This is a genomic window from Vicinamibacterales bacterium, assembly GCA_036012125.1.
Taxonomy (GTDB): domain Bacteria; phylum Acidobacteriota; class Vicinamibacteria; order Vicinamibacterales; family UBA823; genus UBA11600.
In genome coordinates this window covers 115,344-173,014 of record DASCOS010000004.1, presented here as the reverse complement: position 1 = coordinate 173,014, position 57,671 = coordinate 115,344, and the positions used below count along the sequence as shown (strand labels likewise).

General features: G+C 55.9%; 50 protein-coding genes, 1 tRNA gene and 1 pseudogene (2 of these 52 cut by a window edge). 20 read left to right on the top strand and 32 right to left on the bottom strand.

Annotated elements, in window-relative coordinates:
- The 3 genes from QGH09_02035 to ribA all read right to left on the bottom strand — a co-directional run.
- A protein-coding gene (locus tag QGH09_02035) for an APC family permease (GenBank protein HJO16964.1) crosses the window boundary here: on the bottom strand, nt 1–850 show its 5' portion. Its footprint begins 503 nt before the window's first position; the window shows 850 of its 1,353 coding nt (coding positions 1–850); the start codon lies at nt 848–850; its stop codon lies beyond the left edge, outside the window.
- A gap of 114 nt (nt 851–964) precedes the next feature.
- Nucleotides 965–2,068 (bottom strand): diaminopropionate ammonia-lyase, encoded by a 1,104-nt coding sequence (locus tag QGH09_02030; GenBank protein ID HJO16963.1) that lies wholly within the window; start codon nt 2,066–2,068, stop codon nt 965–967.
- Nucleotides 2,069–2,141: 73 nt separating this feature from the next.
- A complete protein-coding gene (gene ribA / locus QGH09_02025; protein HJO16962.1) occupies nt 2,142–2,738 on the bottom strand; it encodes a GTP cyclohydrolase II in 597 nt (198 codons plus the stop codon).
- A gap of 122 nt (nt 2,739–2,860) precedes the next feature.
- On the opposite strand from ribA, the gene QGH09_02020 reads away from it, so the two are divergent.
- On the top strand, nt 2,861–3,892 hold the full coding sequence (locus tag QGH09_02020) for an AIR synthase family protein (protein ID HJO16961.1): 1,032 nt from the start codon (nt 2,861–2,863) through the stop codon (nt 3,890–3,892).
- A gap of 31 nt (nt 3,893–3,923) precedes the next feature.
- Nucleotides 3,924–4,820 (top strand): peptidase MA family metallohydrolase, encoded by an 897-nt coding sequence (locus tag QGH09_02015; protein HJO16960.1) that lies wholly within the window; start codon nt 3,924–3,926, stop codon nt 4,818–4,820.
- A gap of 23 nt (nt 4,821–4,843) precedes the next feature.
- On the opposite strand, the gene QGH09_02010 is transcribed toward QGH09_02015, so the two are convergent.
- The 5 genes from QGH09_02010 to QGH09_01990 form a co-directional block, all read right to left on the bottom strand.
- Nucleotides 4,844–5,581, bottom strand: coding sequence for a succinate dehydrogenase/fumarate reductase iron-sulfur subunit (locus QGH09_02010; protein HJO16959.1), 738 nt, complete (start codon nt 5,579–5,581; stop codon nt 4,844–4,846).
- Between the two features lie 15 nt (nt 5,582–5,596).
- Nucleotides 5,597–7,402 carry a fumarate reductase/succinate dehydrogenase flavoprotein subunit gene (locus tag QGH09_02005; GenBank protein ID HJO16958.1) on the bottom strand — a complete coding sequence of 602 codons (1,806 nt, stop codon included), beginning with the start codon at nt 7,400–7,402 and terminating at the stop codon, nt 5,597–5,599.
- A 37-nt stretch (nt 7,403–7,439) separates the two neighbouring features.
- Nucleotides 7,440–8,246 carry a hypothetical protein gene (locus tag QGH09_02000; protein HJO16957.1) on the bottom strand — a complete coding sequence of 269 codons (807 nt, stop codon included), beginning with the start codon at nt 8,244–8,246 and terminating at the stop codon, nt 7,440–7,442.
- A gap of 32 nt (nt 8,247–8,278) precedes the next feature.
- A complete protein-coding gene (locus tag QGH09_01995) occupies nt 8,279–8,722 on the bottom strand; it encodes a DUF6526 family protein (GenBank protein HJO16956.1) in 444 nt (147 codons plus the stop codon).
- Between the two features lie 83 nt (nt 8,723–8,805).
- On the bottom strand, nt 8,806–10,020 hold the full coding sequence (locus tag QGH09_01990; protein HJO16955.1) for an aminomethyltransferase family protein: 1,215 nt from the start codon (nt 10,018–10,020) through the stop codon (nt 8,806–8,808).
- A 132-nt stretch (nt 10,021–10,152) separates the two neighbouring features.
- Between QGH09_01990 and QGH09_01985 the strand changes: the two genes are divergently transcribed.
- Genes QGH09_01985 through QGH09_01970 form a run of 4 tightly spaced genes read left to right on the top strand, consistent with a single transcriptional unit; the run spans nt 10,153 to nt 16,113 of the window.
- Nucleotides 10,153–11,745 (top strand): NAD(P)/FAD-dependent oxidoreductase, encoded by a 1,593-nt coding sequence (locus QGH09_01985; protein ID HJO16954.1) that lies wholly within the window; start codon nt 10,153–10,155, stop codon nt 11,743–11,745.
- An 8-nt stretch (nt 11,746–11,753) separates the two neighbouring features.
- Nucleotides 11,754–13,352 (top strand): NAD(P)/FAD-dependent oxidoreductase, encoded by a 1,599-nt coding sequence (locus QGH09_01980; protein HJO16953.1) that lies wholly within the window; start codon nt 11,754–11,756, stop codon nt 13,350–13,352.
- A gap of 21 nt (nt 13,353–13,373) precedes the next feature.
- Nucleotides 13,374–14,957 (top strand): aldehyde dehydrogenase family protein, encoded by a 1,584-nt coding sequence (locus QGH09_01975; protein HJO16952.1) that lies wholly within the window; start codon nt 13,374–13,376, stop codon nt 14,955–14,957.
- A gap of 31 nt (nt 14,958–14,988) precedes the next feature.
- Entirely contained in the window at nt 14,989–16,113 is a 1,125-nt protein-coding gene (locus QGH09_01970) for an alanine racemase (GenBank protein ID HJO16951.1), read from the top strand.
- 22 nt (nt 16,114–16,135) lie between these two features.
- Here the strand turns inward: QGH09_01970 and QGH09_01965 are convergent, their stop codons facing one another.
- From QGH09_01965 to QGH09_01950, 4 genes are all read right to left on the bottom strand, one after another.
- Nucleotides 16,136–16,654 carry a MerR family transcriptional regulator gene (locus tag QGH09_01965; GenBank protein ID HJO16950.1) on the bottom strand — a complete coding sequence of 173 codons (519 nt, stop codon included), beginning with the start codon at nt 16,652–16,654 and terminating at the stop codon, nt 16,136–16,138.
- Between the two features lie 14 nt (nt 16,655–16,668).
- On the bottom strand, nt 16,669–16,956 hold the full coding sequence (locus tag QGH09_01960) for a 4a-hydroxytetrahydrobiopterin dehydratase (protein ID HJO16949.1): 288 nt from the start codon (nt 16,954–16,956) through the stop codon (nt 16,669–16,671).
- 113 nt (nt 16,957–17,069) lie between these two features.
- Nucleotides 17,070–17,327 carry a hypothetical protein gene (locus QGH09_01955; GenBank protein HJO16948.1) on the bottom strand — a complete coding sequence of 86 codons (258 nt, stop codon included), beginning with the start codon at nt 17,325–17,327 and terminating at the stop codon, nt 17,070–17,072.
- Nucleotides 17,328–17,339: 12 nt separating this feature from the next.
- Nucleotides 17,340–17,534, bottom strand: a complete 195-nt coding sequence (locus QGH09_01950) for a hypothetical protein (protein HJO16947.1) — start codon at nt 17,532–17,534, stop codon at nt 17,340–17,342.
- 36 nt (nt 17,535–17,570) lie between these two features.
- Here QGH09_01950 and QGH09_01945 point away from each other — a divergent pair, with 36 nt between their 5' ends.
- Nucleotides 17,571–18,107, top strand: a complete 537-nt coding sequence (locus tag QGH09_01945) for a sulfur transferase domain-containing protein (protein ID HJO16946.1) — start codon at nt 17,571–17,573, stop codon at nt 18,105–18,107.
- Entirely contained in the window at nt 18,094–19,623 is a 1,530-nt protein-coding gene (locus QGH09_01940; GenBank protein HJO16945.1) for a pyridoxal-dependent decarboxylase, read from the top strand. Before QGH09_01945 ends, QGH09_01940 begins: the two co-directional genes overlap by 14 nt.
- Before the next feature lie 51 nt (nt 19,624–19,674).
- On the opposite strand, the gene QGH09_01935 is transcribed toward QGH09_01940, so the two are convergent.
- Both QGH09_01935 and modB read right to left on the bottom strand, forming a co-directional pair.
- Entirely contained in the window at nt 19,675–20,343 is a 669-nt protein-coding gene (locus QGH09_01935; protein HJO16944.1) for an ATP-binding cassette domain-containing protein, read from the bottom strand.
- 7 nt (nt 20,344–20,350) lie between these two features.
- Nucleotides 20,351–21,007, bottom strand: a complete 657-nt coding sequence (gene modB / locus QGH09_01930; GenBank protein HJO16943.1) for a molybdate ABC transporter permease subunit — start codon at nt 21,005–21,007, stop codon at nt 20,351–20,353.
- 164 nt (nt 21,008–21,171) lie between these two features.
- On the opposite strand from modB, the gene QGH09_01925 reads away from it, so the two are divergent.
- Entirely contained in the window at nt 21,172–21,657 is a 486-nt protein-coding gene (locus QGH09_01925) for a helix-turn-helix transcriptional regulator (GenBank protein HJO16942.1), read from the top strand.
- Here QGH09_01925 and QGH09_01920 read toward each other — a convergent pair.
- Nucleotides 21,651–23,309 (bottom strand): alpha/beta hydrolase-fold protein, encoded by a 1,659-nt coding sequence (locus tag QGH09_01920; GenBank protein HJO16941.1) that lies wholly within the window; start codon nt 23,307–23,309, stop codon nt 21,651–21,653. The two genes, QGH09_01925 and QGH09_01920, sit on opposite strands and share 7 nt — an antisense overlap.
- Nucleotides 23,310–23,430: 121 nt before the next feature.
- Here QGH09_01920 and QGH09_01915 point away from each other — a divergent pair, with 121 nt between their 5' ends.
- From QGH09_01915 to QGH09_01905, 3 genes are read left to right on the top strand one after another with little or no spacing between them, the layout of a single operon-like run.
- Nucleotides 23,431–24,039: an FMN-binding protein gene (locus QGH09_01915; protein ID HJO16940.1), complete on the top strand. Its 609-nt coding sequence runs from the start codon at nt 23,431–23,433 to the stop codon at nt 24,037–24,039.
- Nucleotides 24,040–24,041: 2 nt separating this feature from the next.
- Nucleotides 24,042–24,713 (top strand): hypothetical protein, encoded by a 672-nt coding sequence (locus QGH09_01910; GenBank protein ID HJO16939.1) that lies wholly within the window; start codon nt 24,042–24,044, stop codon nt 24,711–24,713.
- Nucleotides 24,710–25,648 (top strand): TIGR01777 family oxidoreductase, encoded by a 939-nt coding sequence (locus QGH09_01905; protein ID HJO16938.1) that lies wholly within the window; start codon nt 24,710–24,712, stop codon nt 25,646–25,648. The genes QGH09_01910 and QGH09_01905 overlap by 4 nt, the downstream gene beginning before the upstream one ends.
- Before the next feature lie 15 nt (nt 25,649–25,663).
- On the opposite strand, the gene QGH09_01900 is transcribed toward QGH09_01905, so the two are convergent.
- The 6 genes from QGH09_01900 to QGH09_01875 form a co-directional block, all read right to left on the bottom strand.
- Nucleotides 25,664–28,312, bottom strand: coding sequence for a PIG-L family deacetylase (locus QGH09_01900; protein ID HJO16937.1), 2,649 nt, complete (start codon nt 28,310–28,312; stop codon nt 25,664–25,666).
- A 123-nt stretch (nt 28,313–28,435) separates the two neighbouring features.
- The gene (locus QGH09_01895; GenBank protein ID HJO16936.1) at nt 28,436–29,656 is read right to left on the bottom strand and encodes an FAD-binding oxidoreductase; all 1,221 of its coding nucleotides are present in this window, start codon (nt 29,654–29,656) and stop codon (nt 28,436–28,438) included.
- A gap of 195 nt (nt 29,657–29,851) precedes the next feature.
- On the bottom strand, nt 29,852–31,933 hold the full coding sequence (locus tag QGH09_01890) for a peptidylprolyl isomerase (GenBank protein ID HJO16935.1): 2,082 nt from the start codon (nt 31,931–31,933) through the stop codon (nt 29,852–29,854).
- Nucleotides 31,933–33,966, bottom strand: a complete 2,034-nt coding sequence (locus QGH09_01885) for a hypothetical protein (GenBank protein ID HJO16934.1) — start codon at nt 33,964–33,966, stop codon at nt 31,933–31,935. The genes QGH09_01890 and QGH09_01885 overlap by 1 nt, the downstream gene beginning before the upstream one ends.
- A gap of 76 nt (nt 33,967–34,042) precedes the next feature.
- Nucleotides 34,043–34,978 (bottom strand): hypothetical protein, encoded by a 936-nt coding sequence (locus tag QGH09_01880; GenBank protein ID HJO16933.1) that lies wholly within the window; start codon nt 34,976–34,978, stop codon nt 34,043–34,045.
- Nucleotides 34,978–35,955 carry a D-cysteine desulfhydrase family protein gene (locus QGH09_01875; protein HJO16932.1) on the bottom strand — a complete coding sequence of 326 codons (978 nt, stop codon included), beginning with the start codon at nt 35,953–35,955 and terminating at the stop codon, nt 34,978–34,980. Before QGH09_01875 ends, QGH09_01880 begins: the two co-directional genes overlap by 1 nt.
- 144 nt (nt 35,956–36,099) lie before the next feature.
- Here QGH09_01875 and QGH09_01870 point away from each other — a divergent pair, with 144 nt between their 5' ends.
- Nucleotides 36,100–37,305 carry a pyridoxal phosphate-dependent aminotransferase gene (locus QGH09_01870; GenBank protein HJO16931.1) on the top strand — a complete coding sequence of 402 codons (1,206 nt, stop codon included), beginning with the start codon at nt 36,100–36,102 and terminating at the stop codon, nt 37,303–37,305.
- Between the two features lie 14 nt (nt 37,306–37,319).
- On the opposite strand, the gene QGH09_01865 is transcribed toward QGH09_01870, so the two are convergent.
- From QGH09_01865 to QGH09_01850, 4 genes are all read right to left on the bottom strand, one after another.
- The gene (locus QGH09_01865; protein HJO16930.1) at nt 37,320–38,060 is read right to left on the bottom strand and encodes an SDR family NAD(P)-dependent oxidoreductase; all 741 of its coding nucleotides are present in this window, start codon (nt 38,058–38,060) and stop codon (nt 37,320–37,322) included.
- 60 nt (nt 38,061–38,120) lie between these two features.
- Nucleotides 38,121–38,573 (bottom strand): DoxX family protein, encoded by a 453-nt coding sequence (locus tag QGH09_01860; GenBank protein HJO16929.1) that lies wholly within the window; start codon nt 38,571–38,573, stop codon nt 38,121–38,123.
- Nucleotides 38,574–38,760: 187 nt separating this feature from the next.
- Nucleotides 38,761–39,216: a thioesterase family protein gene (locus tag QGH09_01855; GenBank protein ID HJO16928.1), complete on the bottom strand. Its 456-nt coding sequence runs from the start codon at nt 39,214–39,216 to the stop codon at nt 38,761–38,763.
- A 31-nt stretch (nt 39,217–39,247) separates the two neighbouring features.
- Nucleotides 39,248–40,120, bottom strand: coding sequence for a cyclase family protein (locus QGH09_01850; protein ID HJO16927.1), 873 nt, complete (start codon nt 40,118–40,120; stop codon nt 39,248–39,250).
- Nucleotides 40,121–40,403: 283 nt separating this feature from the next.
- Here QGH09_01850 and QGH09_01845 point away from each other — a divergent pair, with 283 nt between their 5' ends.
- Nucleotides 40,404–41,894 carry a hypothetical protein gene (locus tag QGH09_01845; GenBank protein HJO16926.1) on the top strand — a complete coding sequence of 497 codons (1,491 nt, stop codon included), beginning with the start codon at nt 40,404–40,406 and terminating at the stop codon, nt 41,892–41,894.
- A 46-nt stretch (nt 41,895–41,940) separates the two neighbouring features.
- Here QGH09_01845 and glpK read toward each other — a convergent pair whose 3' ends face one another.
- The gene (gene glpK, locus QGH09_01840) at nt 41,941–43,440 is read right to left on the bottom strand and encodes a glycerol kinase GlpK (protein HJO16925.1); all 1,500 of its coding nucleotides are present in this window, start codon (nt 43,438–43,440) and stop codon (nt 41,941–41,943) included.
- 72 nt (nt 43,441–43,512) lie between these two features.
- Nucleotides 43,513–44,019, bottom strand: a complete 507-nt coding sequence (locus QGH09_01835; protein HJO16924.1) for a hypothetical protein — start codon at nt 44,017–44,019, stop codon at nt 43,513–43,515.
- A 120-nt stretch (nt 44,020–44,139) separates the two neighbouring features.
- On the opposite strand from QGH09_01835, the gene QGH09_01830 reads away from it, so the two are divergent.
- On the top strand, nt 44,140–45,264 hold the full coding sequence (locus QGH09_01830; protein ID HJO16923.1) for a hypothetical protein: 1,125 nt from the start codon (nt 44,140–44,142) through the stop codon (nt 45,262–45,264).
- Nucleotides 45,265–45,285: 21 nt separating this feature from the next.
- Here QGH09_01830 and QGH09_01825 read toward each other — a convergent pair whose 3' ends face one another.
- The gene (locus tag QGH09_01825) at nt 45,286–47,241 is read right to left on the bottom strand and encodes an NAD(P)/FAD-dependent oxidoreductase (protein ID HJO16922.1); all 1,956 of its coding nucleotides are present in this window, start codon (nt 47,239–47,241) and stop codon (nt 45,286–45,288) included.
- A gap of 560 nt (nt 47,242–47,801) precedes the next feature.
- On the opposite strand from QGH09_01825, the gene QGH09_01820 reads away from it, so the two are divergent.
- Nucleotides 47,802–50,117: a TonB-dependent receptor gene (locus QGH09_01820; GenBank protein HJO16921.1), complete on the top strand. Its 2,316-nt coding sequence runs from the start codon at nt 47,802–47,804 to the stop codon at nt 50,115–50,117.
- Between the two features lie 124 nt (nt 50,118–50,241).
- Here QGH09_01820 and QGH09_01815 read toward each other — a convergent pair.
- A tRNA-Gln gene (locus QGH09_01815) sits at nt 50,242–50,315 on the bottom strand.
- Nucleotides 50,316–50,446: 131 nt separating this feature from the next.
- On the opposite strand from QGH09_01815, the gene QGH09_01810 reads away from it, so the two are divergent.
- Both QGH09_01810 and QGH09_01805 read left to right on the top strand, forming a co-directional pair.
- Nucleotides 50,447–51,160 (top strand): hypothetical protein, encoded by a 714-nt coding sequence (locus QGH09_01810; GenBank protein ID HJO16920.1) that lies wholly within the window; start codon nt 50,447–50,449, stop codon nt 51,158–51,160.
- 12 nt (nt 51,161–51,172) lie between these two features.
- A pseudogene (locus tag QGH09_01805) lies at nt 51,173–51,598 on the top strand (DsbA family protein).
- Nucleotides 51,599–51,621: 23 nt separating this feature from the next.
- Here the strand turns inward: QGH09_01805 and QGH09_01800 are convergent.
- Together QGH09_01800 and gltX are read right to left on the bottom strand one after the other, a co-directional pair.
- A complete protein-coding gene (locus QGH09_01800; GenBank protein HJO16919.1) occupies nt 51,622–52,269 on the bottom strand; it encodes a DNA-3-methyladenine glycosylase in 648 nt (215 codons plus the stop codon).
- On the bottom strand, nt 52,266–53,765 hold the full coding sequence (gltX, locus tag QGH09_01795; GenBank protein HJO16918.1) for a glutamate--tRNA ligase: 1,500 nt from the start codon (nt 53,763–53,765) through the stop codon (nt 52,266–52,268). Before gltX ends, QGH09_01800 begins: the two co-directional genes overlap by 4 nt.
- A 282-nt stretch (nt 53,766–54,047) precedes the next feature.
- Between gltX and QGH09_01790 the strand changes: the two genes are divergently transcribed.
- Nucleotides 54,048–54,986 carry a hypothetical protein gene (locus QGH09_01790; protein HJO16917.1) on the top strand — a complete coding sequence of 313 codons (939 nt, stop codon included), beginning with the start codon at nt 54,048–54,050 and terminating at the stop codon, nt 54,984–54,986.
- A gap of 35 nt (nt 54,987–55,021) precedes the next feature.
- On the opposite strand, the gene QGH09_01785 is transcribed toward QGH09_01790, so the two are convergent.
- Nucleotides 55,022–56,719, bottom strand: a complete 1,698-nt coding sequence (locus tag QGH09_01785) for an amidohydrolase (protein HJO16916.1) — start codon at nt 56,717–56,719, stop codon at nt 55,022–55,024.
- A gap of 139 nt (nt 56,720–56,858) precedes the next feature.
- Between QGH09_01785 and QGH09_01780 the strand changes: the two genes are divergently transcribed.
- Nucleotides 56,859–57,671: the 5' portion of a mannonate dehydratase gene (locus QGH09_01780; protein HJO16915.1), read on the top strand. The gene runs 279 nt beyond the window's last position; only the first 813 of its 1,092 coding nucleotides appear in the window; its start codon is at nt 56,859–56,861; its stop codon lies off the right edge, out of view.

Here is a 57,671-nt window from a genome sequence, read left to right as displayed (position 1 = left end):
CTGTCATCGATACAACTGACCCAAGTCCGATCATCAATGCACCACCAGCGCCTAAGAAGACGAAAGCCGCGTCAGCTAGAGGGGTCGCGGATGTGCTCAGCCCAGGTAAGGTCCCCATCGCTACTACTTGCGCCAACAACATAACCAAAGTAACTGTGATGATCGTCGTAACCATGGCAAATGGTACCTGCCCGCGTGGATTCGATGCTTCACCCGCCGGGACAGTCACGACGTCAAAACCGCCAAACGCGAAGATCAGTAGTAAGCCGGCAGCCGAAGCCTGAGGCCACGACACTGGGGCGTAAGTCATGAACGGCTCGGCCTTCAAGAAGAACAGGCCAACCAAGATGAACACTCCCAACGGCAGCAGCTTGCTGATAGTAAAAAAATTGATGGCCCACGCGCTCTGTCGCACCCCCAATAAATTGATATACGCGAGCAGACTGAAGAGCCCAACGATAAAGAGCGCGTGCGGTACACCACTGGTCATCGCCGGAATGTAGAATCCCAGCGCTAGTGGAATACCATTGGCAACGCCCGCCCAACTTGTGATCCGTGTCACCCACTGCATCCAACCCACTTCGAACCCGACGAGGCGGCCAAACGCCGCGCGAGTGTAGACGTAGGGTCCGCCCGTGATCTCAAAACGACTAGCCACCTCAGCAAAGCAGAGAGCGATGAGCAATGATGCTATGCCAGCTAAGATAAAGGCCAAAACACTCCAGGCATTGAGCTCCGCGGTGACGCGAGACGGAAGCAGGAAGATGCCGCTGCCGATCACCTGGTTGACACCAATCGCCACTAGGTCCCATTTGCCGAGAGTGCGTCGCAGGGTGGCCGGAATCGTCATGTCGTCTTCGCAGCGCTCACCCGCGTCAGTTGATCACGGGGCTGTATCATCCCCGGGATTCGCACCACGAGCAAGTGAGCTCACTAAAAGGATGGCAGGGGTTATCAGCGACACTTAATCGCCAACAATTGAACGGTAGAGCGTGGGGTCGGTGGCCCCCTCGGTATTGACGACAAGGACACTCGACTGAGGACCAAGGTTGGCGCTGTCGCGGACGGACTGGAACACATCATGACTCATGATTGCCTGGAGGGCCCCGAGTCCACATGCACCGGAAGCACCCGCCACAATTTCGGGGTCACCCGCTAAAGGATGTGCAAGGCGCCGCATCGCCCACGCAGCCCTTTCATCGTCAATCGTTACAACAGCATCGACCGCGTCGGCGAGTACCGGCCAGATGATCGGTGAAATCTCGGCACACTTGAGGCAGGCCATCATTGTGTCGTGTTCTGGTACAACTGTCGGACGGCCAATCCGTGCTGATTCAAGTAAACATGGCGCTACCGTCGGCTCGGCAGCAATAAAGAACGGTCGGCTCGTGCCGTGGTGCTGTGCGAACCAGCTTGCCCCAGCACAAACTAGACCGCCAACGCCACCCTGTACGATCACCACATCAGGCACGGAAGACCATTGTGCCTGGACCTCCGCCATCATCCATGTGTATCCCGCCATAATCCATCGAGGCACCTCGTCATAACCCGGCCACGAGGTGTCGGAAATTATCAGCCAGCCCTCACGCCTCGCATCACGCACCACGCGCCGAATTGAACCTTCGTAGCCGACATCCGTAACCACGACGTCGGCGCCTTCATTCGCGATGGCGTCAACTCGCGCAGGAGCCGTGCCAACCGGTAAATACACCCTTGCCGTGAAGCCGAACTCGCGCGCCGCCCAAGCGACAGCCCTTCCATGGTTTCCAGCTGAGGCACAGACCACAATCGGTGCCTCGTTAGAGACGCGACTCTCCATGATTCGGTGGAACGCGTACAACACACCAAGAATCTTGAACGCGTTCAGTCCAAAACGACTGGATTCGTCTTTTATGAGAACCTCGCCGAGGCTGAGCTCTTCAGCGATGCCTCTGAGCCGATGCAAGGGTGTCGGTTTGAGTTCGGGACGAGCGCCATAGAAAGCCTCGACCAAACCGAGTTCCTTAGAGGAAATAACGGGGTCGGTCGGAATACATCGCTCGCGTGGGTTAAGCCAGGCAGCTTCCATATTGCACCTGCCCGATTACCATTTCCAGCGGCACGCCTTAACTACCGGATGTGTCACGATTCTACGCAAGTGGTCACCCGCGACGCATGTGGCCGAGTCGCCGCCGCTTTGTTTCAAGATAGTTTGCATTCTCCGCTGTTTCGCTCACCACCAGCGGCACCCGCTCAATAACCCGCACACGCGAACGCTCGAAAGCTGCAACCTTATTCGGATTGTTCGTGAGCAACCGAATAGCCATTACACCGAGGTCCTCGAGTATGTCTACAGCGACTGAATAATCTCGTTCATCAGGTTCGAAGCCAAGATGGATATTAGCTTCGACCGTATCGAGTCCATCATCCTGCAGGTTATAGGCGCGCAGTTTGTTCAGAAGTCCGATTCCACGGCCTTCTTGCCGTAGGTAGATTAGGATGCCCGCAGGAGCCTCTCCGATGGCCGCTAGCGCCTGATCGAGTTGCTCGCCACAATCACACCGTATCGAAGCGAGCAGGTCGCCGGTTAGACATTCCGAGTGTATGCGGAGCAGCGGTTTTGATTCCGAGTCGGTCGACCCGCGCACCAACGCGAGGTGTACACGTGCTGCCTCGCCCTCACGCTCCTCGAGGTAAGCATGCAGTAAGAACTCTCCATACCGCGTCGGCAACCGCGATGTCACAGTGCGTTTAACCATGCTCTACTCTTCCATGCGCAGACCAACGTTTCATTATACAAAGAACGCCTGAATAGGACCCTGGTGGTCACACCAGCTGAGAATTGACCGGTCTTCTACCGCGTGCTACCCTCGGCGCCCCCGTGCCCTCAGATAATCAATTTCCGCGCGTTCAACCTGGGAAACTTCCCGCCGACAAGCTCCGAACTCTACTTGCGGGGCTACGCCGGGAGGATCCCCGTGTAATCATCGGACCGAAGGTGGGTGAAGACGCGTCAGTAATTACATTTGCTGACCGTTGCCTCGTTGTCACGACCGACCCGGTCACCTTTGCTACGGATCGCATTGGCTGGTATACCGTCCATGTTAACGCCAACGATATCGCGGTTATGGGTGCCACTCCGCGGTGGCTTTCTGTCGTGCTGCTCTTGCCCGAACACAACACCACCGAGACACTTATCGACGGAATCATGAGGGACGTGCACGACACTGCTCAATCCCTCGGAATAACCGTCTGCGGTGGACACACTGAGATTACCACTGGCCTCGATCGGCCGATCGTAATTGGCCAGATGCTGGGTGAAGTCACGCGTGACCGACTCGTAGCAAAGACCGGACTAGAAGTCGGCGATCAGATTATTCTCACGCAAGGGGTCGCCATCGAAGGCACTGCCCTCCTGGCACGCGAGAAGCGTGACGTTCTTCGTGGGCAGGTAACCGACGATGTGCTCGCCCGCGCTGAGCAGTTTCTGTTCGATCCCGGCATCAGTGTGGTCGATGCTGTTCGCACCGCGCTTGAAGTCGGTTCTGTGCATGCCATGCACGACCCCACGGAAGGCGGTTTAATTGGTGGACTCTGCGAGTTGGCTGCGGCCTCGTCGACCGGTCTTCATCTTCGATCTGACCAGGTTCCGATTTTTCCAGAAACCGCTGCTATTTGCCGCCCGTTCAAAGTGGATCCAATGCGGCTCATTGCGTCGGGTGCATTACTGATCGGTGCACCTGGGAACGATACGGATCGAATTATCGCAGCACTGGAGTTGCAGAACATTCCAGCAGTCGTAATCGCTGAAGTGCGACCAGCAGCGGCAGGTGTAACGATTGAAGCAAACGGTGTCACCCTTCCCCTCCAAACACCCGACCGTGACGCAATCACGAGTGTGCTCGGACACTGACCATCTTTACTCGAGCGACAAGGTGGCCATTATGCGGCTTTGGCAGAGTGCTACGTTCGTCCTCTGGTGGGTCACAGTCTGTTTATTCACAACACCGGTTAGCGCGCAGACCCTACGGCTTGAGGTGAGGGCGCCGGAGGAGTTCAGCGGGATCGCCAGACAGATCAGAAATTACGACCCCAATCCATTACTTGAGACTCCCTGGCTTTCCGATGTGCGTGGCCTAGCAGCGCCTATCTTGGTGGAACTAGTCACCGAATCGGTGGCACGGCGAAATGGCATACCAAATTGGGTCGCTGGTTATGCTGTCACCGAACATAATCTGATTGCCCTCTTTCCTACCAGAACACCTTCTTATCCGAATAACTCGCTGGAATCTGTATTGCGCCATGAGATCGCTCACGTACTGATCGGGCGGGCCGCCCGCGGCCGTCCCTTGCCCCGGTGGTTCGACGAGGGATTAGCGATTACGGTTGAGCGGCCTTGGAGCCTTACCGACCGCACTCGATTTGCCTGGACCCGAGTCGTTGATCACCAGATGTCGTTCGAATCCCTCAATCACCGATTCGGCCAAGGCCGTGTCGCCGCCGAGCGAGCTTATGCTATTTCGGGTGCGCTCGTGCGTCGATTGATTCACGAGTACGGGGTCACGGCACCGGCTAAGATTCTGTCGACGGTCGCCGCTGGTCACTCGTTCGATGCAGCGACTCAAGTGGCGACAGGACGGTCACTGACATCACTAGAACTGGAATTCATGATGAATCAGTCTGTCGTTGAACGCTGGTTACCATTTCTCACCGGCGGTTACACGCTTTGGTCGGCCGTGACACTACTTGCTTTGCTGGCGATCTGGAGTCACCGTCAGAAGCGTAAAATTCGCCGGCAACGATGGGACGAAGAGGAAGCTGCGTTCTGGGATGAGGACTAGTCTAGTGATCAATCACAATCCCATTATCGAAATATCCGCAAGAGTTTCGAAAGTGGGTCGTAAAGGCGGTCAACCACGCGTTCCTTGAGCGGTATGATTGCATTATCAGTGATCGTAATCTCTTCAGGACAGACCTTGGTGCAGCACTTCGTGATATTGCAGTAGCCGATCCCCTCGGTCTGAGCAAGCTCCTCAACGCGGTCAGCAACATCAAGCGGGTGCATTTCCAAAGCCGCCGCGTGGACAAAGAAGCGCGGCCCGATGAACTCATCATGCTTCCGGTGGTCGCGCAGGACGTGACAGACGTCCTGGCAAAGAAAGCACTCAATGCACTTCCTAAATTCCTGAACCCGATTCACATCGCGCTGCTGCATCCGCCAGGTTCCGTCGTGAGCATCGGCTGGCCGAGGTGTGAACGGCGTGATTCCCTGCTTGACACTAAAATTCCATGAGACATCAGTCACCAGATCCTTGATTAACGGAAAGGTCTGCATTGGTTCAACCGTGATCGGTCGATCGGTCGGAATCGTGTCCATGCCGGTCATGCACATGAGCCGAGGATTACCGTTGACCTCGGCTGAGCACGAGCCGCATTTCCCTGCCTTACAGTTCCAGCGTACCCCGAGGTCGTTCGCCTCCTCAGCCTGAATCTTGAGCACAACGTCGAGTACAACCATCCCTTCGGCAACCTCAACGGAATACTCTTGGAATACACCACCATCGGCGTTGCCACGCCAGATCTTGAACCTCGCAGTGCTCATATCGTTTCCATCAAGCTACTTGTTGTCGTCAACGATCTTGGCCAACTCAGGCGTCAGTTCAGAAATAGGCTCGCGGACAACCTGCATCGACCCATCGCCTAACTTTCGAACCAGTAAACTCACCTGACCCAACCCTTCGTCCTTGGCAAGATAGTCTTCGCGAAAGTGCGCCCCACGGCTCTCACGACGCTCCACGGCAGCACGGGTAATAGCCTCCGCAACGGTTAACAGATGCGGTAAATCAAGCGCGGTGTGCCAACCAGCGTTGTACTCTCGATTCCCTATGACGCCAACCGAACCTGCACGCGCCCGGAGGTTTGCGAGTTCATCCAGCGCTCTCCGCATCTCCACGTCCTGACGACTGATCCCAACCAAATCTTGCATCGTTTGCTGGAGGTCCTGCTGAATCTTATAGGGGCTCTCGCCTTCTCTAGAGAACGGCTCCAACGCACGCCGGGCTACCTCCTCCACCTGATCGGCGTTCACAGCGCCCGGCTTATGCTCTTTCGCAAACTTTGCGGCGTACTCGCCCGCACGCTTACCAAACACAAGTAGGTCGGACAGTGAGTTGCCGCCTAGACGATTGGCGCCGTGTAACCCGCCCGCACACTCGCCGGCAGCAAATAAACCAGGTACGTTTGACATCTGTGTATCGGCATCGACACGCACACCGCCCATAACGTAATGGGTGGTTGGACCAACCTCCATCGGCTGCTGCGTAATATCAATTGACGCCAGCTGTTTGAATTGGTGGTACATACTCGGCAACTTCTTCTTGATATGTTCGGTGCCGTTCGACAATCGCTCTTTAATCCACGCAATGTCGAGATAAACGCCACCGTGCTTACTACCTCGTCCTTCCCGGATCTCGCGAACAATACAACGCGCCACGTGGTCTCGAGTTAGCAGCTCAGGAGGACGCCGCGCATCCTTGTCGCCTTGGGTGTAGCGCCAACCCTCCTCTTCGTTGTCGGCCGTCTGATTCTTGTACAAATCAGGAATTTCATCGAACATGAAACGGTGACCGTCCCTATTTTTCAGAACGCCACCTTCTCCGCGCACACCTTCCGTTACCAGGATGCCGCTTACGCTTGGGGGCCACACCATCCCGGTCGGATGGAACTGGACGAATTCCATGTCGATAAGGTCTGCACCTGCATTGTAAGCAAGGGCATGCCCATCCCCGGTGTACTCCCACGAGTTACTCGTAACACGATAGGCCTTGCCGATACCGCCAGTGGCTAGCACCACTGCACGTGCATGGAAAACGCGGAAACGGCCCCGCTCACGATCGTAGGCTACGGCCCCGACAACACGATCGCCGTCCTTAAGAAGAGCAAGGACTGTGCATTCCATATGCACATCGATCCCTTGATGTATCCCATGGTCCTGGAGCGTACGGATCATCTCCAAGCCTGTTCGGTCACCAACATGTGCGAGCCGAGGGTATTTATGCCCGCCGAAATTGCGCTGTAAAATACGACCGTCTGCCGTCCGGTCAAACAGGGCGCCCCAAGCTTCTAACTCGCGGACCCGCTCCGGGGCCTCCTTGGCGTGAAGCTCCGCCATCCGCGCATTGTTCATATACTGCCCGCCACGCATCGTGTCTGCGAAGTGCACACCCCACGCGTCACGATTATCAACGTTGCCAAGTGAAGCAGCTACGCCACCCTCAGCCATCACCGTGTGCGCCTTACCTAGCAGTGACTTGCAGACCACCCCAACCGAAACCCCCAACGCCGATAACTCGATCGCGGCCCGGAGCCCAGCACCGCCCGCACCAATCACCACCACGTCATGTTCGTAGGTTTGATAGTCCATCAGCGACCTTGGCCGACGTTAGCGCATCGTAGGTTCATCACAACAGCCGGAAATCAACCCATATACCCATTGCACACATCCGGATATAAAAATCAGTAAAGCCGACCCACGCCAGACTCATCCACGCCCATAGCATGTGTCGTTGATTGAAGCAACTCACACAGTCATACGTTGATTGACGCAATCGATTGATTCCTGACAACTGATCTCTGTGCCCACCGATAAGGTGCCGTAGCGAGTGGCAACCAAACGTGTAGCCGCCAAGCAGGATGACATTGAGAATAAGCACGAGACTGCCCACGCCGACACCTAGGGTAGTGGCGCCCGTTGCTGGATCCACGAACCATAGTCCCTGCCAGGCGTCGTAGGCTAAAACCAAAATGAATGCCAGCGCGAGGTAGAGAAAGTATCGGTGCACGTTTTGGATAATGAGCGGAAACGAGCGCTCGCCCAAGTATGATTCCCGTGGCTCGCCGACAGCACAGTTCGGCGGGTCGGCCCAGAATGCTTTGTAGTAAGCACCGCGATAGTAGTAGCAGGTCAGGCGGAACCCCACTGGGACGCCGAGAATGAGGAACGCTGGAGACCACGGTAACCAAGATGGCCAAGCGGCTGGCTTCGGTCCAAGCCACGAGTGCGGAGAATCACCAAATAGCTCGGGCGAGTAAAACGGCGATAAGTAAGGTCCCGTGTGATAGTACTCGGCCTGAAAGGCAGCCCAGGTTGAATACGCAACGAAGAGGCCCAGCCCGGCCGCAACCGCAAGGGGCTGTAGCCACCACGCGTCCCCCCGTGAGGTCCCTCCAAAACGACGCACCGGTGCCGTGATGGTTACCTGAGTCATTCAGATTACTCCTTTGTGCACCTTACCCGTCCTTAGACCCGCTGATGGTCTGCTTGCCAGGCCGTGATTGCCTGCTTGATTGCTTTCTGGTCACTCAGGCTACCCTCGAGCACCTTGCGCACGAGACCCGGCAGCTCGGCGTCACTGGCAAAACGCAGTCCCACAAGTTGCGATGTCGACAGGTCACCAATCCTCGGCTTAAGTTCGTCCGAAAGAACTTCCGTCAGTTTTAACCGCATCTCGAGGCGAATGACGCGGTCCTGTGCCCAGAGAGCGAACAGTCTGGCGCACAACGCGATGACTATAAGCGCGAGTGCGACGCCTACCGCCAGTAAGGTCTCGAATGAAAGGCCGGCCGTCACGACTTGACCCACGGACCAAAACAAGTTGATCGCTAAAATCGGGAGTGCGACAAAGTGAAAGGCCGGAACCATCCGAGCGTGATTGGCGTAGTTTTGTGGTTGTGCTTGAGACATGAGTTCCTCCTTACAGGCGTGGAGTGCAACGCCGCAACTCTACATTATATCGCTACGTCTTGGCGGGACCGACAGGCTAACTTCTAGCTCGATTCGGCGGTGGCCGGTGGGGTTGCAGTTTTTCGCGAAGGACTGAAGAACGGCGTCGGCACCACCACTGCCTCCACCTTGTGTCGAACTGCCTGAACGGTGAATTCGATCAGCATTTTGGTGCCGGAAGCCGAGTAGTTACGGTGGACTGTCGCCAAGGCAATCAGTTTTTTTAGTACAGGCGACCAGACCATCGAGGTTAACTTGCCAATCTGTTCTCCGCCGCTGTAGACCGGGACGGCCTCCCGAGATGCCACTATTGGCGGCTCTGGTGGAAGTCCAACTGCCTCAAAGAGCACCTCAATCGCCGGCCAGTCAATTTCGAGACCCACAATCCTTCGTGGTGGTCCAGCAAGCCGCTCATTTCGAAGTGCAGGCTGACCAACAAATTCAGACTTGTCTAAACTTACCAACCTATCAAGTCCCATCTCGAATGGTGAATATCGCTGTGACGGAATGAGCGCCTTCCGGCTGCCAAAGAAATCGACTTCGGTCAGCAATAGACCAGCCTCGATTCGAGCCACGTCCAAGGCTAGCATGCCGGCCGGCCGCACGAGGTAATCCTGCGAGTGATCGACCAGTGCATCCCATACCCTGCCTGCGTCTTCCCAAGGCATCCAGATCTCGTAGCCCAAGTCGCCAGTGTATCCAGTGCGGGAAACATCGACCGACACATTCCGAATAGCACCACTAGTGACGCGGAAGTATTTCAGCGCGTCGATGTCCACATCAGCAACCTGCCTCAACACGTCGGCTGATGTCGGGCCCTGTAACGCGAGGGCACCGACCTCCTCCGACACGTCGCGAATAGTCATGTCGAACCCGCCAGCGTTCCCTTGAAACCATCGGAGGTTGGGATCGGCGGCAGTCCAGCGATACCGGTCATCACCGAGACGCGAAACCGTCCCATCATCAATGACCTTACCGTCCTCGTCGCACCAAGTGGTATACGCAACCTGGCCTACGGCAAGCTTTGTTGCATCTCGGGTGATTAAGCGATTGACGAACCCTGTCGCCTCTTTGCCTGTAATTAAGTACTTGTAGAGGGGTGAAATGTCGATTAACGCTGCAGACGTGCGGATGGCCGCATACTCATGTTCGTGATGGGCTTCGTAGGCGCTAACGGAGAAAAAACCAGACCATTCGCGATAATTTAAGCTCTTGCAGAGCGCTAAAGTGCGGTCATGAACCGCGGATCCGATAGGCACAACGACTCCTACTCTGCGACAGGCGCAGCAGTTAACCTTGGATTATAGAAACCATCGAACGACTCCGACAAGTTTTATAATCGCTTACAATGCGAACTTCCGGTGGCTCCCCACGAGCCGTCGACTCGAGCAATGGCAAGCACATACGACGCAATCATCATCGGTGGTGGGCACAATGGCTTAGTCACTGCAGCCTACCTCGCGCGCAGTGGAAAGAAAACGCTAGTTCTCGAGCGCCGTCGATTAGTGGGTGGCGCGGCCGTCACTGAAGAAATCTTTCCAGGCTTTAGGTTCTCAGTGTGCTCCTACGTCGTTTCACTTCTTCGGCCCGAAATCATCCGTGAACTTGAACTGGCGCGGCACGGCCTCGAGATTCTTCCTCTCGATGGCACGTTCACACCAATGCCGAACGGCGATTATCTCTGGCGCGTCAATGACCATGCCCAAACCTACAGGGAGATCGCTCGTCATTCTCCACGCGATGCCGAAGCTTACGAGGACTACAGCAAGACGATGGTCGACATGGGTCGGTTCGTCAAGCCAATGCTTGAAATGGCGCCGCGCGATCCAACGTCACGCGACCCGCGAGCGCTTCTGCAACTGCTGGCAATCGGTAACCGTTTCCGAAAGCTTCCACGTTCCTTCCAGCAGATGCAGGTGCAATTAGGGACGATGAGCGCTGTCGACTTCCTAGACCAATGGTTCGAAACCGACGTCCTAAAGGCCACAATGGCGGCCTCGGGAATAACCGGGACATTTCTCGGTGTGCGCTCACCCGGTACGGCCTATGTCCTCCTGCATCATTACATGGGAGAGATCGACGGTGCCTTTCGATCGTGGGGCCTTCCTCGAGGTGGCACTGGTGCAATCTCGAATGCGATCGCTGCCGCGGCTCGAGAAGCTGGAGCCGAGATCCGTACAGGAACACCAGTCGCACAGATACTTGTCAAGCGCGGAAAGGCCTCTGGGGTAGTGTTAGAGAACGGAGATGAATTACGCGCTGACATCGTTGCATCGAGCGTTGACCCACGCCTAACATTCTTCAAGATGGTCGGGAAAGACCTGCTACCGGACGACTTCGTTGAAGACGTTAGTCGTTACAAGCTGCGCGGTTCGTCCGGCAAGGTCAATTTGGCACTCGACGCATTACCCAATTTTACGAGCCTGCCTGGCGCAGGTCCGCACTTGCGAGGAGGACTTACGATTTCGCCAGATGTCGACTACATGGAACGTGCTTATGACGACGCCAAATACGGACAATATTCTCGGCATCCCTATATTGACATGGTCATTCCCACTCTGAGTGATCCGTCAATGGCACCTCCAGGCAAACACATCCTGTCCTGCTTCGTCCAGTACGCGCCATACCACTTAAGTTCTGGCACTTGGGATGACCAAAGGGAGCAATTTGGTGACTGTGTGGTTAACACGCTCGCTAACTACGCGCCGAACCTCAAAGACATCATCCTGCATCGACAGGTCATCACTCCACTTGATCTCGAGCGTGAGTTTGGCCTGACTGAGGGCAATATTTTCCAAGGCGAGCTGACCCTAGAGCAGTTATTTTTCCTACGACCGGTTCCGGGTTGGGCTCGTTATGGCACACCGGTTCGAGGCCTGTATCTCTGCGGCTCATCCACGCATCCCGGCGGCGGCATCATGGGTGCCTCAGGGCGCAACGCGGCGCAGCGGATTCTCAAGGAATGGAGATTTCCAGGTAGGTGAATTCCACTGTGAAGTCGTACGACGCAATTATTGTAGGAGGTGGTCATAACGCGCTCGTTACGGCGTTTTATCTGGCTAGGGCAGGCGTACGAACGCTCGTGCTGGAGCGCCGAAACGGAGTCGGTGGTGCCGCGGTAACAGAAGACCTCTACCCAGGTTTTAAATGTCCTGCTTTGGCGCACGCCGTGGGCCCACTGCATCCTAAAGTGGTCGACGACCTTGCCCTGCATCATCATGGCGTTCGCTTCACGGAACCCGAGGTGAGACTTTTCGCGCCACTACCGGACCACCACACCCTTCTACTTCATGCTGACCCGGTTCGCGCCGCAGACTCAATCAGTGCATTTTCACAACGCGACAGCAAACAGTACCTTGCCTTCAGTGAATGCCTCGATGAAATCGGTAGCGTGCTACGTGATTTCCTGTGGCGCACACCTCCATCAACCGAGCATCCTAAGGTTAGCGACGTCTGGCAGCTAATTAGAGCGGGCCGACGGTTTCGCGGTCTCGGCAAACAAAACATGTTCCGACTACTCAGGTGGTCAGCAATGCCAGTGGCCGACATAGTCGCCGACTGGTTTGAAACCGAAGCGCTGCAAGCCATCGTGGCCGCCCGCGGCATTTACGGCATGAACCTGGGTCCAAAATCGGCGGGTTCGGGTATGGCTTTCCTCCTGCAGCAGGCACTTGGGGGTCACGTGCTTCCTACAGCGACCACCACGAGAGGTGGACCCGGCTCACTGAGCGAGGGCTTAGCGAAGGCTGCTCAGACCGTCGGCGTCGAGATCAGGACCGGCACTGAGGTAACTCACATCGATGTCCAGCAGGGTGTAGTTGCCGGCGTGGTCCTCAGTGATGGGACGGTGATTACTGCTCGCACTGTTGTGTCGGGCGCCGATCCCAAGCGAACCTTTCTTAAACTGATTTCAGCAGCCGCTCTTGAACCTGCGTTCGTGGCCACCATCAAGGGATATCGAGCGGCCGGCACCATGGCTAAGATTAACCTGGCACTCGACGCTCTTCCGGAATTCACGGCCTTGGCTTCGGCAACTTCTACGGAGCGAACAAACGCGCTCGGTGGGCGGATTCACATTGGGCCTAGCGTGGAGTACCTCGAGAGGGCATTCGATGCTTCCAAGTACGGAGGCTATTCTGAGTCTCCATATCTCGACGTGACGATCCCAACGGTTAATGACTCGACCTTGGCACCTGACGGTCAACACGTTATGTCGATCTGCGCGCAATTCGCCCCGTACCATTTGCGTGACGAGAACTGGCACATAGCTCGCGATGGTCTCGGCGACAGGGTTATTCGCGTACTCACTGCTTACGCGCCTGGACTTGAAGACCGGATTTTGCATCGGCAGATCTTGACGCCTGTCGATCTGGAAACGGTCTACGGTCTAACCGGCGGCCACATTTTTCATGGCGAGCATACCTTGGACCAACTCTTCACAATGCGGCCGGCACTCGGTTGGGCCCAATATCGGACTCCGGTTGCTGGCCTGTACCTTTGCGGCGCGGGTACCCACCCTGGCGGCGGGGTAACCGGCGCTTGCGGATTGAATGCGAGTCGCGAGATTCTAAAGGACCTGCGGAAGAACTAACGGGACGAGGAGAAACTGAAGATGAGCGGTAGTAAACCCGAGATGAAAATCACCTACGCGACGATGAGCGCCGACCAGATGGAAGCGCTTCACCTTGGAATTGACGAGGCGATCGAACAGGTCAAAGCGCAGCTAGGCAAAACTTATCCAATGTACATTGACGGTGAGGCCATCGAATCAGCCGAACAGTTTGAAGACTTAAGCCCGAACGATACGCGGATTGTTTTGGCGCGGTTTCAAAAGGGTACCGCCGACCATGTGCGCGATGCGGTTCGTGCTGCTCGCGTAGCCGCGGCTGATTGGGGTGGGCGATCATGGAGAGAGCGGGTGGCTATAGTCCGTAAGATTGGGGACGGCATTCGAGCCCAGCGTTGGGAACTAGCAGCCTGGATGGGTTTTGAGACTGGCAAGAATCGCCTTGAATGCGTAGGCGATATAGAAGAAGCCGCCGATTTCATGACCTACTATTGCGATCAGATAGAGGCACACGACGGCTTTTGCCAGACGATGGACAAACTAGAGCCGAATGAAGAGAACACCAGTGTCATGCGTCCTCATGGGGTCTGGGCAGTCATCTCCCCGTTTAACTTTCCCATGGCGCTGGCCGCAGGTCCGGCGGGCGGCGCACTTGTCGCGGGGAACACCGTCGTGCTGAAACCAGCTAGCGATACGCCAAGGCTCGGTTTGAGGCTTTACGATATCGCCGCCGAGGCCGGCGTACCTCCAGGTGTATTCAACGTTGTAACCGGGCCTGGAAACTCAGTCGGCCAGGAAATTGCGGAAAATGCACACATCGACGGCATCGTTTTTACCGGGTCAAAAGAAGTTGGAATGATGCTGTCCCGTGAGAACGGCGGACGTCCAGCTCCGCGCCCGGTCATCACCGAGATGGGAGGCAAGAATCCCACTCTAGTCATGTCATCAGCTGACCTGGATAAAGCTACCGAAGGTGTGTGGCGCTCGGCGTTCGGTGCCCAAGGCCAGAAATGTTCCGCATGCTCTCGTGTGTACGTCGCGACCGATGTCTGCGATAGGTTCGTCGAGGAACTTGTGGAGAAAACCAGAAAGATCAAGATTGGTAACCCGCTTGAGCGCGATGTCTGGATGGGACCTGTCATCAACGAAGCGGCGGTTAAGACTTATGAACGGGCAATTGAAGAGGCTAAGCGCGACGGCGGGCGGGTCCTCACCGGGGGGCGTCGAATTACCGAAGAGCCCTTTCGACATGGCTACTTTCTCGAACCGACCGTCATTGATGGCTTACCGAACGGCCACCGATTATTCACCGATGAGCTGTTCGTCCCGATCACTGTCGTGGGTAAAGTAACGTCGTTTGACGAAGCAATACGGCTCGCCAACAAGACCGAATACGGTTTAACGGCTGGTATTTTTAGCAGCGATGAGGATGAAATAGCCAATTTCTTCGACGAAATCCAAGCTGGCGTCGTTTACGCCAACCGGCAGGCTGGCGCGACAACTGGCGCCTGGCCAGGTATCAATCCGTTCGGTGGTTGGAAAGCAAGTGGCTCGTCTGGTCGCGGTGCTGGTGGGCCCTACTACGTCCAGCAGTTTCTGAAAGAGCAGAGCCGGGTAAGGATCTACTAATACTGACTCACTGAAATGGATAATTGCCATCATGCAATTGACCGAACTCCCCACACCGCAAGTCCTCATCGATCGGGACCGGCTTATGGCCAACATCAAGCGAATGCAAACCGTCGCAACATCAGGGGGGCTGACGCTTAGACCGCACACCAAGACCCACAAGAGCCCTCGGATTGCAAAGTGGCAACTCGAACAAGGTGCGGCAGGGATCTGCTGCGCGAAAGTCAGCGAGGCGGAAGTTTTTGCCGACGCGGGTATCTCCGACATCCGGTTGCCCTATCCAATCAATCCGTTCAGTGCCACACGTGTCATGGCACTGATGGACCGTGTAAAACTTTCACTTGCAATCGATCATCCAACAGTGGCTGAACAGTGGTCCGAGGCGATGTGTGCATACGACCGGCAACTCGACGTCCTCGTCAAGGTTGACGTCGGGTATCAGCGGTGTGGCATTGCTCCCGAGATGACTCAGGCCGTCGCGTTTCTTTCACACGTAACTACCCTGCCAGGACTACGACTCCGTGGACTCCTCAGTCACGCCGGCCAGTGTTACGACGTAGGTTCCGCAGAGGAACTGGCCGCCGTAGCGAAGGACGAAGCCGAGACGCTACGAACGCTGGCTGACGGGGCACGACAGGCTGAAGTCAAAATCGACGAAATTAGCGTCGGCTCTACCGCCACAGCAATGCTAAGCGCTTCAGAGCCTGACCTTACGGAGCTTCGGCCAGGCAACTACGTCTATTACGATCGTAGCCAGGTTGCCATTGGCTCTGCCTCACTCGACGATTGCGCACTCTCCGTGATGGCGACCGTGGTCAGTAAGCCGGCAAGCAACCGCATCGTTCTCGACTGCGGTAGCAAGACACTTACCTCAGACACCGGTCGTGGAATGGTCCGCCCGGTGGGCTACGGCGCCGTTTTTTCCACTCTCGACGAGACAACACCAGACGACTCACTGCAGATCACGCGGCTTTCGGAAGAACACGGGGTCGTAGAAGTGCAGAATGGCGCTACAGGCCTAGAACCTGGTGACCGCGTACGCGTTCTGCCGAATCATTCGTGCGTTGTATCGAACCTAGTGGATGCTGTCCAACTCGTCGATGGATGGACAGTCATCGAGACACTCCCAGTCGAGGCGCGTGGGAAGATTGTGTAGACGTTAGTGCGTGATCATCGCATCAGGAACGCTGACGCTTCGTTTTTTTGGTCGGCTTTGTCGCATTTCGCCTCGCAGCGAGGCGCTTCTTGGACCGTCGTGGGCGAGCTCGCGTACTGAACTCCTTCAAATCTTCTCCTTCACCAAGCACCAGCAAAGGCTGACTCGGCGCGCGCAGCAGATTGTAGAACTCCCCCTTCAAAGTACGTGCGTACACCTCGCGTCCATCGGTCAGTAACGTAATCTCCCCACCACCGCGGATGGCGTCGTAGAGCCGTATGTCGAATTGCCGTTTCAGTGTTTTGAGCAGCGCACGAATTTTTTGAACGGAAAAGCCGTGGCGGCGCAAGTCAGCGAGCACAAGGAGCTCGTACAACTCGACGGGAGAGTACCTCCGCTCAGTGAAGCCCCCAGCAGCAGTTCGCTGCGATGCCACTGTTGATGTCAGCAGTTTCCGTGCGTCCCACCACTGCAGTTGGCGGGCAGAAAGCCCCGTCAGCGCGGCGACTTCTCGGGAACTGTAGGTCTTCTTTAGCCGCACAGTCAGTCAGCCTCTCATCGAGCTTCGGCTACCCGGTCGGCCACCCGCGCTCCATCGAAGTCCTTCTGGGTGAGTCCAGACTCGCTATGTGTCACGTAGACCAGCATGACACTCCGAAAGCGAATCACAATGTCAGGGTGATGATCTGCACGTTCGGCCTCCATCGCCACACGATTCGCAAACGCTACAGCCTCCAAAAACGACGGGAACGTAAACTCCCTCTGGATGGCCTGGCCGTCACGAATCCAAGCGGAGAGCGACGCAAGTTGTTCGGTGATCGCTGCGGCCGATAGTCGAGCCATAAATCAGTGCCGTAGGTCCCCGTAATGAGAACGACGAGTTCCGATCGCATCCAGGGCCCACATGATAGGCAATCCTACAGCAGTCCTCTACCACTACTAAATCGGATGCCTCTCTATTCTTCTGTCACATCAGCTGTGATCACAATCTTAATACAGCTACGGACGCTTACGGCGGCCGGGCATTTACTCTCGTGAGTTGTCAGCGCACGATCAGCCGCTGCGCGGGTGCCTGCGGGAATCTTGAGTGTGTAACGAACTCGGATCTCGGTTATACGCAGGATCTTGTCGACCGCTTCAATGTCGCCTTCCACGGCGGCCGTGAGACAGCCGTCACCAGACGGGATCTGGCGCACTTCCAGTGCGCCGGCCAAGGTGCCAAGCAGTCAACCACCAACCGCCGCAATTAGATGATCGAGGGTGGCTGGCAACTCCTCGTCAGGTTCGATACCGTAGAACCTCTTGATGCCGCCATGAATACCGAAGCGGATTGGGGCCTTAAAGTTTTCGACGTACGCGTGCCGAAGTGAACCCTTAATCTTCTCTAAGCGTATTCGGCTGGTGTGAATGAGCTCGGCCACATTACCCTCCTTATGATCGAGTTATAATTCTAGGCTATGCGATTTCAAAACGTTACACATTCCGTGTTTCTGATGCTCGTTCTAATGACCCCGATCTCCCTTACCGCACAAGAGCTGATAAAGGAAGAGATCCCGGGGATTCGAAACTACACCCAAGTGAATGCGACAGTCGCATGCGCTGGAGCCACTACACTGGAAGCACTCGAGGAAGTGCGGCGGCGGGGGTTTGTATCCGTTGTCAACTTCCGCACCGAAGGTGAAAACGGCGCCACCAACCCTGGTGAAGCATCCGAAAAAGCCTCAGAACTCGGATTGAAGTATTTTCATATTCCATTTCGGTCTTCTGAGACCTGGGCTTGGGCTGCCGAACAGTTCCTTGAGGTCATTGCCAACCCGGATAATCAACCGACATTCATTCACTGCGGGTCAGCCAATCGCGTTGGGGGAATGTGGTTGATCAAACGGGTCAAACTTGACAATTGGGATATTGAAAGCGCCACGGCTGAAGCTGAGGTGATTGGTCTCCGGTCCCCTGCGCTAAAAGAATTCGCCATTGAGTATGTCCGCCAGTGACCGTGACCTAACGGGCGGAAGTGTTTCGAACGAACCCGAAACAAAAAGTCCGCCTGAAGTCAGTCCGCCCGCCCTCGGAGATATGGATGCCGACGCCTTCCGGCGCCACGGACAGCGCACCCTAGACTGGATCGCTGAGTACCTTCGCGACTCTGAGCGCTATCCGGTGATGGCACGTGTTGGCCCTGGCGACGTTCGTGCCGCGCTACCCGCAACGCCACCGCAGCGGGGCGAAACATTTGAGGCGATTTTCGACGACTTCGAAAAAATCATCACGCCCGGCCTCACTCACTGGAATCACCCAGGGTTCTTCGCCTACTTCGCTACTAGCAGCAGTGCACCGGGCATTATCGGAGAATTACTTGCCGCGGCCCTCAACCAGAATGCCATGCTGTGGCGGACATCACCTGCCGCGACTGAGCTAGAAGCACTTACCCTCGACTGGCTCCGGCAACTTGTAGGCCTGCCTGACGGCTTCGAGGGTGTCATATACGATACGGCGTCGGTGAGCACGCTGCACGCGCTGGCAGCTGCGCGTGAGGCCGTAATACCCAATGTCCGGGACCAGGGCCTCGTCGGCAGGAGCGACCTAACTGGCATTCGGGTGTATTGCTCCGAACAAGCGCATTCCTCGCTCGACAAGGCCGTGATCCTGCTCGGCCTCGGTCAATCTGCGCTTCGAAAGATTCCAGTCGATACAGACCTTCGAATGCGACCGGAAGTTTTGGCCGAGGCTATAGCTGAAGATCGCGCTTCTGGATGCGTCCCAATGGCCGTGGTCGCAACCGTCGGCACCACGATCTCCACGAGTGTTGACCCTGTACCTGCCATCGCACGAATATGCACAGCGGAACAAATCTGGCTACATGTCGACGCTGCCTACGCCGGCGTCGCGGCCATGGTGCCAAGTTGTGCACAGATTCTCGACGGATGCGACGAGGCCGATTCGGTTGTGATGAATCCACACAAGTGGCTGTTCACCCCCGTCGACCTGAGTGCTCTGTTCTCGCGTCGGATGGACATGGTGAAGGCGGCGTTCTCGTTAACTCCGGAATATCTTCGCACTGCCGAGGGCGACCAAGTGCGCAACCTTATGGACATGGGCATTCAACTCGGACGCCGTTTCCGTGCGCTCAAGCTATGGATGGTGTTGCGCCATTTCGGGGCTGAGGGTATCCGCCAACGACTAGCTGAGCATATGCGTCTCGCACGCCTCTTTGCGGAATGGGTTGACGCGCACAACGATTTTGAGCGTTTGGCACCGGTACCATTTAGTGTCGTCTGCTTCCGGGCCAAGCCCGCCGGTATGGGCACGGATGAAGCTGAACTTGAACGGTTTAATATCAAACTCCTTGACGCACTGAATGCGTCTGGTGAGATTTTTCTTTCGCAGGGTAAGCTGGAGGGCCGCTACGTGATCCGCCTCGCAATCGGCCACATTCGGACAGCTGAACAGCACGTCGCCCGCGCCTGGGAACTCATCCAACAGCATACTCAAGTACTTACCGGCCACTAATCTCAACACCCGATGTGCAGCTACTAGTCAGTCCGCAAAATACTACATGCGCTACACGCGCGGTAAGATGTCCTTTGAAGGACCGCTCGCCATAACGCAACCGTTGTCGAGTTGAACTACCCAGTCAGTGAGCATTAACACCTCGTCGGCACGGTGGGACACATAAAGCATTGGAATGTTAAATTCGTCATGCACGCGGACGAGATACTGCATTACGCGTCGTTGCAATGCCACATCAAGGGCACTAAGCGGTTCGTCTAGCAACAACATTCGTGATCCCGCCATGAGGGCACGAGCGATCGCTGTGCGCTTTTGTTCACCACCTGACAGTTGTTCCACTCGCCGCTCGACAAGAGGTTCAAGGTCAAGCACGGCAAGAACTCGGGCGAGGTCTTCCGTCGGCGCACCGTGAGCACCATAAGTCACATTCTGCCGAACATTCATGTGCGGAAACAGTGCGACCTCCTGCGGTACGTAGCCTATACAACGGTGCCGTGCTGGCACGTCGATACCGTTCTCTGAACCGAAGAGCGTCCTATCGCCCACCGCAATACGCCCTCTCTCTGGCTGCCGTAAACCCGCAATGGCTTCGAGCACCGTCGTCTTGCCTGCTCCGGACGGGCCATAGAGCGCGATCGCGTTGGCTTCAATCCTTTCATCTATTTCGACTGAGAATTCACCCTGCTGAAGCGTGAACTCAAGGGTTAAAGAAAATGGCATCTCAGAGTTAGGGTCGCGCAAGACGATTCGAGAACCATAGGGAACCGAACGCAATCATGATGGATGCCAACATTAAGCTAGTCGCGGCAGCATCATTCCCCACCTCGGTGTAGATATAAATCCCCGACGCGATCGTACGGGTCGACCCGGGCATGTTCCCAGCCAACATCATGGTTGCCCCAAACTCACCGACCGCACGAGAAAACGCCAGTAGAACACCGGCCAGCACACCACGGCCGGCCATGGGTAAGCTTACGGTGAAAAAAATTCTGAGCGGTCCAGCACCCAATGACGCAGCTATTCGCTCGTAACGCCGGTCGACCTGTTCAAACGCGCCGCGTGCCGCGCGCACGAGGAGTGGCAATCCCATGACTGCCATTGCTAGGATGACCGCCTTCCAAGTGAATATGATCTCGAGACCCACCGATTCTGTAACCCGGCCGAAGAGCCCACGTCGGCCGAAGAGCCGGAGAAGGATGAGCCCGGTCGCAACCGGTGGAATCACTAGCGGTAACATCACCAGCGTCTCAAGAGCAGTGCAACCATGGAAACGATGTCGTGCGAACAACCAGGCAAACATGATCCCAGGCGGCAACATGACCAAGGTTGCAACCACCGCCATAGTGAGCGTAAACACAGCAACTTGCCAAACGTCGTCCGCCATTAGCCGTTCTCATCCACGCAGCCCAGCACAACGAACCCGTCGCGCCCTGATCCCCAGCCGATCCAGCCCTTTTCATCCACTAGGAGTCAAATCGACTTGCCTTATTTTTGTAATCATTTTAATATTATTTAGTTTGATTTAACAATCGATTTAGATTGATTTATATGTTCTTGACTGTCCGACAGGCAGCTGGACGGCTTGGGGTTAGCTACTCCACGCTCAAACAGTGGATTTTCAAGGGAAGCGTCCGAACAACACGCACTGAAGGTGGTCACCATCGGATTGCTGAGATGGAGGTTGAACGCCTACTGGCCAAGCAGGGCCATCTACCAACCTCAAGAAAAAAATCAGCGATCGGCAGTGGAACACTCGTTGCGGTCAGTGGGCGCAACCAGCTACGCGGGATCGTCGACGAAATTCGCCTGGAAGGGTTATTGGCGCAGGTACGGCTACGCGTCGGTGATCAGGTATTGACAGCTATCATCACGCGTGACGCGGCTTCGGCCCTCAAACTCCATCGAGGGAGCGCAGCCACAGCGTTGGTCAAATCCACGGAGGTAATGATCGCACGGGAAGCCGAACCCCCACCACTACACCAACAAAAGGCGAAAGCGAAGATCAAGAAGCCTAAGGTATCTATATCTCAGTAACGCCACCACGGAGTAGTGGCACCGTCGGGTTTTTTTCGCATGATGAACTGCGCCATCTCACGCAACCTTGCGGCCCGCGTCACCGGCCCGCTAAAGCAGTGCCCTTTGCCGTCGCCATACATAAAAAACCCCTCGTAATGGGGATTCTCAGTTGTCTTCATCCACAACTCAAGATCTCGCGTGGAATTGTTCAAGTAGAAATTGTCCATAGTGCCGGTATAGATGTGAAGTTTATCCACAAGTTTTTGACCTATCTCAGCCCAGTTTTGACGAAGGTAATGTAGGAGATCATAATTGTCCCGCCAGTACTCGGCCACTGCAGCGTTGATCTCACCGGTACGTTTGTCGAACAGGGGCTCAAAGTACCCATCATCACCAATCGGCCCAAACACAGCCGACCAGATGTCGAGCTGTTCCCCAGAGCGTCCCTTGGTACCGTTAACCAATTCGAAGTGATTTCGCTGGCGCGAGGTGAGACGGATCTCGCCGTTAATTTCTCTCGTATTTGCGGTCGGCACACGACGCCATTCGTGCTGTTTGTAGAACGCGTTGACATCTTCGTAAATATTGATTCCCTCTACATCAGTAAACGTCACTGGGTCCGGACAATAGGACCACGTCCCACCAAAAAAATCTGGATGGAAGATCTGTAGTGCCAATGACTCCCATCCGCCCGTTGAACCACCCGAAAGCACGCGCGCGTATGGTTCCGCGAGGATTCGGAACCGCTTTTCGATCTCAGGTATTAACTCTTGGAGGATCGCATCACCATATGGGCCTACGTTCACCGAGTTCACCGCATAGGAGTCGTCAAAATACGGATTCGGATGCTGAAACGTTACCAGGATCATCCGAGGGAAGTCATCGCGAATCCACTCGCGATACAGATCGTCCCCAATTTGAAACCGATTCGGCGCGTTCAGGGAAAAATGCCCTTGAATATAATTTACCGGATAGCTAATCGTTGAACTGTCGTAGCCGCGTGGTAACAGCACCGTCGCCCCCAAGTACACTGGACGTCCCCAAAACTCCGTAAGCATCGAACTCTGAAACTTGAAGCGTCTAACCCATTCAGTATCTGGCGGGACAACAACAGGCGGGATAGCGTTCTCGGCGCTCAGTGCGATAACCGCGTCAGCTTCAGGGTCGAGTCGCACACGCTCAACAGCACTGTAAAGATTACCCGGCGATCGATTCCAATGCTGCCCTTCCCACCGATCGTCGTGCATCCAGATAACATGGCCGTCAGCACGGCGAAACTCGGAATAGACGTTGACGAAAGCCTGTACGTAATAGTCACCCGCAGGGATGTCGCGTAGGCTGGCCACCGGTGTACCGAGGTCGGTCGCATCGATAATGCCAGGCTCCCCAGGCAGTAAATTCACTACATCACGACCGAAAAATGGAACACCAGTGCGGCCGATCTGAAGTCTGGGTTCTCGTTCAGCGGTCCGAGAAATCATCACATAGATCCGCCCGGTCAGTGCCTCCTCGTGTACTGCTGACGGAAATGACACCTCAAAGCGTTGCTCACCCGAAGCGAGCAACGGGACCAACGCCGTGATGGCGGCGACAAAGATAGCGGTTACAACACCCGCCACCCGGAAGGATCGACTATCCAGCGCTGGACTATTGGGACGTTTCGCTCGCATTTTCTCTAACCCTTTCGTTGACACTGCCAACACTCAACGGATAGCCTACCTCACAACCCTGCGACCTCACCAACATTGTCAAGTGAAGCATGGTTAGTGAAGTAGACCGTTAGAGTTTCTGGTGCAAGTCCGGTTCCTACGGTCTCGGGCCGGTGCAATACCACGTAATTTCTTACTTATGACCTTGAGGGAAATCAAGAGTCGGTTGTTTCAGCCTTGGATAGTGATGGTATCGCTGCTAGTGGCGGTCGTACACGTCGACGCCTGGTTGCAATCATCGATTCGAGGGCTCGAGTTACATCTCAGTGGGTTGTTTCCCGAAGCCTCGCGCTTCTCAGGAAGAACCGGCGCGCCTGCTCACATCAAGGTGTTCGCAGGCGACGACGACAACGAACACTTGATCGGATTCGTAGGTTCGACGGTCGATGTTGAACCCCTCGAACGCGGTTATGAAGGCCCTATCGAAATGCTTGTTGGCATGGATACTTCGGGCACATTGCGCGGAATCAGACTCATTTCTCATCGTGAACCATATGGATATTTTTCGATTGAGTTGCCGGAGTTCTCTGCGCAGTTCGTGGGTAAGAGCGTACTCGACCGATTCCGTGTAGGTGAAGACGTCGATGGTGTAACTACGGCGACGATCACCGTCTCGAGCGCAACCCGTGTAATCCGGAAGACCGCACGGCGGGTTGTCCGGGCGCATCTTGCGGACCGCGAGAACGAGTAGCCGTGTCCGGTTTGCCCTCCACCGCATCGCGCTTTCTCCTGACCTGCGCACTCCTCGCCCTGTACCCAAATCATACGAGCGCACAGTGCCCGTCGTGGAAAGAGTTGCGCGCAAACGAAAGCGTCATTGACTTAACAATAAGCGACCCGAGTATGGCTGGACTTAGGATGTGGTTTATCTACATAAGCTCGACATCGCTCGGCCAGTGCACGTTGGGCGCTTCGTTTGAAACCCTGACACCAGAGTTTACTAATGGTGAGAATCGTCACGTATTCTGGATCGGCGCCGAAGGTTCGGCACTTTATCTGTTCCGACTCAACCGACTCTACATGATCCAAAGCGACCGCCGATACAATGTGATTGACAGCGTCGAGCTAGACCTGCCAACGACTGTGCTCCAAGGTGTGCCGGGGCTAACTGCGGAGGCTATTGTGGCATTCAAGGGTATTGTTGACCTCAACGAACCGGTCACAATTTTCTATGAGGGAGTCATGGGTACTGTTCCGGCCGAGTACTGGTTTCCTAAAACGAATGACGGCCTTGGGTCGCTGCATTTCAATTGGTTCAATCCTGACCAGGACAAGTGGGCACGACCACCAACGCCGGCCATTGAATCCAAAAACCGCTGCCTTGATGGCTTGGATTTTCTAACTCTAGACAAAGGCAAGGAATGAGGATCGTGATTCCCGGTGGTTCCGGGCTACTCGGACGTTCGCTCAGCAAGGCATTGTTACAGGATGGCCACGAAGTAGTCGTGTTAACGCGGTCACTGCAGCCCGGCGTAGTTGTGCATGAATCAAATGTGGACCTACCGGGCTTAACTAACGCTGGCTGGCAGCCAGACGGTACCAATGGGGTCGGTTCTTGGGCAAGACTCATTGATGGAGCTACAGCGGTCGTTAACCTTACGGGAGAACCTATCGCCTCTAAACGCTGGTCGGTTGCACAGAAAGCATGTATCCGCGACAGTCGAGTGCTTGGTACACGGTCGGTTGTGGGCGCAATCCGGGCTGCCAGTGACCCACCGGCGACTTTGGTCAACGCGTCGGCAATCGGCTACTACAGTAATCGAGGTGACGAGGAGTTAATCGAGGACTCCGCTCCCGGTAATGACTTTATGGCCAAGTGCTGTATCGATTGGGAAGCGGAAGCGCACAAGGCGGAAGGTATTATTGGGCGACTGGTGATCCTGCGTACTGGGATCGCCCTTGATCGAACCGGCGGTGCACTACAGAAGATGCTTCCGCCGTTTAAGATGTTCGTCGGGGGACAACTTGGCTCCGGCCGGCAGTATATGTCGTGGATTCATTATGCCGACTGGGTGGACCTCGTGCGGTGGGCTCTTGTGACAGAAGAGGTAACAGGCATCTTTAATGCAACGGCACCTGAACCCGTGACAAATTCTGAATTTTCGAAGGCACTCGGCCGTGCTCTCCACCGACCGAGCCTGCTACCCGCACCAGCATTCGCATTGCGGCTTATGCTTGGCGAAATGGCCGATGCACTGCTGTTGGGGGGGCAACGTGTCCAACCGTCCCGCGCATTGAAACTCGGCTTTAGATTCAACTTTTCAACAATTAGCCAAGCGCTCACCGCGATCTTGCAGTAACGACCACCCCTTGGACTATGGAGAGTCCGGCAGGCTGATTAGGTTTGCAAGCAGGCGATAGGCGCCCTCCGTACCAGCCGGTAGCTGACGCCACAGGCTCAACGCCACATAGAGCCAACGACCTTGCCCGACCCGAGCCTCAACGAGCGCACCCCTCTTCACACCAGGGTTGTATTCAAAGGGATCTTCCATCGCCACTAGGTCCATATACTGGGGGTCGCGTTCGCCCAAAAAATACAGCCCTCGTTCTTGAACCCACCCTTCCCAGACAGTCGGATCGATGGCATTAGGCTCATTGAACAACGGATGATCCGGTACTAGCACATCGACCGGCGCCCGTTCATCGGTGATACGGTCCCGACTGACACGAGCTGGGTATGGCCCGAACTGCGCCTCGTTGAAGCCGACTTTGTTGTACTGCACGATAACCGTCCCACCGTTCTCAACGTAGTTCATTAGACGGTCGTTATGTGCACGCAGATTGGCATCAAGCTCATAAGCACGCACACCCGTGATAATGAGGTCGTAGCGGGTCAAGTTGCCCCACGCGAGATCTGTTCCGCTCAGACGTTCCACCCGGGCACCCAGCTGTTCGATCGCCACCGGCATGTGATCACCGGCGCCCATGACATACCCAATCAGTAGGCTTGAAGCCACTCGTACATCAATCACCTTGATACTTGTCTCGGCCGCCGTCATTAAATGTCGTGGCTGGATGTGCGGGTATTCGACGACCTGAAACCCCCGGTCGAAGATCGCGCCAGCACTGCTCACTCTCGACCTGATCACATAATCACCAGCCGGCACATTAAATGGTAGATCTACAAAAAATCGGACCGTACGTTCTTCATCTTCGCGCGAGAAAGTAATCGAGGCTCGCTCTGGCTCCGACCGCCACCCGGGCGGCATTTCAAGCTCGACCACCGCTTCGGTTGAACTCGGGCCCCGATTCGAGACGACAACCTGAATCTCCCGCCGCACCGCCTCTCCGGCCGGCATCGGAGCTACGACGATTTCAGGTGACATCTCAACAGACAAGCGCGACACCACGTTCAACTCCATACGCTTCTCGCCGCCGAAAATCTCTTTCTCGTAGCGGTACTCAACCGGGACGCGCACGTCCACTCGTTCACGCAAGAACTCGATCGTAAACGTCACGTGGAACGGAGTCGGCTCAAACGGTACCCCGAAGGGAACCGTATCCTCAAAGTTGTAACGTGCGGCATCAGGCAATTGCGAAAAGTACGGTGTTGTGAACTCAGCATCGACCGGTATAGTGAAAGATGAGTCACATTTATACATATCGCCAGCGGGTATGACTTCTTCGACGCAACTACCTGTATTGCTGCCTAGCCCTGCGAACGATACGTGGTGTACAACCACGTCAACTTCGCCTCGATTGGCTGCCACAGCTGACACGCGCACCGGCTGACCAGGAACAACGACTCCGTCCTCGGCCACCGCTGCGACCCGGAGACCGTGCGCAAGAATCACTGCTCGCTCAAACTGGGCCTCTTTCGTTTCTAGACGAAAATCAATTTCATACACCGCGCCGTCGCTAATACCCAAGTTCTTTAACCGTCCTCGGAGGTTCCTGACGGCTACCAGCCCGTCCACGAGAGACTGCCGGGTTGCGTCGATGCCGGATTGTTTAAACTGCTGTCTCGCTTCGCGCGCGTGCCGCTCGATGTTGGTCAGGGCGACCCTGAGAGCATTTGGTGTCTGGGCCACTACATACTGTGTTAATCCGCTTACGCTGGTGTTAACTCCTCCAAAGAGCGGTACATCACCACCAATAAGATTCTGTGTTTCATTAGCCGTTTCGGCTAACACATACCTTGCTCGCGCGTTGCCAGGCAGTCTCAGAAGTTGCGACATCCCCTGACACTTGTGCATGCTCCGCGCCTCACTTCCGATCTCCGCGTACGTGCGTCCGAGCAACGAGTCATAACTTTCTAAGTTGATCGACTCGAGGCCGCTCGGGTCGGTGTCAGGCGGTTCGTTCTGAAACCTGAAACTGTCGCTAAAGTAGAACTTCTTAGCCTGCCACGGCCGAAGGCCTTCCACTATTTGCTCAGGAAACTGCTTCGGATCGGCCGCCGCATGAAAGGCTTCGCGCGCCAACACCGCTGAAGCTTGATGGTGTTGCCCGCCTCCCCGTCCAGCGACCTGCATCCCAGTGATAACATCCGGTCGCAGAGTACGAACCATCCTGACAAAATCACCGAGAATCTCTTCACGACCCCATCGGTTGAAAGTTTCATCGATACTGAAGGAGTAGCCGAAATCGACCGCACGCGTGAAGTACTGTTCGGCACCATCGAACCGGTGTGCAGCAAGGAGTTCCTCAGTCCGAAGAACCGCTAATGCATCGAATAACTCCGCACCGATTTCATTCTGGCCACCATCGCCGCGGGTCGCCGATACAAGAGAGGTCCGTATGCCCTCACCGTGACTCAATAGGGCCAGCAACGCGTTATTCTCATCATCTGGGTGCGCTGTCGCCATCATGAAGGTGCCAACGGTCTCGAGCTTGCGAAGAAGCAGGCCAAGGCCAACGTAGCCCTCCTGGCCGGCCACTGGCCGAACCTGCATCTGGGCATATACCGGCGACAGGGCAAACCACCAGACATACAGGACCAGCACACAAAATCGCCAAATCATACGAGTCCTTCGACTATACCTCACGCTGGTCATTCCGTGTGCTCAACGACCTCGCGATAATAGTCCTCTTTTGTTGTCGTCAGGATGCGGTTCAATAGCCAGCACGACGACTCTTATGACGGATCACCGAGCGAAGCCAAAGAGCTCGTCGCCCTTCGCGGGCTCACCAAGGTAGTGCCGCAGTAGGATACGCGACGCCAAGAATCCCTGCGCGAGCCCATTACCGCCAAAACCGAGCGCAAACAAATGTCGCGGATAGTTCCGATGAGGGCCAATGTAGGGCAGTCCATCAGCTGTGGTCACTGAGGGGCCTGACCACGCGTACTCAGGCTGAATACCGGAGATTACCGGATATAACACCGACAGCTCATACATAAGTTGCCCTGTACGCTGCACGAGTACTCTGGCACGAGATCTTGGATGGGGTTGTGATCGATCACCGCCGCCAAAGATGATCCGCCCATCCCTCGTCCAGCGTAGATAGTGATACGGATCAGCGGTGTCCCACAGCATTGCCCGACGCCGGCCAAGGCCGGCTCGAATCCGAGCACCTAGCGGCAGGGTCGCGACAGCGTAAGTTTCCGCAACACGAAAATGCCGCGCTAATGGTTTGAACAACGACCCCGGGTGTCCGGTCGCAATGACGAGCCGATCAGCACGAACTGTCCCGCCTGCGGTCAGCAGTTCAACATGTTCTCGTCCGGTTCTGATCCGCTCGACGGGCGATCGTTCGTGTATGGAGGCACCTCGTTTCACCGCTGCAGCCGCAAAGCCTAAGCAGGTACGCAGTGGCTCAACCTGTGCATTGCCCGTGACACGAATAGCACCTTCGGCCTCCACATTTGTCTCGCGCCGTAGTTGCTCGACCGTGAGCCAGCGAGCCTCCAACTTAGCCTTTTTACGCAACCCCAGTTCGTAGCGCAGTCGCTGCGCCGACGCAGAGTCATTCGCAAAATAGATCGAATCCTGTGCCTCAGGTTGGCACGGTATTTTGAGTCGACGGATAGCCGCCACAAAATCCAGCGCACCACGGCGCGTCATTCTCCAAATCGTTCGGGTTGCGCGAAGGCCGTGCACGTCAAGTACATCTTGAAAATCGACGTCAGGTTCCTGCATTACGAGTGCAGTACTCGAACCGACTGCACCTTGACCAATTCGATCTGCTTCAAAGAGACAAACGCGCACACCCGCCGTCGACAGGGCGTATGCGGTTGCACAACCTGCCATCCCACCGCCGATAATCGCAACGCCGACGTCGGTCTGACCACGATACCGAGTGTAGGATGGCCGGCGGCGGGGCAACCGGTCGATCCAATACGACACACCGAAGTGAGGTGTTCCCATTTTCGTCAGGCCGTCATTCTACATGTGTACCTAGGCACCCAACCGACCGAAATCCGCCAACTTCAACGAGCAACTACGTTTATACATACAACTGGTTTTAATGAAACAACCGGTTAATAGCATGAGGAGCTACAACTACTTCCGGCCGACACGAGCGAGACGACTCGAGGTGCACAATGATTTCGAGTGTTGAAATTAACGCTCAATAATCTCAATCCGATCGATTGCGTCCCCTTCAAGGATGGCGTCCACCGTGTCCATGCCAGCGGTGACCTGCGCGAACACCGTGAAGTTGTGATCAAGTCGAGGGTTGTCCACGAGATTAATGAAGATCTGGGCGTCGCCGGTATCACGACCGCGGGTGGAGATTCCGACTGCACCACGAACATGTGGACGAAGGCCGAGTTCGTCACGCATGTAGGGACCGTCTCCCATGAATTCATTAGCGCCAGGACTCCCGCCCTGGATCACAAAGTTCGGGACCACGCGGTGAAAAGTCAACGTGTTGTAGTAACCCTTCCGTGCAAGCTGAGAAAATCGGTCGACCGTCGCGGGTGCTTCTTCGGGAAATAGTGTGAGTTGAAACTCAGCGCCGTTCACCATCCGGACGTGGGCACCAATAAGACCGAGTGCGGCTTCAAGTGATGGCGGTGTTCCAGTCCGTAAACGGGATGTCCTCGCTAAAACCGTCTGGCCGGTCCAGTCGGATAGCGCTTCGGCTGCCGTAGCGGCTACTCGGAGGTCGGGGTCCTCCAGGTACGGTCGCAGCACCCCGGCGTTGCGTCGCGAACCTAATTCCTTAAGGCGCTGGAGAATTGCCACTCGTGCATCGCGCGACGTATCCCTAGCCGACGCAGTAAGCCTAGCCAACGTCGAAAGTAAAATCGTTGGCGTGCGCCGATCTGGGCTTCCTTCGAGCAGGTTAGCCACCGTGCGTAATAGGCCATAGTCATCGCTGGCCAGCGCCTGCAACAGAACGTCGTCAGCAGCGTGCCCCTCCAGTGCTACAAGACCGCGTAGTGCCGCCCCGCGTACATTAGCATTCGGATCGTCAGCAAGCTCGGCAAGTATCACGCCACTGGCGGGACCTAACTGTGTTGCAGCTCGCGCTCCATACATCCTGACCTGCCAGACCGGATGCTCAACGAATCGCGGCAGCAAACCAGCTGCACGGTTCTGATCGAGTCTAGCCAGTGCGACCAGGGCGTGTACCGGCCGATGCCAATCACCATCCGTGTTGAGCCCACCAACAATACTCGCGACAAAGCTCGTTGGTGACGGACCCGTGGGACAACCTTCGCCAAGTAGATCCAGCGCCCGGAGAGAAACATGTGAATTCTGATCCTCGACAGCATCGACGAGCGAATTACACCCCCTTAACCGACCGTGTTTGCCATACGCAACCAAAGCGTCGAGCCGCACCATCGCGGACTTGTCGGTTAGTGCCTTCTCAATCAGCAATTGCCTCTCAGGCAGGTCGTCAGCATCAAGCAGCGCCAGCGTAGCTAGTCGACGCATCTGCGCGTCACTATCATCAAGCGCCGCAGAAATAGTCCCTACATCGACTGACCCGCTGGCATTAAAAGCTGCCAACGCGAGCCGCCGAGTCCGTAAGGCATTCTCATCACTGCCTGAAGTAGTCAAGACTACGCGGAGCTGCGCAATTGTCTGATCCGCCAGCGGCGTTTGATCACCCCGCAACCTAGCTATCGCTTCAAGACCATCAACGGCTCCGAGACGAACAGCGGGATCTACAGAACTTACGAAAGACCCCAGCATTAATTCCACACGCTGCAGTGTCTGAGAGTCTAGATATGGTAATCGCCCGAGCGTCTCGGCGACGACACCTTGCACCTCAGGATCTTTCTCCTCTTGGAGCCGAGCTAGCAGCATTGACACGTAAGCTGAAAGGTCACCGCCACGCTGCAGGCTCTGGCCGAGGGCGTTGATGGCCTCGCGCCGCACGGCTGGCTGACCGGCCTCGAGTAGTCTGGCGATCCGACCACTCAGATCGAAGCGCTCCAACCGCCCAAGGGCGCGCACTGCAATCTTCTGAATCTCTTCGTTCGGACTATCGATGCCGGTCAGGAGCGTCGCTAGACTGACTGGATCCGTCGCGCGGGAATCTTCAGCCACTAGCATGGCTTGGCGAAAAGCAAGAGTTTCCACCGACGAATCCTGAGCCGCCGACTCGATCGGCATACCGATCACAGGAACCACGGCAGAAAGGACGCAAGCCACAAACGCGCGCAAGGGTTGATTTGACAAAAAACTCATTAGTGAAGACCTCTAGGACGCACCATCCCGACAGCATTTCCAGAGTACTCGAGCATCTGGGTCATAAGGTCCTGCGGATAGGAGATGGTCACATCGATAATTGTGTTGTCAGCGTCCCGTTCTACGTCGAGTTTTGGTTGCACAAAACCCGAGTAGGATGGAAGGTTTAACGCGTCCACGCGTTCGACGACCTGATCACGGAGGTCTGCATCAAAATGGATCCCGTAGGTCTCAAACAACCATTTCGCCGCCTCGTAATCACCCTTAGATTTGACCCTTTGTACTTCCGCGAGCAGTTCACCTACCCCCTGTTGGAACACAGTCACGTCAGTAATCACGTAAAAAGTCTTGCTGTTATGCACACGTTCTTCGATAGCGGTCGTGTTGTCCATTAACCACCTGACGATCATCTGGCGGTTACGCATGTGATCCTCCTCGAGCTGTGTCCCTTTCCGGACACGCCGAAGCTGTGTGATAGCGTTCCGCGCATAACCTTCGTACCCTGCTAGTACGATTTCGTTGTGATGCTCTACTGGTACAAGTCCAAATTCGGCCAGCTGCGGATCAGGGAGAAAGTAGAGCGCCACTAAGTCTGCTCGGCTCTCCTCAAGTGCGGAATACTGCTCCTTCAACGCAGCTTGCGGATTCCCGTTAAGGTGATCTGCCAGCCTACCCGAGGCGTGTCCAATCACCTCATGCATATTTGTGGTGAGTTCACCAGCAGTCCTGCTCCAGCGTTCAGCGCGAGTGGCCTCAGCGGGGGTCCAGGAGAATTCCGTGCGAAATCCTGACGGTGTTGCGTGTTCATAGGTTTCCACTACATTTGAGAGTGACACTGATTTACTCCCGTGCTCCTCCCGAACACTCTGATCATTTGGCAAGTTAATGCCAATCGGGGTCACCGGCCCTGATTCACCGGTTTCAATGACGACATCAATGGCGTTGGCCGTAATACCACGGACACCCTTCTTCCGATACTTCGGGTCCCATGGCATTCGATCTTCAAACCATTGAGCATTATCAGCGAGAACTTGGATCTCCGCAGTTTTCTCCTGATTAACGTAGTAGACCAACGCTTCCCACGCCCCTTTCGTGCCACGGGCGTCCATGTACACCTCGATGAACCCGTTAATGGTGTCGATGGGTGAGGCATCGTCCTGGACCCATGCGATGTCATAGGCTTTGCGGTCGGCGTCTTCTCCAGTACGGTAGAACCGGATCAAGGCTTTGAGTGCTTTGGCCATCGACTCAGTGGCATATGGAATCGCGGCTTCCAAGTGCTTAATGATTCGAGAAATATGTTCGCCGTATTTTCCGTCGAGCTTGTAAACCTCCTCAACAACGTGGTCCCCGAGTTTTACAAGACGTGAATTTAAGGCGTACTGTTCCGTGAAACTCTCAAGGTCGTCCATTGTGACGTCCACGTAGAGGTTGTTGGCGCTCGCCATTAGAAGGTCTTCTTCCAGACCTGGTGTTTTAGTTGTCACGCTCGGATCAACCGATGGATCAAGAAAAAGAGGCAACATGCGCGTCAGCATGACGTCCAGCGTCTCGCCGTGACGTGTGGGAAATCTCGCGCCTCCATCGACAGCTGCTTGAGCAGCGGCAAGAAAGGCCTCCCCGGTGCAGGTAAGAACGAACTTCCTAGCTGTCAAATTGTTGTAGGGACCGGTGTTAATCCAAAAGAGCTTGGTGTAGCGCTCGATCTTGGCGCGAGTGTCCGGGTCCACGTCATCGGCATGAGTCAGGATCTGCTCGAGTACTTCTCGCATCTCAAGGTTGTGCACGTACCGTTGATCGAAAAAGATGTCACGACCAGCGAGTGCGGCCCGGTAGAGGTGATAGACCAGGATGCGCTGGTCGAGGGGCAGGCTCTCGAACCCGTCGGCATAAAGCTGAACAACTGCCGCTTCACCGACCCGCTCTAGCAAATACGGCCGGTCGGCCGCTTTGTCTCCACCCCTGACAACTGGAGCTGGAGAATCACCAGCCGAGTCTGGTAATTCCCATCCACCCGCTACCGCAGAACCCATAGTCAGCCCAAGGACCACTATCATCACCCCTCGCCGGAACATACAGTGCCATTACCAATCAGCTTGGCGACCAACGTCATCTTGGCACCCTCACCGATTCCTTGGTCTCCACACCGAATTGCCTAAAGTTTGAATAAATGGCCGTCGCCTCGATCGACTCGGCCCTGGACTCAAGTGGTCGCTCATAAATTTCACGCATCGAATGCGGTACCCAAGACCGGAATGCTTCGTGCTGGCGATAATCGACGACGATCGTCGTCAGGAGCTCACTGTGGGACGTGCCGAGAACCAACTCGCTACGTAAAGTGTCCCCCGTTTCAACATCGAGCCAAAATCTACCGCGGGCGAACATATCGCCTGCAGGAATCTGGACAAATGTCGGTTGCGCTTGTTCACTGTACTGCACGACCCAGACGGGCCGCCCAGCAATCACCTCCTCATCCACACGCTTGAAGTCAAACCGGTGCTGGTTGAGCGGGTGAAGGAACGTTAACGCCATTGTCGGTAAATTCACCGTGCGAACGACTTCACCGATGTTATAGCGAGCGCTTTCCCGCGTAAGTGTAGTGGCTTGCTCCACAGCTGGCCGTGCCTCGCCAAGGAACAGCTTCTGTAAGCGTTCGTCACGATCACGTACTGGCTTCCCGTCGACTTCGAAAACGTCACGGAATCCGAACCACGAAACGGCCCCCGGTAGCTGCACGAGTAGCATGTCGGACCGTAAATCCCGCTGGCGGCGTAATGTTCCATTAAATCGAAGAATCCGCTGTACGTATTGCTCTTCGGCAACGGCATTCGAAAACACTCGTTCATAAGCGACGACGGACTGACTCGCTCGGAATAGCAACTCATCCAGCGTTAATGACTGTGTAAACACGGTCGCCGCAAACCCAGCGACGACGACTCCCGTCAATAGAGTTTTCACCCGTCCGTTGCCCTTAGATTTAATCAACCCAACGCTGAAGCGAGACCAACTGGAGGAACGATAGAGCCAATGTATCAAAATTCGCATTAGGCAAACAGATTCACCTGGCCACCGGTATGCCAAAAAAGCACCGTTTGATCATCCCGAAACCGGCTTTCTCGTATGTAAGCGATAAGTGCTGCCATTGCCTTAGCCGTATAAGTAGGGTCAAGAAAAATAGCGTCTCGTCGGGCTAGTAGATCGAGCGCTTCGCGTGACAGCTCGGTGGGAATTCCATAGCCATCACCACAAAACCCGTCCTCTACCTCCACAGATGGGCCATTAGACAGTGAGCCCGGTGCGAGTTGAAGGATCGTCTCGATCCCTCTAATCAGTGTCGCTATCGTCTGGAGTAATGATTCAGCTGAATCGTCAGCACTGACACCGATGACTTGGGTGCGTTGCGTGTAAAGGCGGCACCCAGCCACAAGACCAGCCTGGGTTCCACCGGACGAACTGGCGTGGACGATTACGTCGGGAGGCGTCACCTGACCAGCCAACTCGCCCACTGCACGAACATATCCCAGTGCTCCTAGTGGAGTTGAGGCACCGACGGGAATCACATAGGGACGCCGTCCCGCCGCAACCAAGCGTGCCGCTGCCGACGCCATCGTGGGCGACCGGTCTTCACGAGACTTAACGTAATGAACCTCAGCACCCAATAGCTCGTCGAGTAACGCATTTGCCGTTGGCTTATCCGGTGGCACACCGTTCGCCACGAGCAGACAACGTAGGCCATGACGAGCCGCGACCGCCGCTGTCACCCGTGCGTGGTTCGACTGCACACCACCGGCCGTGATGAGGGTATCGGCACCCTCATTCAGTGCCCGTGCACACACCAACTCAAGTTTTCTGACCTTGTTACCACCGAAAGCAAATCCGATGGAATCGTCGCGTTTGACGATAAGCCGGGGCCCACCGCCCAGTGCGGCACGTAGGCCGTTCAGTTCCTCCACTGGAGTCGGATAATGCCCTAGCGCAATCGCCGGTACTGCGCTCAGTATAGAAATCGGATCGGTGCTCATCGGTTGAACAGCGGGGTCTCCCAATAAAGCTCAGCGAGCGTTTCGAGACCGCAAGGATAACCGATCGCCGCTGCCGCCACGACTGTGCGGCTGTGGAAAACAACAAGAACCTTAAACATCGGGGGTTTGCCAAGACCTAGCACTATGTGCCACTCTGAGCGAATGGGTGAGCGCCTCGACTCCATTCCGTTCTCGGGCATTATGCGGATTCGCGACATGATGTTCGGTATCGAAAACCCCTATCGTCTCGATCAAGGTGACGTCGGCTTTGACGCTCCGGACGCTGTTAAAGCTGGAATGAGTCGAGCCATCGCTGAGAATCGTACGCACTATGTTCAGACGGTTGGCATTCCCCGCCTCCGTGAACTCATTGTTGACAAGCTTCAAAACCAAAACAAGATTCCGATTGAATCGGTTGGCGACGTCATGGTCACCAACGGCGGTATCCATGGTCTCTACGTGATTTTCCACGGTTTACTGGAACCAGGCGACGAAGTGCTCTGTGCCGACCCAATGTGGCCAGCGACACGCGGTACCATCCAATCAGCTCAAGGTGTACCCATCGACTGCCCGTTGTATGAATCGCGTCGCTGGCGGCCAGACCTAGACGAGTTGGAATCGAAGGTGACACAAAAGACGCGGGCAATCCTGCTGAATTCACCCCAGAACCCAACCGGCGGCCTCCTCACCCAGGCAGATATTGAGCGGATCGCGGCGATCGCACAAGAGCACGATCTGTGGGTAATCTCCGACGAGGCATACGAAGACATCGTCTTCGACGGCGAACGTCATGTGAGCATAGCGTCCCTGCCGGGCATGTACAACCGAACGATCTCTGTTTACACGTTTAGCAAATCGTACGCGATGACCGGCCTCCGTCTGGGTTATTTCGCGATAAAGGATCCAGTCATTGCCGACCGTATTAAGAAAGTTCTTTACTATACGTGTAGCAACACTGGCACAGTTGTGCAATGGGGTGGCGTCGGTGGCTTAGAGGACGCAAAAAATCAAGTGGAGGCTTATCGGGTCGAGTTGCAGGCACGGCGCGACCTGTTCTACGAGGGCATCCGCGAATTAGGCTCCGGGGTACTCAGCGGCGAACCTCCCAAGGGGGCGTTCTATGCGTTCCTCCGGATCGATCCGGCTTGGCGCCCACCGGGCAACACGGGAAGTCCGGAATCACTCTCGTGGGCATTGGTCGAGTACCTGATTAAGGAAGGTCGTATCGGTTGTGTGCCCGGCGCCGATTTCGGCACGCACGGTGAGGGGTATATCCGGCTGGCCTTTGGGAAGAACCGCGACGAATTGACGGGCGCACTCGCCTCAATGAAAGCTCTGCTTAACGTGTGAGCCTGAACCCAGACTCAACGCAGGTGGCGCCCACCGTCTACCCGAATTGTCTCACCCGTTACGAAATCACTTTCGATAAGCCAAAGAACAGTTTTTGCAATCTCCTCATCGCCGCCCCATCGGCTGAGCGGCGTCGCGCGGATGACCTCCTCTTGGACTGCCTTTCCCAGTTGTGCCGGTGCACGGATGGGTCCAGGAGCGATTGAGTTAACAAGAATTTGGTCGGGTGCCAATTCGAACGCTAACGCTTCGGCCAGCGCGACTGAGCCAGCTTTAGCGACGTAATACGGCAGATAGCCCGTGTAGGTTGGTCGGCCACTCTTGGCTGTCCAATCCGAGAACATAACGATACGCCCACCTCCAGCGGTGCGCATATGCGGTACAGCCGCACGCGCACAGAGAAAGGCTGCACGGAGATCCACCGCGAGTGATCGATCCCAGTCGTCAACAGTTAGCTGGTCAAACGGTGTTTGAGCGTAGACCGAGGCCATGTGTACCAGTATGTCGAGTCGACCCAAAGCCTCAGTAGTGGCCTGCACAATTTCACCGCATGCAGAGGCTTGCGACAAATCCGCCGGTGCGATGAAGGCTTGCTGGCCATGCGCGCGAATCGCTTCTGCGGCCTGTTCGGCCTCGTGACGAGAGCGGTTGAATGAAAGCGCTACGTCCGCTCCACGTGCCGCCAGCGCCTGGGCGACTACTGCACCAATTCTCTTACCGCCGGTCACTAAAGCTGATCGACCCGTTAATTGCATGGTGGAAGATCCGGAAAAAGGTAGGAGAGTGTTGAGGGCGCGCTACACCTTATCCCGACGTTATCGCCCTTTGGCGGACTTCGCCGACTTGCCAGCGTACCCGTCGAACGACAACACGCCAGGTCCGGTCAGCATTAAGCAAAACAAAGCAACGAGTAAGACGAGCGCATACTCGAAGCCGTGTCCGACACCCGGTTCGAGAGACCAATTCAGGAAGAAGCCATGCGGCCAGTGCACTTTCCAAATCGCTACAGCCATAATGATCGTCAGGAGCGCGCTCATTAGGCGCGTGAAGGCACCAAAAAAAAGCGCTATGCCACCACCCAGTTCAACAATTCCTACCGTAACGGCAAGCAAGGGCGCTGGCTGCAAACCTACCAAGGCGAATAAGGCAACGGTGTCCTCCGGACTAGTGCCGCCCCACATCGGCCCAAACAACTTCGGCACTCCGTGTGCGACAAAGACCACTCCAACAGTTAACCGGAGTAGGGTCACGCCCCACGCTTGCATCATGGACTCTCCCGTCGATCAGAGGAACTCGGCCCCTAGACAACCGCTGAAACACCGCTCGTTTCGCTGCCGTACGGCGGTTATGCCAATTGTGTCACTGTTTGCATGCTCTTCTATAGAGAATTTCTTAGACATTTAAGCGGTTGTTCCTAGAAACTCCAGCGAGAACTTCCCAGGTCTGTGCCGATTATCAACGGTCGCTTGTCTCCTGGCGCTGTGCGGTAACCAATCCGTCCATCCGCTTAAGCAGCCCGCGGAGCTTAGCCGGAAACTCGATGCCTCTAAAGGTCCTTTGCCGGATGCAAGCAACCCGATAAGACCCTTCGCAAATCAGCTTGCGGGAGTCGACTTTTCGTGCCTCGAACCGATATGAAATCCGACGCATAGTGATCGATTCAATAGCAATCCCAATTTCGAGCACCTCTTCAGCGCGTGCCGGTGCGCGAAACTTGCATGAAGCATCGACACGAGGCATGAGAATGCCGAAATCTTTCATGAGTTCCATACGGGTTCTGCCAAGCGCTCGAAACAGCTCGTCCTCCGCTTCCTCGAAAAACCGAAGAAAGTTGCCAAACCACACCACTCCAGCGGCGTCGGTATCGGCCCAATGAACCCGAATATTGACCCTAAAAAAGTTGTTAACCACTTTTCAACCGCCTCACACGTGGAACCAGTTCTTATGATGCCGGAACCAGTGCGATGGCACGTACTGGACTGCCAGAACCACGATCGATCTTGAGCGGCGTCGCGATGATCACAGCACCTGTGGCTGGAAGTTGGTCCACGTTGGCGAGTTGGGTCAATCCGTACTTGCCAGCCCCGTGCATTGTAAAGTGATTTGGAAACGCTGGATCGGCGATCGCACCCACCGCCGCGTCTGTGCCGACAGCTTCCGTGCCAACGCCGAGGATGTTGCGTTGGGTCGTGAGGAACGTTGCCGATTCAAGTCCGAAGCCAGGATAGTGCGCCATACCGGAGTCATCCGCGTTGAAAAACAGTTCGCTATCACTGGCACGCGAACCCCATCCGGTTTTGAGAATTACCCATGCTCTCTCTGGAATTCGGCCGTTCTCGGCTTCCCAACTTTCGATCGTCTCTTGGGTCGCCACAAAGTCAGGATTGTCCGAGACTGCAGCAGTAACGTCGATCACAACAGCAGGTCCAATAAATTCGTCGGCATTAAGCGCGTCCACACAGGGTAGATCACGCCCGGAAACCCAGTGACACGGCGCATCGAAATGGGTGCCAACATGCTCCCCGACTTCCATCCAGTTCCAATACCAACCTGGTCCATCGGCATCGAAGTTAGAAATCAGATGCGGCGTAAACCCTGGCGTATTCGCAAACGGTGGTGGAAGCTGGATAATGGGAGTTGCCGCATTAAGAGGTTGCGTAAGGTCGACGACTTTCACCGATCCCGAAGCAAGGCCGTCGACTAGGCCGGTAAGCGGTTCGGGTTTCGGTGTTGACTCGGGCTCCTGGGGCGGGCTACAAGCCGCAAGCGTCGCGGCCAAAAGGACCGCTGTCACAAGGCGACATACTGTGCACACTTGAATGCTCCTTTCAGCAGAAAACATGCGGATCATACTCGATAGAGGAAAGATTTAGACTTACGACTCTCAGTCGAACAGGACGAGAGCCAAATTGCTAACAACGCCTCCCTATATCTTTAGCCCGGTTTGAGGACACCCGGTTCGAGAATTCAGTATCCTTACGAACATGTTTGGTCTCCCCTGGTCAAGTCTTATCGTTCTCATTGCTATCCCCCTAGCCATCATCGTCTGGCAGTATTACATCTGCTGGCAGATTAAGTCAGGGCGGCGTGAGTAGCATATGACTCCGTCTGCTATCGGCCTACTCATTTTCGGGGCCTACCTTGTGGCTATCGTCGCGATCGGTATTGTGTCAGGTCAGCAACAGAAGAACGAGGCTGACCTGTGGGTTGCAGGACGTCGGTTCGGCACGACCATCATGACGCTCGGCATGATGGCAGCCATCATGCATGGCGGCTCCATACTGAGTGGTGTAGCTTTCGCCGGAGCGTTCGGAGGTGTCGCAATCTTGCCCTTGATGAGCTTCGCCTTGGGCTTTCTTGTCATCCTTCTCTTCTTTGCTAGAAAGCTTCGCGAGATCGGCGCGTGCACGCTGCCCGACTACATGGGCGAACGGTTTGACAGCCATTCGCTCCGAGCGTTCAGCGCGTTCGTCATTGCGGCTTCCAGCATCGTATACCTCATCGCACAAATCCTTGGCATGGGGTTGATCCTCGAGGGCCTACTCGGCCTCCGGCTGGAGTGGTCGATGGTGATCGGCACGGCACTGTTCATCTTCTATGTGGCTCTCGGCGGAATGCTGGCCATCATCTGGACAAACATCCTGCAGTTCATGTTCATGTGGGTCGGTCTCATCATCATGATGCCGGCCGTGTACAACGCAGTAGGCGGGTTCACAACGGTAATGCAGAACGTCGAACACGTTGCTCCCGGATGGACTTCGGTCACGGGTACGTCGTGGAGCTGGGGTTACCTGCTGTCCTGGTGGCTCGTCTGGTTCGTCGCCTACGCCACCCGTTTGGAGTTGCTAACCAAAGTTTTCGTGGCACGGGATTCAAAGGCCGCTCGTTACGCCCTGCCGACCACGTGCCTACTCGTCTGCATTTTCATACTCTACGGCAACCTTTATCTTGGCGGTGCAGCGCGAATCCTAGTTTGGGACCAGATCGATATTCCCGATCAAGCGTTTCCTGCACTCTCAGCGAGTGTTCTTGGCCCGCTCGCATCGGCAGTCGCATTAACCGGCATCGCCAGCGCCGCCATGTCAACTACCGACTCGCTGCTACTACTCTCGGGAGCCGCTGTTGCACGTGACTTTCTGCGAAAATCGATTCACGAGCCACGCGGCATCGTCCGAGACGAAGCTTACTATCTGCGCGTGTCGCGGTTAACCATCATCGTAATCGGCGTCGTCTCACTCGCCGCCGCGCTCAACACTCCAGCGCTAATTCTGGCTATTGTTTCGTATGCGGTCGCCATGGTCGGGGCCACTTTTTTCTTCCCATTGCTTTTCGGATTGACCTCCCCGCGCACGACGCCCGCGGCCGCAGCCGCTTCAGCGATCGGTGGTTTAACGATCACCACCGTGTGGACTGGCCTCACCCTCGCTGAGGTCCCTTGGGCCGTCACCGTCCACCCTATCGTCCCCGGGATGGCGCTGAGTCTCGCACTAATCGTCGGGCTAACGCCGATCACGTCTCCGGCACCCACGCGTGTGCTGAAGCGGTTCTTCGCAACATCCCGTGACGGTCAAGCCTGGTCGAGGGTCTGAAAGAGGTTGACAACTAGAGGTGCAGAACACAGTTTGGTAAAGGAAGTCACCCGGAGGTTTTGTCGCCGGCCGCACGCACGTGGGCGACAGCTTGTGTCCAAGTCGCATACAGCTTGTCTCGTTCATGGGCGACCATAGCTGGTTGGAACATTCGATCGCGACGTCTCACACCACGCAGAGCCTCGGGGCTGTCCCAGAAGCCAACGCCGAGGCCAGCCAGAAATGCCGCACCAGATGCGGTGGTTTCAAGCACCGTCGGCCTGTTTACTGGAACGCCCAACATATCCGTCTGAAATTGCATCAAGAAATTATTCGCTGCAGCTCCACCATCGACCCGTAGCTCCTGAATCGTTGCTCCTGAATCAGCCATTGCGTCGACAACATCGCGCGTCTGATATGCCAGGCTCTCTAGGGTGGCCCGTATGATGTGTTTACGGTTCACGCCTCTGGTCAGACCAACAATCGCACCACGTGCGTTCATGTCCCAGTGAGGCGCGCCCAGCCCGGTGAAGGCGGGTACGACCGTGACACCATGGGTGTCAGTTAAACTGGTCGCAATCGACTCAGTGTCAGCCGCTGATTCGATTAAGCCAAGTTCGTCACGCAGCCATTGGATTGCTGCACCAGCTACAAAGATTGATCCTTCTAGGGCATACATCGTCTGCCCCATGGAGTCACAGCAAAGTGTTGTCAACAGCCCGTCACGAACCGGCGGCCGCTGCGACCCCATGTTCATAACCACGAAGCAGCCGGTCCCGTAAGTGTTCTTCGCCATCCCCGGCTCCCAACACCCTTGACCATAGAGAGCCGCCTGCTGGTCGCCCGCAATGCCGGCAATCGGCACACCGGCAGGAATTCCATCGTGCTGGCAGGTCTCACCAAACATGCCACTACTGGGCTTCACCGGTGGCAACATTGCTGCGGGAACATCTAGCATCTCCAGCAGAGTCGGGTCCCACTGCCGATCGTGGATATTGTAGAGAAGGGTCCGCGACGCATTGGTCGGGTCAGTAGCCCAAGCACCACCGGTCAACTTCCACAATAACCACGTGTCGATGGTGCCAAACAGTAATTCGCCATCGCGTGCCTTCGCACGTGCCTCTGGGTATCGATCAAGGATCCACTTAACTTTCGTACCCGAAAAGTAAGCGTCAATAACCAGACCCGTCCGATCGCGGACAGTCTTGGAAAAGCCATCTTGAATTAGTTCTTCGCAGATCCCAGCAGTTTGACGGCTTTGCCACACGATTGCTGGATGAATTGGGTTGCCGGTTTGTCGCTCCCAGACGACCGTCGTCTCACGTTGATTTGTAATACCAATCCCCTTAAGCTCGTTCGGCTGCACGCTCGCCTCCGCCAAAGCTTCGGACATCACACGCCGACTAACACGCCATATCTCTTCAGGGTCGTGTTCGACCCAACCCGGCTCAGGATAGGACTGTGTGAACTCAGAGTAGGCACGACTCACGATGAAGCCGTCGTGAAAAAAGACGAGTGCTGTACTTCCGGTCGTGCCTTGATCAAGCGCGAGAATAGCGTCGGGCATGCTCCTCACTCCACTGAGGACCCTTGAATTGAAGACCAGACCACCAGAAGGCAGGCAAAACGGGGTGGCTGGTCAGGAAATCTCTGCTTCACCTGAGACCGTGATCGTTTTCCGGCCTCCGAATTCCTCAACTTTGGGACCAACGAGTTTCTCACCGTTCTCGCCGTAGGCTTCCAGGACAGCCGAAGGTTGTGAAGCACCACTCGGTCGCATCTCAAAGCTTAACCGAATCAGTGCGTGACCCGTTGGCCAATCGTTGACCGACATCTCAAATGTGAAAGCCCCATGATCAAATTCGTTTTGTCCGGTCTCGTAGCCATCGTAATCACCGTTATCGAACCCATCGTGCTTCACCTCATAGGAGATCAAAGCACCGTTGGGCAAGGTGCCGCCGCCAACAACGCTTAAGACAGAATTCTCAATCGTGGCCGAATCAATGACTAAGTCTGCACCACCCTCGGGCGTCTTCACCCCAGATTGTACTGTCGTCGAACCAAGCTCAGCGTCACCGACAGTGTCAAGTGATTCACCGCAACTAATAGGTAAACAACAGATCAAAAGTAAAGCATATCGGACCATGTTGCACTTCATGACAGAGCGGCACCGGCTAACATCTCGTAACCCTCGCGTTAAACCAACCAGCACAATCTAGCACAGTGGTAAATGACTGATTACGCTTGACTAGAGAAAACTCATAGGGTGACGTTTCGCACAAAGCCGGTTAGACTTAGCTCTGGACTAGGCCATATTACGGTAATGAGCACGCCGGCCCAAGTTACTCTGTCAGTCAGCCCTCGCACTCGCACCGACGTCGTGGATGTCCGTGCGCGCGCAGCTTCGGCTCACGGCGACCTCCTCGAACATTTCCCACGCGCACTCTACTATTCGTTCCACACGACGGCGGGCTACCTTGACCAAGGCCTGGCAATGCGTTTAAACAGAAAACGCGACGGAGTTGCGCCATATCTCAATTTCTTCCAAGCCTTGTTCCCTGAAGGAGGCGGCTATCAACATGACGAACTCCACCTCCGTGAGGAGTTGTCTGAAGCGCAGCGGCGGGTCGAGCCGCGCAACGCCGACTCACACCTAGCGTTTATCAGCGCTGGCCTTCGTAGTTGTGTCACGTATCGCCGGCGGCGTGGCGAGCCCGTCTATTTCATTGATCTTGATGGCATCAGCAATGGGCAACCTAGGCAGCGTGTAACCAGCATTCTTGGCTATAACTCAGAAGAACCAGTTGCGACCGTGCGCGTGACAGTACCAATCTCCGGGCATCCAGTAGATTCGGTGAACCTGAAGGACCCGCGCCTCGGCTTGTATGACCGCTGTCGAGAACTTATCAACCAGCACGGTGTAGACAAAGGCCGCATCCACATCACCTTGGCACCAGGTGAGCACCAAGCTGGCCTCACCGTCAACGAATACGAAACCTTGCTAATGCAACACGACCTAGCGGAAGTGCTTCGAAATCCCCTGCGATTCATGGCTGAAAAAAGTCGCCACCTCCTAGCTGATCCACGCGCCATCCCAAACAAAACGATCGGCTATGCCAAGTACGACATGGTTCGCGTGTTCAACGAACTCGTTGACGCCCTTGGGCTGAACGAATCGGTGGTAGAAAAAATCCTCGCCCGTTTTATCGGTGCTCCTGCGCGGCGCTTTCTGCGCATGAAACGCTCGGTCTGTCTACTGGTTTCCGATGAGGATCAGCCCGGTCTCGGCACACTCGCCGAGGGGCCGTTCCAGAGTCCGATCTTGGTGCAGTGGCAGCGAAGTGAACGCCGCGAGCGTGCAATCGACGTTTCACTCACTCGGTTTCGGTAGCTTCGACAACCCTTTCGTTAACTAACCGAGCGCCGGCATGGCTCGGCGGTGGATGATCTCCTGTATGGCACGGTGCGCTTCGAGAATCGCGGCGTCCGTATGCGGACTCGCGGCAGCGTCGGCGTTGGCAATGGCAATTGAGCCAAACGGCTGGCGAGCTTTGACACACGGACGCTCATCGCTCGCCGTGAACACCCATTCCAGCGGATCGGTCAGACTGTTGTAAGTATAGGAGTAACCGTGTGGCCAACGGTTGACGCTAATAGCAATGATATCGCGTGCGGGGTCGAACCCACCGTCACCGAGCACGCGCCCGAGTTGGTCGCGGATCTTCCGTTCGTACGTCTCAAACGAGGTCGAGAGAAGGTCTTCGCGGCCTAAGCGATACTGCACCTTCCGGGGTGGACCAGGGGTAACCGGGTAGCGCGTAAGACTCAGCACGATCGGTTCCTCGGGATTCTCCGCGTGTCGCAGGTCGCCCAGGCTAACTGCCTCGTCAAGCCTCACGCGAGCGTGGTACATCGTCGGCGCGCTGACGCGGCTCACGCTTAGCTTCGCAAACGCCTTCCAGTTGCGTATCGCGACACTTGTGTAGACGAGTGGCGCCTTGACACCGAACCGCAGGGCTTCCTTCTGGGTGGCCGGCAGTTCGGGAACCAGATACGGAATCATGCGGTTCCAGCAGGCCATTACCGCGTGACGACCCCGGACGTGGTGGGTCCGACCGTCGCGCACATAGCTCACTTCCACTGCATCGCTACCACTGGCCCCGGTGTGTCTCGCACGAACGACAGTGCTATCGAGCCGAATTCGTGCAGTCTGCCCTAGACGATCCAGTAGGCCATAGTCCACGTGAGCTGTGGCGACGTCTTCCTGGGTTGAACCCGGCACGGCATCTGGGAGTAACCATCGAACCATCAGGCGGGTAACAGTGGCGTTACCGTCGGGGAAATGGACGGAACCAGCGCCCGGCCTCTGCCGTCCGTGGTGTCCACCGGGAAGGTCGGCCAGCATACCGTCTGGTGTTGGTTCGAGACCTAAGCCACCAAACCCAGGCTGACCCATCTCCCAAGCAAATAGCGCGGGTAGTGTGTCAATCCCCGTGACGAAACTACCTGCACCTGTTCCTTGGTAGAACCACAGCACTTGCGGGTCAACCTTGGCAAGGTCTTGCAGAAAGTCGGCATAGCTCATCTTGGCTAGTCGTACCTTCTTTTCGGCCGAGGTCAGGCCAGAAAAATAGTCGCGCTGATCTGACCCATTCAACCTCAGCAAATCTTGCTGTGCGGCCGGAGAGAGTGGCGTCTTGGCAACAAACGCCTCCGTGAAACCACCACGGTCATTCTTCACAAGCCGGTCTACTCCCCACGTCTCACGATCAAAAAAATAAGCGGAGCCAAGACCCATCCGCCGGTACATCTGTCGTGAATCTGCGTTGTCCGAGAGGAACCGACCGAGGTCAATACCAATGTCCTGGAGGAGCTGCTGTGATGGCTGATTGTAGCGCTCGGGTGATTCAATGTTCAGCGTTCCACCGTTAAGCACCAGGGTTCGCCCCTTATGGTGAAATTCGTTTCGCTTCGCGTGGCCGCCAAAATCATCATGGTTGTCGAGAACTAGCACTCGCGAGTCGCGACCAACGTACTTGATAAAGAAATGCGCTGCAGCGAGCCCGCTGATGCCTCCACCAACAATGACCAAGTCGTAGCGCTCTCCCGTGTCAACGGCATCCGAGAAATCCCAGCCCCGTTGATCACGGAGCTGATGGCCGATTTCGAACGAGCCAGCGTGACTTCCACGCATCCCGGTGCGTAAAGGTGGGTAATTTTCTGTGGACGGTGCGTCGGCGTTGATATCTTCGCCCAGCGCTTCGGTCCAGCGAGGAAGCACAAGGGACCCTCCGACCGGCACCGCAACACCCTGCACGAAATCACGGCGGGTAATCCGCCGACCCAAGCCGAGTTCACGGTCATTCATAACGATTAAAAAGATAACAGTGCGCAAATAATTAATATATGCGGCGATGATCTGGTGAGAGGCGCGACGCTGTCAAGGAGAAGCTTCGTTTACTTGACAAAGAATCGGATTTCCTAATATCCTCGATCCACTTAGGGCTTTTTCTGAGAGACAATGCTTCCGTACGGCCGTGTTTTTCGTAGCCTCACTGTCGTTTTGGTGGTTGCGGTGGTCGCCGTGGCCTCCATTGCTGGCCCCTTGCACCCAGATCATGGGTCAGACCAAGATTGTGCGATTTGCCAACTGCGGCATCAGGCTGTCAATTCCCTGACCGCGACTCCCCTGCTCAGTCCAGCAGACTGGACTGAATCGCCCATACTGGTTCACTCGACCGATACAATCACTTCCCATTACGGCCAGAACGATCCTGCTCGCGGCCCACCCGCCTAGTTTTTCCACCACCTTTAGTCGTTTTAGTTGTTCGCTTAGAAGTCGGCCTCTCCTGTGATTTGACTGCCTGGCCGACTGAAAGGTGAGCGCCGTCCGGCACAGAGGTAACTTGAGTTTCGGGAAAGCAACACATGTGGAATTGTTTTCGAATCGTCCGAAGCACACTACTCGTAAGTGGGGTCCTAGTGTGTCTTGCCTGGACGCCGGCATGGGCCCAGAGCACTGGCACTGTCCGCGGCAGCGTTACGCTGACCGAGAACGGCGATGCCATCGCCGGAGCATTGGTGTTGGTGATTGGACCCGGCCAGACGGTGTTGACCAACGCAGAGGGCATGTTCGTTGTTGAGGACGTGCCCGTTGGCACTTATGAAATCTTGGCACAACGCGAGCACCTCACTGCCAGTCGCCAAGCAATCACAATCCTTGCAGGGGAAACGACGACCGTCGAGTTTGAACTGGCACTTTCGCCCGTGCACGAGGAAGTGACCGTCACGGGTACGGTAGCGGATTCCGCCACAACCTATGAAGCGTTCAATGCCATCAGTACACTTGACGCGTTCGATCTTGTCACTGATGCCCAGGGGTCCCTTGGAGAGGCACTCGAAAATGAGCCGGGGGTCTGGAAGCGGAGCTTCGGTCCGGGTTCAAGTCGCCCGATCATTCGCGGCTTTGATGGTGACCGGGTACTCGTGATGGAAGACGGAGTCCGCACCGGCGACTTGGCCAGTCAATCCGCGGACCACGGTACGTCAGTTGACCCGAATGGGCTCGAACGCATCGAAATTGTGCGAGGACCGGCAACTCTACTTTATGGGTCCAACGCAGTAGGTGGTGTCATCAACACCATCACACCGCACGAAAGCTACCGTAATACGCTGACCGAGGGAACGCGCGGGCAACTCAGTGTTGATGGGGGAAGCGCCAACCGGCAGGCGGGAACCAATGGCAGCATGCAACATGCCCAGGGACCGCTCATGATGTGGGCCGGCGGTGGCACACGGAGAACCGATGATTACAACACGCCGGCCGGCAAGATCAAGAATTCGGCGACCCGTCTGTCAAACGGTCGAGCTGGTGTCGGCTACTTTGGCGAGCATCTGTTTGTGAGCAGTGGGGTAACTATTGAGGATGGCCGCTATGGCGTTCCATTCGCCGAGGACTTCCATGGACATGGCGACCATGACGAAGATGACCACGGAGAGGACCATGAAGAGGAGGGCACCATCGACGTCGGCTCAACACGACGGGTGGGTAACATCGAAGTTGGAATGCGCGATCTAAACAATCGTTTCGTAAACTCGCTCCGCATGGTAACCAAAGTCGTCGACTGGCAGCATGATGAACTCGACGTTGACCATAAGGGCGTTGAAACCATTGGGACAACGTTCAACAATCGGAGCTATATCGCGCGGATAGAAATGGATCAACGACAGACCAATAGAGTCGCGGGGAAGTTCGGCGTCTGGGCTCAATTTCGTGATTACGTTGCCAAGGGAGAGGAAGCGCTGGCGCCTGCGACCGATCAAGTGTCGCTCGCCGCCTTTGCTTATGAGGAGTTAAGTTTTGGTCGATACCGCTTTCAACTTGGCGGGCGTATCGAACGCAACGCCTACTCGGTTGCGGCGCGTCAGGCCAGCCACGACGACCATGACGACGACCACCTTGAGGCACCGGCCGTGCGTAACCGTGACTTCACCACCGCGTCAGGTTCAGTGGGTTTCCAGACTGACCTTGGCGAAACCGGTGCCTTCGTCGTCAACCTGACCCGTTCATACCGAGCCCCGGCGCTAGAGGAGCTCTACAATTTTGGTCCGCACGTTGGCAACCTCACCTTCGAGGTTGGCAATCCCAACCTGGACACTGAATCCACCCTAGGACTCGATGTGAGCCTTCGGCACCAGGCAACCCGACTTCGTGGCGATTTCAACTTCTATATCTACGACATCGACAACTTTGTGTTCCCGTCCCAAACCAACCAAATCAAGAACAAGTTGCGTGTTGCTAATTTTCTTCAAGGTGACGCGCGGTTTGTCGGATTCGATGCCAAGGCGAGCGCTCGACTCGGCACCTCCGTTTGGGCAAATTTGGGCATCGGACTTGTAAATGCAGAATTGACTACGACACAGCAAGCACTCCCTCGGATTCCTCCACTCCGTGCGCAGTTGAGTTTCAATTTCCCCTATCGAGGATTGACGGTTACACCCGGGTGGATCGTATCTGCCAAACAAAACAAGGTGGATCGCCATGAAACTCCTACTAATGGTTATTCTCTTCTAAACATTAAAGCCTCGTATGTATGGCCCATGCAGCACATGGCCCACATTCTGGCCGTCTCGGGGTACAACCTGACAAACGAAAGTTATCGGCTCCACACATCATTCATCAAAGACCTCGCGCCAGAAATCGGGCGCGGGGTGAAAGTGTCCTATTCGCTTCGCTTCTTTTAGAGAGTTTTTCGATTTATGACCGGCATGCCTCCCGAGAGCGTGCTGGCCTTCGGGGTACGTATCGAACTTTCTGCCTGATGCCCGGAGCGCTGGAAAGGGATCACAAACTCGCAGGGCGAGAAGTTGGCTGGGAGGCAGGGATTCGAACCCCGATTCCACGGTCCAGAGCCGCGTGTCCTACCATTGAACGACCTCCCAGTATCGGCCGCGGTGGGACTCAGAAACCCCAATTATAAATAGCGTGAAGCTACCCTACAAGAGCGGGGATCGTCCCTGTACGATTTATACTCACCGCATTTGCGAATCTGTTCGGCGGCCGGTATGCTGGCATGACGCTACCAAGCCAGAAGGGTGCAGGGCGCGTCTTATACGATATGGCTGATAGTGAGCAACTACCGTCGAATGTTCCAACTGGGGGTCAGTCTTCCGGGATGGGCCTGAAGCGCGGTGTGCTCTGGTCGTGCGTGCTACTCCTCGTCGTGGGCGTGGGGGCTCTTCTTTCTAAGCAACAGTTCGGTTTATCGGATGAGGTCGTCGCGCGTGTGGGTGATCGTGAGATTACGCTCGGCGAGGTCGAGGAACACTGGCGTGAGATCGACGCCGGGTCGTTCATGCAGGTCTCGCAGTCACGCTACGATGCGTTGGTCCTTTATCTTGACATGGTTGTGGGTAATCAGATCCTCGAGATCGAAGCCGCTAATCGAGGTCTCACCCCAGAGACGCTTCTACGACAGGAAATGTCGGCCCGAGTGACACCGATTACAGATACTGACGTTGAGCGGTTTTACAGTAGCCTCGGGGAACAACAGACCCAGGGGCGTACGCTTGAACAATTGCGTAGGCCGATCAACAACTTCTTGCAGCAGCAGCAGTCTGTAGAAGCACGTGCCACGCTGATCGCTGAGCTGTCAGATAGTCTGGATGTGCGAGTTGAACGGCTCCTTGAGCCACCGCGGATGGCCATTGCACGCGCGCCGACCGACCCAATCAAGGGTACGTCGGGCGCCATCGTGGAGATCATCGAATTCTCCGACTTTCAGTGACCGTTTTGTGGGAGGGTCGGTCCGACCCTCGAAAGAATCACCGAGGTATACGGTGATCGAGTGCGCTTCGTCTTTAAGGACCTGCCCCTAAGCACCCACCCCCAAGCCTTCAAAGCGGCCGAGGCGGCTCAGTGCGCGCATGCCCAAGAGCGGTTCTGGGAGTACCACGATAAGCTGTTCGTGAACCAACGGGCACTGGCGATTCCGGACCTGAAGCGATACGCCGGAGAGTTAGACCTCGACCAGTTGGCGTTCGATGCGTGTTTGGATTCTGGTGAGACAGCAGACTTGGTGCGTCAGGACATCGCGGAGGCGGAAAGCTACGGTGTGACGTCTACGCCAACGCTCTTCATCAACGGTCGGATGATCTCTGGCGCCCTACCGTTCGAAACCTTCGAAACAGTGATCAATGATGAACTGGCCCGCGGGGAACGTTAAGTCTCCGTGGCCTAGTTCAGTCATCACCCGTCCAACGGCGCATTCTCGACGCTCTCCCAGAGATACCAAGATGCCACCGAGCGGTAAGGTCGCCAAGGTTCGGCGATCTTGAACATACGTTGAGGAGTGGGTGGTTTACGCATCCGGTAGGCCTTCTGCATTGCCTTAACGATCCCCAAATCTCCGACAGGAAACACGTCGGGCCGGCCGAGTCGGAACATCAGAAACATATCGGCCGACCAGCGACCAATCCCTTTCACCGATGTCAGCACCGAAATGACCTGGTCGTCAGACTCGGTTTCAAGCGCGGCCAAGTCAAGGGTGCCTCGGTTGACCTTCTCGGACAGGTCTTTCAGATAATCCACCTTCGCCCAACTTAACCCGGCGTGACGGAGCCGAGCGCGGCGGGTCTTACCAAGCGCGGCCGCAGTGAGACCACCGTCAGCAGGAAACTTAGCCAAGAGACGCGTATAAATCGTCTTTGCAGCCTTAACCGACAGTTGCTGCCAGACAATAGCTTCCACCAGGGCTAAATAGGGGTCGGTCCGCTTGAAGCGTCCCATTCCGCATGGTCCCTGCCGACGGATGATCGCCGCGATGACGGGGTCGCGAGCTGTCAAATAACGACAGGCCCGCCGGTAGTCGTTTGGGGTAATGAGCGGCTCGGTCACGACAGTGAGTCGAGCGGTGGCTGCTCGGCAAGAAACTGCTCAAGTGCTTTTAGCCGACCGATCGTCTTAGCCCGACCCATGAGTTCAACCATCTCAAAGAGGCTAGGGCTGACGGTAGTCCCGGTCATGGCAACTCGGGTGGCGTGGATTAGGACACCAGCCTTTATGCTTCTGCTGTCGGCGATGCCCCGAAGTACACGCTCCAAGGAACTGGAGTCGAATCGGTCTTCCTCAAGCGCAGCATACGCCTCGCGAAGAGCAGCAACGTGATCGGCTAGGCCAACTACTGATAACCGCTTTTTCACAGCCTCTGGCTCGTATGTCACTTCGTCAACTAGGAACGGTCGGCCGTACTCAACAAAGTCGGGAAGAACTGTGGCACGTGATTTTAGTAGATTGATAATGCTGGCGAGCCTCGTGCGTGAGTCCCCTACGCTGGCGTACTCCTCACGCCATAGTCTCGATTCCTCGAGGAGCGGCTGGATCTTGTCGATGATCTCGTCCGCCGGGAGTAATTCGATGTGCCGGCTGTTAAACCAGTCGAGCTTCTTTTGATCGAAGACAGCATTGCCGCCGCTGACTCCTTCCAGTGTAAATGCCTGCACCAGTGCGTCGCGCGTTAACATCTCTTGGTCCTCACCCGGTGACCAACCGAGTAAGGCTAAGAAGTTCACCAAAGCGTCTGGCAGATAGCCCAACTGTTGAAATTCAGCGACCGAGGTTGCACCGTGCCGCTTACTCAATCGTTTCTTGTCAGCTCCGAAAATAAGTGGCACGTGAGCAAACTGAGGTAGTTTCGCGTTCAGTGCTCTGAAGAGTAATACGTGCTTGGGAGTGTTCGAGGTGTGGTCGTCACCACGCACGACGTGAGTTATCGCCATGTCCACATCATCAACGACAACCGACAGGTGATAGGTGGGGTGACCGTCCGAGCGTAGGAGGACAAAATCGTCGATGGTCGCGTTGTTGACCTCGATCGAACCACGAACAACATCGTCGAATCGAGTGCGTCCCTTAGGCACTTTGAACCGAATCGCATGCGGGACACCAGTGCTCTTTAGCTGCGCCAGTGCCTTGTCGCTGCGGTGAAGGCATGTACGGTCGTACATCCAACCTGCGTGCTCGGCCTGCGCAACTGCCCGACGCGCCTGTAGTTCCTCGGGTTGGCAAAAACAACGGTATGCGTGGCCGCTGGCCACGAGGTGGTCAACGGCCACACGGTAGTTCTCTAGGCGGGCCGATTGAAAATAGGGACCATGCGGACCGTTCACGCCAGGGCCTTCATCCCAATCGATCCCTAGCCAGCGCAATCCGCCGAGGATACCAGCCACTAGGTCCTCTGAGGAACGACGGCTGTCGGTATCCTCGATTCGGAGGATAAAAACACCTCCGTGACGGCGTGCGTAGAGCCAGTTGAACAGTGCCGTCCTGGCACCGCCGATGTGTAGGAAACCTGTCGGTGAGGGTGCGAAACGAAGGCGTGGGGTTACTGACATTTGAATCGATTTCGTATTACTACTTCTTCACTTTCACTACAAGCGTCCCATGGGTTTACTATGGAACGCAACCAGCGGCAACGCATTACAAAGTATGATTATTATCTAGGACAAGGCAGGTATGTATCCATCAAGGCCCCACTTTATGCTGCCACCTACGGCCTGCCCTTCCAAATACCCGCAGCATTATTTTGTGGTGTGCGGGGAGTCGGTAATTCAATGTGGGCGTTTAGACACCTCACCGTGTAGCGAATTCCGATACGATTTTGCGCGGGAACAGTTATGCCAGTGTCGTTTGCTCGCCTAGTAGTGTTGGCTCTGACCCTTCTTGCGGTGCTGGCCGACCGGGAACCGGTTCGAGCTCAGACACCTTCTCTCGAGACCGTGCTCGCTCGTGCTGCTGACTACGTGTCAATCTATCAGCAGGATTTGGGCAACATCATCGCCGACGAAGAGTATACGCAAGCAGTCGATCCCGGGCGGACGAGACGGATGGACTCAGAACTCCTCGTGTTTAGTCCTCCCGATGACGAGCGTTGGCTCGTGTTTCGCGATGTTATCGAGGTGGACGGGAAGCCAGTCGAAGACCGCGAACAACGCCTCGCGGATCTGTTCCAGGAAACACCAGATGTCCCTGCGGCGCTCGAACTCAAGCTTCGAACTGAGAGCGCGCGTTTCAATATCGGTTTCATTCGCCGGGATCTGAATGTGCCAACGATGGCCTTGCAACTACTTACCAACCGAGAAAGGTCACGGTTGGTCCTGGAAAAGACCCAGGAGGAGCTTTTGGGTGATCTCAAGACCTGGGTCATAGCATTTCAGGCCGTCGACTCGCCCGCGTTGATTCAGGATGCTCAGAAGCAGGGTCTCCTCTCACATGGTGCGTTCTGGATTGAACCGGCCACCGGGCGTGTCTTGCAGACTGATTTTCTGGTGGAGGACGACGCAATTGGACTCACGATCGAGATGCGCGTGCGCTACCAACACAATGAGTCGATGGGCATGCTAGTACCGGCAACGATGACAGAACACTACAGCGTGGACGTAAAAGTTCAACCCGGCCAGTCAACGATCCGGGGGGCCACCGTGTCGGCTGAAATCCCGTCTCAACGACAGTTTTTCGCGAGTTCCAAGATGACGATTCGGTGTGAGGCGACCTACTCCAACTACCGGCGCTTCGGCGTCGACACCGGTTTCAACATCCGGCCACCACGACGCTGACCGACCATTTGCCGCCATTTCCACCATTCAATCCATTAGTTGCTTTGCGAGTACATCACCTTGCCACCTACGATCGTGTACAACACCTCGGTTGACGGAATCTCGTCTTCTGAAATCGTCATGACATCCTTCGACAGTACGGTGATATCCGCAAGCTTCCCAACGCTCAACGAGCCCTTAATATCCTCTTCAAACGCTGCGAACGCCGCATTGATGGTATAGGTCTGGAGTGCTTCCAACCGACTGAGTCGCTGGTCGGGGTAGAACACGGACCCATCGGCTAGCTTGCGCGATACCGTTGCGTAATAGCTAGCGAGTGGACTAACGTCCTCGACTGGTGCGTCGGTACCATTGGAAACCACCGCCCCTGTTTCTAGCAGCGTTTTCCAGACATAAGCACCCTGCTCGGCACGCTGCTCACCAAGGCGTGCCACCACGTAGGGCGCATCAGACGTGCAATGCACCCCCTGCATCGATGCGATCACACCGAGTTCTGCAAAGCGTGGAATGTCATCAGGATGCAGATGCTGGGTGTGCTCGTCCCGCCAGCGGAGGTCGCTTTTATCCGGATTCGCCTCAAACACACGCTGAAAAATATCGAGCGTCTCTCGATTAGCGCGATCCCCAATCGCGTGGACGCACAGCTGAAAATCATTAGCAATCGCCCAAGCAGCTGTGTTGCTAATCGACTCCGGTGTCGTCGTGTTTAATCCAGTACTCTCCGGCGAGTCACTGTACGGTTCCAGAAGCCAGGCACCGCGGGAGCCCAGTGCTCCATCGATAGAGCGCTTAATCGCCCGTACTGTCAAATGGTTATCGCCATAGCCAACCATCCGATAGTCGGCGCCTCGCGCGGCCAAAGCCTCGTTCGATTCCCTGAGCATTACCCAAAGTCGAATCCCCAAGCTTCCGTCATCCACCATGCTCTTCAACAGATCGACAGTCTCAAACGACGAGCCCGCATCCTGGAAACTGGTCACGCCCTTGGATAGGGCCTCCGCCACAGCCAGTTCGACTTGTCGACGGGGGTCCGGTGGAGTCGCATCAGCTGAGGCGGCACTCAGCAGGCGGGATGCTGTTTCTCGAAATACACCAATCGGATTATTGCGGGAATCCCGAAGAATTTCGCCACCGTCGGGGTTCGGCGTGTTACGCGTGATGCCTGACATCTCCATCGCCCGAGCGTTCGCAAACGTTGCGTGCCCACTGGCGTGGGTCAGCAACACCGGATTGTCAGGTGAAACTTCACTCAGACGGTCGTGAAAGGGAAAGCCTTCGATATTCGGCTCCGGCAGCGGGTCCCATTTCTCCTGGTGCCAGCCCCGACCTCGGATAAGTTGACCCGGCTCTACCTGTTCGACGGCCGCGGCCACCATCGACACGACCTCCTCCCAGTTCTGCGTGTCCATTAGGCGCAATTGCATCTGCGCGTTACCGACACCGAGAAAGTGGCCGTGACCCTCGATGAAACCCGGAATAGCCAGCCGCCCATCTAGGTCGATGACCGTGGTCATCTCACTGCGGTAGGCGTCAACCTCGTCATTCGTGCCAACTGCGACGATTTCATTGCCACGCACTGCTAACGCTTGCGCCTCGGGATTGGCGTCGTCGACTGTCACAATCTTGCCGTTATGCAACACGAGGTCGGCTGGCTCGAGCCCGGGACCGCACCCAAGGCTTAAGACAACCGTCATGGACAAATACACACCGACCAACGTGCTTCGCGTTCTCATACCCACCATTGTGCACCCCCGACTCGAACTTTGTGTCCCGGAAGAGTATGTGAGGCCGCCTGATCAATGCAACTATGGCCAGTTCTGAAGCCTATCGAGTGTATGCTGTCTAGGTTCCCATAAAAGAAAGGATAAACGGATGGACCGACGAACATTTGTGTCGTTGACTGGTGGAGTGGCAGGAGCGCTTTCCATTACAGGATGCCAAGTCACCAGAACGCTTCCCGAAGCCAAGCGCCGACCACGGGTTCGGATGACGGTGGGTACCCAGCGGTCACCGACGACCGATGAGATGTTGCTGTACTTCAGGCGTCACGGCATTGAACACATCTGCGGCTATCCAGAAACTGACGGCTGGACGGGACCACGGCTACAGCAGCTGCGTGAGCGTTGCGAATTGCACGGCATTTCGTTGGACATGGTCCAGTTTCCGTTCATGTCATCGTCACACATCGATCGCGCCGACCGTAAGGCAATCATGCTAGGTCAGGATCCTGAGCGTCAAAAGGAGATTGACGAAGCCTGCGAGATTATTCGGCGCTGTTCCGAAGCTGGTATTCCGGCCATCAAGTACAACCTATCATTACTGGGCGTACTCCGTACCGATCCCACGCGTGGCCGTGGCGGCACTAGCTACAGTACATGGCGCTTGGTGGATGCCGACCCGAATATCGAGACGCGCGCGGGTGAAGTGGCGGCAGATGAAATGTGGGAACGCATCACGTATTTTCTCGAACGGGTCATCCCAGTGGCCGAGGAATACGACATTCGACTGGCCTGCCATCCACACGACCCGGGGGTATCGCCCGAGGGGTTTCATGGCATTGCCCGGGTACTCGGTACAGTCGACGGCCTCAAAAAATTCGTGAACATTAAGGAAAACTCACACCACGGTCTCAATCTGTGTCTGGGTACCACCGCTGAGATGCTGGAAAATCCTGCCGAGGAGATT

Coding starts and splice junctions, on each gene's coding strand:
- QGH09_01920 (HJO16941.1), bottom strand. CDS start 23,309: ATGCGAGCGAAACGTCCCAATAGTCCAGCGCTGGATAGTCGATCCTTC.
- QGH09_01940 (HJO16945.1), top strand. CDS start 18,094: ATGTCCGCCAGTGACCGTGACCTAACGGGCGGAAGTGTTTCGAACGAA.
- QGH09_01835 (HJO16924.1), bottom strand. CDS start 44,019: ATGGTCCGATATGCTTTACTTTTGATCTGTTGTTTACCTATTAGTTGC.
- QGH09_01970 (HJO16951.1), top strand. CDS start 14,989: ATGCAATTGACCGAACTCCCCACACCGCAAGTCCTCATCGATCGGGAC.
- QGH09_02010 (HJO16959.1), bottom strand. CDS start 5,581: ATGAGCACTGCGAGGTTCAAGATCTGGCGTGGCAACGCCGATGGTGGT.
- glpK (HJO16925.1), bottom strand. CDS start 43,440: ATGCCCGACGCTATTCTCGCGCTTGATCAAGGCACGACCGGAAGTACA.
- QGH09_01825 (HJO16922.1), bottom strand. CDS start 47,241: ATGAATGACCGTGAACTCGGCTTGGGTCGGCGGATTACCCGCCGTGAT.
- QGH09_01960 (HJO16949.1), bottom strand. CDS start 16,956: ATGGCTCGACTATCGGCCGCAGCGATCACCGAACAACTTGCGTCGCTC.
- QGH09_01785 (HJO16916.1), bottom strand. CDS start 56,719: ATGAGAACGCGAAGCACGTTGGTCGGTGTGTATTTGTCCATGACGGTT.
- QGH09_01820 (HJO16921.1), top strand. CDS start 47,802: ATGTGGAATTGTTTTCGAATCGTCCGAAGCACACTACTCGTAAGTGGG.
- QGH09_01900 (HJO16937.1), bottom strand. CDS start 28,312: ATGATTTGGCGATTTTGTGTGCTGGTCCTGTATGTCTGGTGGTTTGCC.
- QGH09_01865 (HJO16930.1), bottom strand. CDS start 38,060: ATGCAATTAACGGGTCGATCAGCTTTAGTGACCGGCGGTAAGAGAATT.
- QGH09_02015 (HJO16960.1), top strand. CDS start 3,924: ATGCGGCTTTGGCAGAGTGCTACGTTCGTCCTCTGGTGGGTCACAGTC.
- QGH09_02005 (HJO16958.1), bottom strand. CDS start 7,402: ATGGACTATCAAACCTACGAACATGACGTGGTGGTGATTGGTGCGGGC.
- ribA (HJO16962.1), bottom strand. CDS start 2,738: ATGGTTAAACGCACTGTGACATCGCGGTTGCCGACGCGGTATGGAGAG.
- QGH09_01925 (HJO16942.1), top strand. CDS start 21,172: ATGTTCTTGACTGTCCGACAGGCAGCTGGACGGCTTGGGGTTAGCTAC.
- QGH09_01905 (HJO16938.1), top strand. CDS start 24,710: ATGAGGATCGTGATTCCCGGTGGTTCCGGGCTACTCGGACGTTCGCTC.
- QGH09_01860 (HJO16929.1), bottom strand. CDS start 38,573: ATGATGCAAGCGTGGGGCGTGACCCTACTCCGGTTAACTGTTGGAGTG.
- QGH09_01985 (HJO16954.1), top strand. CDS start 10,153: ATGGCAAGCACATACGACGCAATCATCATCGGTGGTGGGCACAATGGC.
- modB (HJO16943.1), bottom strand. CDS start 21,007: ATGGCGGACGACGTTTGGCAAGTTGCTGTGTTTACGCTCACTATGGCG.
- QGH09_01845 (HJO16926.1), top strand. CDS start 40,404: ATGACTCCGTCTGCTATCGGCCTACTCATTTTCGGGGCCTACCTTGTG.
- QGH09_01890 (HJO16935.1), bottom strand. CDS start 31,933: ATGAGTTTTTTGTCAAATCAACCCTTGCGCGCGTTTGTGGCTTGCGTC.
- QGH09_01935 (HJO16944.1), bottom strand. CDS start 20,343: ATGCCATTTTCTTTAACCCTTGAGTTCACGCTTCAGCAGGGTGAATTC.
- QGH09_01810 (HJO16920.1), top strand. CDS start 50,447: ATGACGCTACCAAGCCAGAAGGGTGCAGGGCGCGTCTTATACGATATG.
- QGH09_01880 (HJO16933.1), bottom strand. CDS start 34,978: ATGCGAATTTTGATACATTGGCTCTATCGTTCCTCCAGTTGGTCTCGC.
- gltX (HJO16918.1), bottom strand. CDS start 53,765: ATGTCAGTAACCCCACGCCTTCGTTTCGCACCCTCACCGACAGGTTTC.
- QGH09_01875 (HJO16932.1), bottom strand. CDS start 35,955: ATGAGCACCGATCCGATTTCTATACTGAGCGCAGTACCGGCGATTGCG.
- QGH09_01945 (HJO16946.1), top strand. CDS start 17,571: ATGCGATTTCAAAACGTTACACATTCCGTGTTTCTGATGCTCGTTCTA.
- QGH09_01975 (HJO16952.1), top strand. CDS start 13,374: ATGAGCGGTAGTAAACCCGAGATGAAAATCACCTACGCGACGATGAGC.
- QGH09_02030 (HJO16963.1), bottom strand. CDS start 2,068: ATGGAAGCTGCCTGGCTTAACCCACGCGAGCGATGTATTCCGACCGAC.
- QGH09_01895 (HJO16936.1), bottom strand. CDS start 29,656: ATGGGAACACCTCACTTCGGTGTGTCGTATTGGATCGACCGGTTGCCC.
- QGH09_01790 (HJO16917.1), top strand. CDS start 54,048: ATGCCAGTGTCGTTTGCTCGCCTAGTAGTGTTGGCTCTGACCCTTCTT.
- QGH09_01885 (HJO16934.1), bottom strand. CDS start 33,966: ATGGGTTCTGCGGTAGCGGGTGGATGGGAATTACCAGACTCGGCTGGT.
- QGH09_01995 (HJO16956.1), bottom strand. CDS start 8,722: ATGTCTCAAGCACAACCACAAAACTACGCCAATCACGCTCGGATGGTT.
- QGH09_02000 (HJO16957.1), bottom strand. CDS start 8,246: ATGACTCAGGTAACCATCACGGCACCGGTGCGTCGTTTTGGAGGGACC.
- QGH09_01870 (HJO16931.1), top strand. CDS start 36,100: ATGTGCCACTCTGAGCGAATGGGTGAGCGCCTCGACTCCATTCCGTTC.